The organism is Ideonella sp. A 288 (genome assembly GCF_002198735.1).
Taxonomy (GTDB): Bacteria; Pseudomonadota; Gammaproteobacteria; order Burkholderiales; family Burkholderiaceae_C; genus Pseudaquabacterium.
In genome coordinates this window covers 158,959-214,787 of the sequence record NZ_MWLO01000155.1, presented here as the reverse complement: position 1 = coordinate 214,787, position 55,829 = coordinate 158,959, and the positions used below count along the sequence as shown (strand labels likewise).

Here is a 55,829-nt window from a genome sequence, read left to right as displayed (position 1 = left end):
CGCCCTGCCCGGCGTGGCGCAGCAGGGCCAGCGCGGATTCCAGCCGGAGGCCCCCAGGCGTGGTCTCGGCCCCTTGCGCAGACAGGCCGTCGCCCATGCGGTCGACCGGCCGTTCGGTGAGCACCGAAGACAGATCGGCAAGCAAGGCGGCGAGTTCGGGCGCTGGTGCGGAGTCCACAGACGGGCATCGTGGAAAGGGTGACGGCCAGTCTAGCAGTGGGGGTATTGGCGACTGGCCGCGAAATGCCCGGTGAAGCGGGCGTACTTCGCGGGGCCGCCAGCCCTGTGGCTGGGTCAGACTGCGTCGAGCCCCGCCGAGTGCCCCGACATGACCGAAACCACTGCCCTGCCCAACCTGGCCCGAGCATCGCCCGGTGCTGACACCGAGTTCAGCTTTTCGCCGGCCGACTTCGACAAGGTGCGCGAACTGATCTACCAGCGCGCCGGCATCAGCCTGCACGCGGGCAAGCAGGCGATGGTGTACAGCCGCCTGTCGCGGCGCCTGCGCGAGACCACGCACCGCGACTTCGCCAGCTACCTGCAGTGGCTGCAGTCGGCCACCGGGGCGGATGCGGAATCGGAGTGGCAGGAGTTCGTCAATTGCCTGACCACCAACCTCACCTCGTTCTTCCGTGAAGAGCATCACTTCCACGCCCTGGCCGAGGACCTGCGCGCCGTGCAGGGCCGCCAGCCGCGCCTCTGGTGCAGCGCCGCCTCCACCGGCGAGGAGCCGTACTCCATCGCGATGGTCGTGTCCGAGACGCTGGGCCAAGGCGGCCCGAAGATCCTGGCCAGCGACATCGACACCAAGGTGCTGGCCACCGCCCGCCGCGGCGTCTACGACGCGGCGGCCCGCGGCCTGTCGGCCGAGCGGCTGCAACGCCACTTCCTGCGCGGCCGCGGCAACAACCAGGGCTTCGTCCGCGTCAAGCCCGAGCTCGCCTCGATGGTCGAGTTCAAGTCGTTCAACCTGATGAGCCGCGACTGGTCGCTCGGCGACCCGTTCGACATGATCTTCTGCCGCAACGTGATGATCTACTTCGACGCCCCGACCCAGCGCCGCGTGCTGCAGCAGATGCACCGCGTGCTCCGCCCCGGCGGCCTGCTGTACGTGGGCCATTCCGAGAACTTCACCGATTCGCGAGATCTCTTCCGCCTGCGCGGCAAGACGATCTACGAACGGGCCTGACCGCCGCGAGGACCCGCCCATGCTGCCCTCCCCTGCCGCCACGGCCGCCCAGCGCGCCCCTGCCCGTCCCACCTCCTCGCTGAACAGCTCCGTGCGGCTGGACAAGCTCAAGGCCGCACCGCGCAAGGCCGGCGAGGCCTCGTTCTTTTTCTGGGACGCCCACTTCCGCAACGACTGCGTTAAGGTGCTGCCGGGCGAGTACTTCGTGCACGACGAGGACATCCTCATCACGACCACGCTGGGCTCGTGCATCGCCGCCTGCCTGTGGGACCGCGATCGCCGCATCGGCGGCATGAACCACTTCATGCTGCCCGAGGGCGTGGGCGACTCGGGGCGCTACGGCTCGTACGCGATGGAACTGCTGATCAACGAGATGATGAAGCGCGGCGCCACGCGCTCGACGCTGGAGGCCAAGATCTTCGGCGGCGGCGCGGTGATCAGCGGCATGAGCAGCATCAACGTCGGCGAGCGCAACACGCAGTTCGTCATCGAGTACCTCAACACCGAGCGCATCCCCATCGTCAGCCGCGACGTGCTGGAGATCTATCCGCGCAAGGTGGCCTTCCTGCCGGCCAGCGGCAAGGCCATGGTCAAGCGCCTGGCCCCCGCCCACGCCGAGGCGCTGGTGGCCCAGGACCGCGCTGCGGCGCAGAAACCCGTGCCGGCCAACGCCGGCGCCGGCTCGGTCGACCTGTTCTGAGCTTTCGACATGGAGCACGACAAGATGGGCAAGACCCGCGTGGTGGTGGTGGACGACTCGGCGCTGGTGCGCGGTCTGCTCACCGAGATCATCAACCGACAACCCGACATGACCTGCGTCGGTGCCGCCAGCGACCCCTTCGTCGCGCGCGAGATGATCCGCAACCTCGACCCCGACGTGATCACGCTCGACGTGGAGATGCCGCGCATGGACGGCATCGACTTCCTGGCCAAGCTGATGCGCCTGCGGCCGATGCCGGTGGTGATGGTGAGCACGCTCACCGAGCGCGGCGCCGAGGTGACGCTGCGTGCGCTGGAACTGGGCGCGATCGACTTCGTGGCCAAGCCCAAGATCGGCGTGGCCGACGGCCTGCGGCAGCTCGCCGAGGACATCACCGAGAAGATCCGCACGGCGTCGAAGGCCCATGTGCGCCGCCTGCCGCCGGCCGCGGCGGGGGCTGCCACGGGCGCGGCCGGCGGTGCCGCGTCGGCCGCGGCCCAGGGCGTGCGCGCTGCGGCGCCGATGGCCGGTATGGGGCGGCTGTCGACCGAGAAGATCATCTTCATCGGTGCGTCCACCGGCGGCACCGAAGCCACCAAGGAAGTGCTGATGAACCTGCCGCACGACGCGCCGGCGGTGATGATCACGCAGCACATGCCGCCTGGCTTCACCCGCAGCTACGCCACGCGGCTGGACGGCCTGTGCCGCATCCGCGTGAAGGAGGCCGTCGACGGCGACCGCGTGCTGCCCGGCCATGCCTACATCGCGCCGGGGGGCATGCACCTGTCGGTGGAGCGCTCGGGCGCCAATTACTTGGCGCGGGTGCGCGACGGCGAACCGGTGAACCGCCACAAGCCCTCGGTGGAGGTGCTGTTCGACTCGGCGGCCCGGGTCGTCGGGCCGAATGCGGTGGCCGTGATGCTCACCGGCATGGGCGCCGATGGCGCAAAGGCCATGAAGGCCATGCGCGACGCCGGCAGCTGGAACGTCTGCCAGGACGAGCAAAGCTGCGTCGTCTTCGGCATGCCACGCGAGGCCATCGCGCAGGGCGCGGCCCACGAGGTGCTGCCGCTGCAGCGCATCGCGGCGGCCCTGATCGAGCGCCTGCGCAGCACGGTGGGCGCGGCGATGCACCGGGTCTGAGCAGCGCGGTCGGCGCGCAGCGCCGGCCCGTTCAGCGATCGGCCGGCAGGAACAACTGCTGCAGGTCGGACAGGAAATCGAAGCCGCGCACCGTGGGCCACACCCGCGCGGCGTCGCGCTCGACCAGGCCGCGGGCCTCGGCCTGCGCCAGCGGCGCCGCGATCGACGACAGCGGCAGCCCGGTGCGGGCCTGGTAGTCGGCCAGCGCGAAGCCCTCGCGCAACCTCAGCGCATTGAGCATGTACTCGAAGGGCAGTTGCGCGCGCGGCACCTCGTCGTCGTTGCTCATCGCCTGGCCGGCCAGGGCCTTCTCGATGTAGCCCATCGGCTCGCGCCAGCGCACCTGCCGCACCACGCGGTGCGGGTAGCTCAGCTTGCCGTGCGCACCGGCGCCGATGCCCAGGTAATCGCCGAAGCGCCAGTAGTTCAGGTTGTGCGCGCAGCGGTGGCCGGGCCGCGCGAAGGCCGACACCTCGTAGCGCTGCAGCCCGGTGGCGGCGGTGCGCTCGGTGATGAGGTCGAGCATGTCGCTGGCCAGGTCGTCGTCGGGCAGGCCGGTGGGCGGCGCGACCGCGAAGCGCGTGTTGGCCTCGATCGTCAGGTGGTAGATCGACAGGTGCGGCGGCTCGAAGGCCAGCGCCTGGTCCAGGTCGGCCTGAAGGTGGGCCAGGTCCTGCCCCGGCAGCGCGTACATCAGGTCGATGTTGAAGGTGTCGAAGGCCTCGCGCGCCTCGGCGATGGCCGCCCTGGCCTGCGCGCCGTCGTGCACGCGGCCCAGCGCCTTCAGCATGGTGTCGTCGAAGCTCTGCACGCCGATCGACAGCCGGGTGACGCCGGCCGCGCGGAAGGCCTTGAAGCGTTCGCGCTCGAAGGTGCCGGGGTTGGCCTCCAGCGTGATCTCGCAGCCGGCCTCCAGCGGCAGGCGGGCCCGGATGCCGCCGAGCAGGCGGTCGATGCCCTCGGGCGAGAACAGGCTGGGCGTGCCGCCACCGATGAACACGCTGACCACCGGCCGGCCCCACACCTGCGGCAACGCCGCTTCGAGGTCGGCCATCAGCGCATCGAGGTAGCGTGCCTCGGGCATGCCCCCGGCACCGGCGGGCATGGCGTGGGAGTTGAAATCGCAGTATGGGCACTTGGCCAGGCACCACGGCAGGTGCACATACAGCGACAGCGGTGGCGATTCACCGAGTTGCAGCGTGCCGGGGCGCAGGTAGCGCTGGACCAGGTCCATGCTCACCCCAGGTGCCAGGCCTCGCGCAGCAGCCCCCGCATCTGCGCTGCCGCGCGGGCGCGGTGGCTGTGCTGGTTCTTCACATCGGCGGCCAGTTCGGCCACCGTGGCGCCGAGCGCTGGGATGTGCATCAGCGGGTCGTAGCCGAAGCCCTGCTCGCCACGCGGTGCCAGCAGGATCTCGCCGGGCCAGCGGCCCACGGCCACCAGCGGCTCGGGATCGTCGGCATGGCGCAGCGCCACCAGCGTGCTGATGAAATGCGCGCGCCGGTCGGCGATGCCGGCCAGGCGCTCGAGCAGGCAGGCGTTGTTGGCGGCGTCCTGGCGGCGGCGGCGTGCCTCGCGGTCTTCGCCCGGTGAGTCTGGCACCTCCCCCGCAAAGTGAGCGGAAATCACCCCCGGGGCCCCGCCCAGCGCGTGCACGCACAGGCCGGAGTCGTCGGCGATCGCCGCGCCGCCGCTGGCCGCGGCCGCCTGGCGCGCCTTGGCCAATGCGTTCTCGACGAAGGTGTGGTGCGGCTCGTCGGCTTCGGCGATGTCGAGTGTGCCCTGCGCGACCAGGTCGAGTGGCAGGCCGCCGAAGAGCGCGCGCAGCTCGGACAGCTTCTTCGCGTTGTTGGAGGCCAGCACCAGGCGCATGGTCGGCGCCTCAGCGGTGCGCCAGCGGGCTGGCCAGCGCCGTCTGCTGGGCGAGCGCGAGTTCGCGGATGCCCTTGTCGGCCAGGTTCAGCAGGGCGTCCATCTCGGCGCGCGAGAACGAGGCCCCCTCGGCCGTGCCCTGCACCTCGACGAAGCCCCCGGTGCCGGTCATGACGACATTCATGTCGGTGTCGCACGACGAGTCCTCGGTGTACTCGAGGTCGAGCAGCGGCGTGCCTTCCACGATGCCCACAGACACCGCCGCCACCGAGTTGCGGATCGGGCTGCGCTCGAGCTTGCCCTGCGAGATGAGCCAGCTCACCGCGTCGTGCGCGGCGACCCAGGCGCCGGTGATGGCCGCGGTGCGCGTGCCGCCATCGGCCTGCAGCACGTCGCAGTCGATCAGGATGCTGCGCTCGCCGAGCGCCTTCAGGTCGAACACGCAGCGCAGCGAGCGGCCGATCAGGCGCTGGATCTCCTGCGTGCGCCCGCTCTGCTTGCCGCGCGCGGCCTCGCGGTCTCCGCGGGTGTGGGTGGCGCGGGGCAGCATGCCGTACTCGGCCGTCACCCAGCCTTCGCCGCTGCCGCGCTTGTGCGGCGGCACCTTCTCTTCCACCGACGCGGTGCACAGCACCTGCGTGTGGCCGAAGCACACCAGCACCGACCCTTCGGCATGGCGGGTGAAGCCGCGGGTGATGATGACGGGACGCAAGGCGTCCTTCGCACGGCCGCCCGCGCGCTGGAAATCACTCATGGGAAGAACCTCAGCTCTTTTTCTGCGACGACTTGCGGATCGCTTCGTTGATCTCGCGGATGGACCGCTCGATCTCGGCGTCGTCCAGGTCGTCCGGCGCGGCTTCGCCGGCCAGGGTGGCCTGGATCGTCGAGGCGAACACCTCGTCGCCCAGGGATCGGGTGGACACCGCGAGCGTCGAGTCGGCGTCTTCGGACGCCTCCCACTCGACCGCCAGCACGGTGACGTTGTCGCTGCGCTCGCCGGCATGGCGCAGCGCCTTCTCGGCGAGTTCGGGCACGGCATCGGAGATGGGCCGCGACGCCAGGTGCTCGGTGATCGTGGAATCGCTGATGCTGCCCCACAGGCCGTCGGAGCACAGCAGCACCTTGTCGCCCGGCTGCATCAGCAGCGGACCGGCCGTGTCGACCACCGGCTTGCCCGGCGAGCCCAGGCAGGTGAACAGCACGTTGCGGTTGAAGCGCTGGCCGATGGGCACCACCTGCGCCATGGTGTCCTGCAGTTCGGTGTAGGAATGGTCGCGGGTGCGGGCGATCAGCTTGTCGCCGCGGACCAGGTACAGCCGCGAATCGCCGCAATGGGCCCAGTACGCCGCGCGGCCCTGCAGCAGGCAGGCGACCACCGTGGTGCGCGGCGTGTCGAGCAGCGCCTTGTCGGTGGCATAGCGCAGCAGCTGATGGTGGCCGGCGAGGATGGCATCGTTGAGAAAGCGCATCGGGTCGCGCAGGCCAGGCTTGGCCTCGCGCTGGAACAGCGCGGCGAGCGTCTGCAACGCCAGCTGCGAGGCCACCTCGCCCTCGGGGTGGCCGCCCATGCCGTCGGCCAATGCGAAGAGCCCCGAGCTGCGCGTATAGCAGTAGCCCATGCGGTCTTCGTTCTTCTCGCGGCCGCCGCGGCGGCTCACCTGGTACACGGAAAATCGCATGACTGCTCTCGGTGTGCGCGATCAGGCCGCCCGCCGGGCCGTCCCAAGGGCGGCCTGCGCCCCCTCGGGGGGCAGGCGCAAGGCGACGTGGGGGGTGCAAGTCATGGCTTGGCGCCTGACTTGAGGTTCTCGATCTGCAGCTTCAGCCGTTCGCTGAAGCTCAGCTTGGTGTACCGGCGTTCGGTCTCTCGTGCCAGTTCCTTCTGCAGGGCGAACACGCTCTGCGGGCGCGACAAGGGGTCGAGCGACATGCACCACTCGGTGACCTCGATCAGGTTGTCGGAGTACACGTTGCGCAGCCGGGACAGCGACAGTGCCAGCCGGTCCTTCTCGATGCGCTGCGGCGCATCGTTGGGCGGGTAACCCTGCATGCAGGCGTAGATGCAGGCACCGATGGCATAGATGTCGGTCCAGGGGCCAAGCGCGCCATCGCGCCGGTACATCTCGGGCGCCGCGAAGCCCGGCGTGTACATCGGGCGGATGAAGTTGCCTTCCTTGCTCAGCACCTCGCGCGCAGCGCCGAAATCGAGCATCACCGCCTTGTTGTCGTTGGTGATGAAGATGTTGGCCGGCTTGATGTCGAGGTGCAGCATCTTGTGCTGGTGCACGATGCGCAGGCCGCGCAGGATCTCGTCGAACAGGCTGCGGATGGTCGACTCGCGAAACACCTTGTCACGCTTCAGGTCGCGCGCGGTGACGATGAAATCCTGCAGGGTGTCGCCCTGCAGGTAGTTCATCACCATGTAGACGGTTTCGTTCTCGCGGAAGAAGTTGAGCACCGAGACCACGCTCGAATGCGAGATCTGCGCCAGTGACCGGCCTTCTTCGAAGAAGCTCTTCAGCCCCAGCCGGTACAGCGGCTGCTTCTCGGGCTTGACGCGTGGGGTGAGTTCACCTGGCGACCGTTCGGCCAGCGATGCAGGCAGATACTCCTTGATGGCCACCGAACGACGCTCGTCGTCCTCGGCCAGATACACCACGCCGAAGCCGCCGGCCGCCAGTTTCTTGACGATCGAATAGCCCCCCACCACGGTGCCCGCTGGCAACGGCGCAGGCTTGGGCTTTGACATAATTGCGAATTTGGCGGGTGCTGAATGACCAAATCAGTTTACAGCATGACCGGCTTTGCGAGCGCCAGTGCCGCCCCGACGCCGGGCGCAGGCGCCACAGGCGCCGCGGCATCCGCCGCAGGCGGCGGCGTGACGGTCGATGTGCGCTCGGTCAATGGCCGCTTCCTGGACCTGAGCCTCAAGCTGCCTGACGAACTGCGGGGCCTGGAGCCTGCGCTGCGCGAAATGGTCGGCGCCGCCGTGCGCCGCGGCAAGGTGGAATTGCGGCTGAGCACCCATGCCGACGTGGCCACGGCCTGGCCGCAACCGCAGAGCGAGCAGCTCAACCGCCTGTCGCGGCTCGAATCCACCGTCCAGTCCTGGCTGCCCAACGCGCGGCCGCTCAGCGTGCAGGAAGCCTTGAACTGGTGCCGCATCGGCGCCGGCACCGAGCGGCTGGACGAGGTGGCCCTGGAGGCCGCCCGGTCGGCGATCGACGGCCTGCGCGAGGCCCGTGCCCGCGAAGGCGCGAGGCTGGTGGACATCCTCACCGAGCGGATCGCCCGCCTGCGCGAACTGGCCGCTCAGGCCGTGCCGCTGGTGCCCGCCGTGGTGCAGCGTCAGCAACAGCGATTCCTCGAGCGCTGGCAGGAGGCCTTGTCCTCCGCAGGCGCTGGCAGCAGCCTCTCGGCCGAGGCTCTTCGCGACCGCGCGCTCAGCGAGGCCGCGTCCTACGCGCTGCGCATCGACGTGGCCGAAGAGCTGGCCCGGTTGCGTGCCCACCTCGACGAGATCACCCGCCTGCTGGCCGCCGGCGGCGAGCTCGGCAAACGGCTCGACTTCCTGATCCAGGAACTGCACCGCGAAGCCAACACGCTGGGCGCCAAGTCGTCGGTGCTCGAACTCACCAACGTCTCGGTCGAGATGAAGGTCGCCATCGAGCAGATGCGCGAGCAGGTGCAGAACATCGAGTGAAGTTCAAGGGGGCCGCCGCCGGGCGGCGCCCCGGCGTGTACCGGATCGGGCAGTGCCGGCTGTCGCCATGCAGCCCAGGCGACACGCCGTGTACCGGAAGGGGTCCCTTGCCACATCCGTGGCCGGTGCTGCCCTTGCCTGGGCGTTCGACCGTCTGGCCGCCTCACGCGCGGAACTGCCTGGCCGCGAAGGCCCAAGCCATGCGCGACGCATCGGGCCCCTGGCCGTCGCTGAACGGCTGGTTCGCCGCGCCGCCGCTCCACGCATGGGCCAGCCGGTCCACCGCCACCAAGGTGGCGACGGTGCTGCCCTTGCACTTGAAGTCAGTGACCGACATCGGGTAGCGCCGGCCTCGTCGCACGCTACGCGCCGCGCTGGCGCGCGCACCGGCGGCCTGCGCCCACGCCTGCGCTGCCGCCTGGCCGTTGTGGGGCGAGACCACGTGGTCGGCGTCGCCATGGATCACCAGCAGGGGCGGCCAGTGGGCCTGCATCGCGCCCGGCGTGGCGGCGAGCGGCTTGGTGGCGCGATGGCCATGCATGGCGCCCAGCGCCGACATCGCCGAGTGCGCCGTGCCCGGCGGGATGCCCGAATGCATCACCACCGCCTTGAAGCGGCCTGGGTGCCGCGTGACCAGCAGCGCGGCCATGCTCGCACCCGCGGACAGGCCGGCCACCGCCACCTGGGTGCGGTCCACCGGGTGCAGCAGGCAGACCTGGTCGATCGCCTTCATGATCAGGGCGGCCTCTGCAAAGGCGCGGCCACTGCCGGTGTCGAACCAGTTCCAGCAGCCCTGGCCGTTGGCCAGCCGGTCCTGCTCGGGGTAGAGCACCAGGAAGCGCTCTCGCATCGCCACGCGGTTCATGCGGGTGCTGGCCGCAAAGCTGTTGGCGTCCTGGCCGCAGCCGTGCAGCATCACCATCAACGGCAGCCGTTCACCGGGGGCAACGCCCGGCGGACGGTACAGGCGGAAGCGCCTCGCACCCATGGCGCCCAGGGCCACGCCAGGGATCCACGTGCCCGCCCCTGGGGGCGGCACCCGCCGGGCCACCGCGGGCTTCAGCGCCTTGGCCAGCACACGGGTGCCCGACGCGGTGGCCATCCGCGTCATCGCGGCGACGCTGCGCTCGAAGGTCTTGGCCCAGGCCGACTTGCGCAATCGCTTCTTCATCAGCTGCATTCTGGGTCCAGAGCGCGGGCATGAGCGGGTTGCACTCTATTGCAGTCTTCGCGTTGTAGGGATAAGCGAACTGCCATACTCATCGTGCGTGACCTGCACCAACCCGTGCACACGCGCCATCGCCCGGCCGCTCCGTTCCCGAGTGGCTGTCTGGCGCCCGCCCATCCATCACCGACTTCTGCGGGAGCGGGGCTTGGCCGGCAGGGCCGCCATCGATGCAGAGGCACCGCGTCCCGTGGTGCAAGCCACTCTGCATCACCCACCCAAAGGATTCACCATGCAAGACCACGTCATGCAAGCCCAGACCCAACCCTTCGTCAAATTGGCGCAGGCCAACATGGCATTGCTCAGCCGCTTCGCGACATCGCCCGAAGTGACATCGCAGGCCAGCGCCAACGCGGGCCAGTTGTTCCAGCAGGCCACCGAGTCGACGATGAAGCTCGTGCAGTCCGGTGCGTTCACGCACATGATGCAAGGCATGCTGAAGAACTACACCGAGTTCCTCACCGAACTCAGCCAGAGCAGCATGGCACTGATGAGCCAAGGCCAGGCCGCGATGACCCGCCAGGTGCAGGACGCCACCGACGACGTGATCGACGCAGCAGCCACCGGTCGCCGCGCTCGCCAAAGCGCCTGATCGACCGAGGGGCCCGGCGTGAGACTCGACAGCCATCGGTTGGCAGCCTTGCGCCGGGCCCTGATCCTCGATTCGGGCCCGGAACGGCCCTAGGACGAGATCACGAGGCTGCTGGCCAGCACGCTGTCCCGTAGCCCGATTACCGCTGCCGATGGCCTGGGCCGCAGGCGCGGCCTCAACGGCGTCGCCGCCCGAGGCCAGTGGCGGCTGGGGCCGGCGGCCTGGGCAGGCCGCATCGCTGCAGGGGCAGCAAGCGCCGCGCCGACGCAGCCAACTCGGTCGGCCGACGGATCGCCTTGGCGGACGCCATGACGACGCCCGCTGCGCGCTCGCCCGCAGCGACCGGCCGTTCCGCCGGCAGGTCGCGCATCGAGCCGATCGTTCTGGCATGGGCGAACGTGAACGCTGCCCCGATCAGGAAGATCTGCGCTGACCAGCACACCCAGTCGGACACCACGATCAGCGAGCCGACCGCGCCGAACCACGACACCAGGCCCCGCGACCGAGATCACGGTCATCAGCAAGGGCGCCAGCGAGAACACGCTGCAGTAGGACACGGCCGCACCCGTGCTGGGCGCGCCGTCTGCCCCCATCGCGCCGTCGTCACGCACCCAGGCCGGCCTGTGCACCCACATCGCCACGCTCAGCGCACCGGCGCCGCCGCCACCGGCCTGGGCGCCGACCGGGCGCCCTTGTCCGGCGCCGGCAGCGCGGGGAGGCCCGCCTTGCGGCCGGTCAATGCGCGGCACTGGTCCACGCTGCGCTTCGCCTCGTCGCTGGTGCCGACATCCATCAGCGGGATCAGCGCCACCAGCGGGTTGATGAAGGCCAGCAGGGCCGACGCACCGAGGCGCGTGCCGAACTTGCCCTTGTCGACCGACACGCTGGGGTCCGCGAAGGTGCCGCGCAGGTGGATGGGCGTGCGCAGCGTGAGCGGACTGAAGTCCTTCGGGCTCACCATCACCCGCAGGTCGATGGCCTCGTTGGCGAGCGACATCGACCCGTCCACCCACAGTGTCGAATCGGTGGTGTCCAGCACCATGACGCGCGGCCGCAGCACGCCCCGCTCGGCGGTCAGGTGGGCGACCGTGCACAGGATGGGCAGGGCATCGTCGCCCTTGAAGAGCACGCCCAGGCCCTGCGCGATGTCCAGGCCCGCCGCCTCGACCACGAGGTGCGAGATGGTGCCGTTCACCACCTGCAGGCGCACCTCGCCCTGCAGGCTGCCCAGGATGGCGGCGGTCGACTTGCCCTGCCCGGCCACGCGGGCCCGCCCGGTCAACGCGCCAGTGGCATAGGGTGGCACATTGGCGGCGCGCGCCTGGTGCACCCAGCGCTCCAGGCGCACGCCGTCCCAGTGCAGATCGGCCGTCCATTGCGCCTGTGCGGCGCGTCCATCGAACTGCAAGCGCCCCCCCAGGTGGCCCTGGCCGGTGCGCGCGTCGAGGTCGCGCAGCACGAGCACGCCATCGGTCAGCACCAGTAAGGCCCGCAGCGGCTTCAAGGGTTCGAGCAGGCCGCTGCCGAGGTCGACGATGTCGATGGCGACCAGCACGGTCGCGTTCATCGCGCGCAGCGCGGGCAGGTCGAACTCGCGGTCCGGCAAGGTGCGGCCCGGCCGGGCGGTGGACCGCGACGCGGCAGAGGCTGCCGGCGCCGCGGCCGTGCGCACCGGCACGCCCAAGGCCGGCCCCAGATCAGCCAGTTGCAGCCTGGCGCCGGTGAGTCGGCCGGCCAACACCGGCACCCGCGGTTGCGGGTCGTAGGTGAAGGCGCCCGCCAGGCGACTGGCGCCGATGCGGACCTCATCGAGCACGGTGCTCCAGACCCGGCCCTGCCGGGCCAGCCGGCCTTCCGCGCGGAACGGGGCCGTCGTCGGCAGCGTGACCCCCAACGGATCGCCCACCGCCGCGAGCGAGGGGCCCTGCACGCTGAAGGTCCCCTGCAAGGCCGACAGGCGCAGCGCGTCGGTCGCGGTGCCCTTGAAGCTCAGCCTGGCGCGGCCGATGTGCGCATCGACCGACACCGGCACGGCCACCACCGCCGCTTGGTCACCCAGCAGCGGCAGGACGCCGGCCACCTGCGCCTCGAGCGTCAACGGCTGCTGGCGGTAGGTGCCGCGGGCGGTGACCTGCAGGCCCTGCCGCAGACCGGGAGTGCCAATGACCTCGGTCGGGGCGTTGGGGCCATCGACCAGCGAGAACCTGGCCTGCACGTCGACCGCCGTCATCGCATCGAGGTAGGCCACGGTGCCCGAATCGACCTGCAGGTGGCCGAAGGTCGGCCTGCGCGACGGCAGCTCGGCGGTGTCGGGCACCTCGGTTCCGCGGCCGAACTGCCAGGACGCGCGGCCGTCCGACCGTCGCTCGACGTGGGCGTCGAGCCGTTGCGCCTGCAAGCCGCGAACGTGCAGGGGCTGGCCGCGCCCGGCGCGCCAGAGGTCGAGGTAGCCCAGGCTCAGGCGTGCGTCGCGGGCCACCAGCGTGTGTGGCGCCGCGCTCCACGCCGGCGCGCCGACCTCGAGGTAGGGCGCCGTGACTTCGATGCCGCCGAGCAGACGGATCATGGCCTTCGGGGGCATGGCCGGGTCAGCGCTCAGGCTGACACGTCGCTGCAGCGTGTCGCCCACCCAACGCTGCATGGACGCGGCCAGGAAGGGCCAGCCCAAGGCTTCGCACAGCCCGAAGGCCACGATCACGACGGCGGCGAAGGCAGCGGCCAGCACGGTCCAGCGGACGGGTCTCGCAATGCCTGGGCTCATCGCCCCATGGTCACATGCACGGCGGGGCCGACGCGTCGGGCGGCGACGGCATCGGCTGTCGGCGGTTTCCTACAGCGAACTCAGCCCACGCGCTCGGCCCGCGCGCTGGCGGCGCACCCCCTGGCCCGCCTGAGGCCAGCGGGCGAGGCCGGCCGTCACGGCCGGACCGACGCCGCGGCTGCTGCTGGTGCGGCCAGCGCGGGACGTGGCACCAGCCGGATGGGACCGGCCCCGGGCACCAAGCTGCGCGCCAGCGGTGTGTCGTGCACCGGCCATTCGCCGCGCGCCTCGATGGCCGCCTCGTCGCCGGCAAACACCGCCCACGAGTACTTGCCATAGTGCGGCAGCTTGCGTGCCATCGCAGCGGCCGCGGCCTCGCTGGGCGCGCTGAGGTACACCCGCACCAGGGCCGGATCGCGCGGGTGGCGCACGGCCGCCACCATGCCCCGGGTGTCGGGGCCGTGGCGGGCATCGCCCACCTGCAGCACGCCCTGCCGCAGCGACGCCGGCGCGTCCAGGCCAGCCGCCACAGCACCGACGAACTTGTTCCGTGCACCCAGCACCCACACGGCGCGGTCGGCTGGCAGATGCTCGAGCGCGCTGTCGACGACGACCTCCACCCCCGGCTTGCGCCAGGCCTTCAACAGTCCGGCATAGGTGTCGGCGCCCTCCGCCGGGGTGACGATCAGCACCCGGCCGGCGCCGAAGGCCTTGGACAAGGTGGGGGGCGTCTCCAGCGGATTCAGGCGCCGGTAGATCTGGAACTGAGGGTCGACCTCGACGCGCCGGGCCGGTGCCAACAGATCGAACCCGACGCTCACGCGGGCCTGGTCGGCCGGCATGGACACCAATTTCAACTCGATTCCCGCGTCGGTCTGGATGGCCACCGGCACGTCGAGTGCAAATCTCCGCCCGCGCTGCACCTGCGCCAGGGTCAGCTCGAGCCGCTGGCCGCTGGCGGTGGCGGCTTCGAGCTGCAGTTCGGGCACCCCGGGGTGTCGCACCCACTGGTCGAAGAAGGGGCCCAGTGGCTGTCCGCCAGCGGCCTCGAAGCTGCGGCGCAGGTCGTCGAAGCCGGCCACGGTGAAGCGATGCTCGCGGTAGTAGGCACGCAAGCCCTCGATGAACCGTGCGTCGCCGATCTTCTCGCGCAGCATATTGAACATCATTGCCGTCTTGCCATAGCCCACCGCCTCGGTCACGGCGTCGGTTCGGCCCTGGAAGCGCGACAGCGGGAAGTCGTTGTCGGCCGTCACGTGGTCGCTCACGCGCTGCAGGATGTCGCGCCGGTGCTCGGCACCCTGACCGCGCTGTTCGGCAATCAGGTGGTCGGCCAGATAGGACGTGAGGCCCTCGCACCAGTTGCCGGTGGCGAAGTCCACGTACACGCCATTGCCCCACCAGTTGTGCAGCAGCTCGTGCGGGTACGACGAATGCAGGATGAACGGAAAGCGGATCACCTGCTCGCCCAGCAGCGTGAACGAGGGCATGCCGTAGCCGGTCTCCCAGAAGTTCTCGACCAGCGCGAACTTCGGGTAGGGGTAGGGCCCCAGCAGGCCGCTGAACAGCGCCAGGTACTGCGCGGTGACGCCCAGATAGCGATCGGCCAGCGCGGCATCGGGTGTGCGCAGGAAGGCCTGGGCCTGCACGCCCCCAGCGTCGCGCGAATACTCGGTGAAGCGCGCGGCAATCAGGTGCACTTCTTCCGTCGGCGTGGGCACCGTCCACAGCTCGTACGCACGGTCGGGCGCACCTGCAGCGACCTCGCCCCGCTGCCCCTGGCTCACCGTCTTCCAGCCTGTCGGCAGGTCGGTCTGCAGCGTGTAGGTGATCAGCGCATGGCCCACCTGCGGCACCCAGTGCGTGGCGCCGGCCAGGAACACGCCACGCGGCTCGATGAGGCCCGGCGACTGCGCCGAGCCGCGTGAGTAGGCCGCGCCCTGCTGCGCCACCGGGTGGTGGACCACGCCCTCGTAGGCGATCTCACCCACCAGTTCGCGCCCCGGCACGGCGCCTTGCACGCGGTACATGGCCACCGGGACGCCACCGCGGCGCGCATGGTCCTCGCGGTCCAGGCCGACGCCGGCACCCTCGGTGCTTGCGCCCATCCGGACGAGGACCAGGCCGCCGGCGACCGGCTGCAGGGCAAGCCCGGCGTGCAGCGTGAGCGTGAGGTGCTCGTCGACCAGCGACGCCGGGATGCGCACGCGATCGCGCACGCGCAGGCGATGGTTGGCCGGATCGATGACGACGCGCAGGTCATGGTGAACCACCGCGGGGGCCGGTGGCAGCGGAGAGGCCTGGGCGGATACCCCTCCCGTCGCCAGGCACAACGACAACAGGAACACAAACGCCCACCACCACTTCGGGCAAAGGGTAGGCGAGAGCGTTGGCTGGAGGGCGGTCGCTGCAGGTCGCGCGAGCGCGTTGGTCATCGAGACAAAGGCTGGCATGCAGGCCATGATGCCAGCGCCTTGCCAACCCAATGCCCCCCAAGGGAGACACTCTGTGCCGCGAAGCGGAGGCCATTGAGGGCAATCAACCGTCGCCATGGTGCGCGGGGCAGACTTGCCGCCACACCTGCTGCCGTGCGTTTCACATGACAAGCTCCGCGCCGTGGACCGTCCTGCCGATTCAGCCGATGGCGGCCTGGCAGAGCGCGTGGGACCGCCTTCATCGTGCCTGCCAGGCCCCACCGTTCCTGCAGTCGCGCTTCGTCGCACGAGCGCTGCAGTTCTTTGGCACCGGCCGGGAACGCATCGCCATCGCAGGCCCCGCCGGCGAGTCGGTCGCGATGGCCGTTCTGACGTCGGACGCCTGGGGACGCTGGCACACCTTCCAACCCTCGCAACTGCCGCTCGGGGCATGGCTGATGCGGCCCGGACTCGGCTACGCCGAAACCGCTCGCGGCGTGTTCGATCTCTTGCCTGGCGTCCCGCTGATGTTGGCCATCACCCAGCAGGATCCATCGCTGTTCTCGCGGCCCGATGACGGCCACGGCATTCGGTCCATGGACCATTTCGACAGCGGTTGGATCGACATCCGGGGCGACTTCGACGCGTACTGGCGAACCAGAAGTCCCCATCTGCGCCAGAACTTGCGCACGCAGTTGTCCCGCCTGCGGCGGCAAGAGGCCCCGCCGAGGCTCGAGGTCCTGACGGACCCGGCCGACATGGCTGGGGCCATCGACGACTACGCCCGACTCGAAAGCTCCGGCTGGAAAGCCGCCGGCGGCACCGCCCTGGCCAGCGGCACACCACAGGCATGCTTCTATCGTGCCGTGATGGAGGACTATTGCAGCAACGGGCAAGGCACCGCCTACCGCTTGTGGTTCGGCGACCGGGTGGTTGCGATCGACCTGTGCATTGCCGCCGACGGTGTCGAGGTGCTGCTGAAGACGACCTACGACGAGTCCGTCCGCGGCCTGTCGCCTTCGACGATCCTCAAGTACCACGCACTGCAGCGCCACTTCGAGCAGGGTGACCTGTCCCGGTGCGAGTACTACGGCACCTTCATGCCATGGACTTCGTTGTGGACGGCCCGTCGGCGCCGATTCTTCCACGTGAACTGCTTTCGATGGCTCATGGTCGACCAACTGCGCCAGTGGGTGCGCCGCTGGCATCGCCCATCCATCGAGGCGCACGTGCTGTCGCCCGACCAGTCAGCCCTGCCGGTGCACGATCGCCCGGCCCTGTGAGACGCGGCCATCGACAACCGCGGAAGCTATCGAACCGACACCTCCAGACCCTCGCCATCCAGCACGACGTTGACGCTGGCGCGGCAGTTGACAGGGTCGCGGACAAAGGCGAAGTAGTCCTGCATCTGCGAAGCATTGTTGACGCTGTTGTGGGCCAGCAGCAGGCCGCCCGGTTGCAGCTTGCCCCAGGCCGCATTCAGGATGTCCACGTAGATGGCTTTGCCGCGACCATTGGCATCATCGGCATCGAGGTACAGCAAGTCGATGGGATCGGCGAAACCGGCACAGAAGGCCACTGCATCCGCGGCCACGATGCGGACAGCATCGGAGTCGTCGATGGCGCGGACGTTGCGCTCGGCTCGCGCCGCCTCGATCGGGTCGATCTCGAGGCCGACGAGCACTCGGGCCTTGTAGACCGCTCCTGGTCCGATGGCGGCACCCGCATTGCTGATGAACGTATTGCCGCAGAAGATGCCCGCAGCCACCATCACGGCGGGCCGATGGATCGCGTTGATGGCGTAGATGAGACGCTGCACTCGCGGAGTGATCGCAGTCCAGGGAACATCGAAACGCTCACGAACGATCGCACGCATGGCATCGAAGCGCTGCGTGTCGTAGTCTGCACTGGCCAGGATGCCCGACTCCACCAGCGCGGCCAGCGCCGAACGGACGACCCGGTGCTCGACATCTGGCGCCTCGATCGGATCGAACGGGCGGTGGATGTCCATCTGGTAGGCATCCCAATCTGGCACTGCGAACTCGCCATCCGCGAGCACGCCGTCACGGCCACGAACGATCCGGCGGACCATCGCCTTGAGTTGCGGACTCCAGTGCATCATGTCCCCACTCCTTCGGCCTGGGCGGCGGCCCGGTGTCCTTGAAACTCTTCGACGAAGCGCTCCACGAGCGCGCCGGCATCGACGACGGCGTCCACGCCGGAGACCGACTCGCCACAGTACATGGCCATCTCGTCGATGGCGCCTTCGGTCAGCCGGCCAGGCACCATGGCGCTGTAGCGCGGCAACGGGTGCCGCGTGCCGTTCACCGTCGAGCATGCGATGAACCGATTCGGCAACACCTTGCCGCCAAGCGCGGTGAGTTTGTTGCGAAGCACGCGGTGGCGGCGATCCGGCCAGCCGATGTCGAAGACTCGAGTGACAACCGTGTCCTGCGGCCCGGCAGCCACCAGCTTGTCCTTGTAGAGGGGGTGCGCCATGCTCTGCACAGTGGCCACGAACAAGGTGCCGCACAGGCACCCCGAAATCCCGCGCTCGTGAAGCGCCCGAAAGCGTGCACCGCTGGCGATGCCGCCCGAGGCAACCAGCGGCAGAGCGCCGCCCAGGGCAAGGGCCTCGTCGACGAGGCTGTCGAGCCGTTGCGAGCCCAGGAGGTGCCCACCAGCCTCAATGCCTTGAAGGATCACCGCGTCGGCCCCCAAGGCTTCGGCTGCGGTCATCGCCTCGATGTCGCCGACCATGACCATGAGTGCACGGCCAGCGTCCTTGACGGTGTCCGCGGCGTGCGCGTCAGGCAATCCGTAGAACGTGAAGAACAGGCTCGGGTCGCTTGCCTCCAGGACAGCGGCAATCTGACCGGCAAGCGCCCGTTCGCCCACCAGTTCGGGTATGAGGTTCACGCCGAGGGGCCGGGTGGTCAATCGGCGCGCGCGCGCAATCAACTCCGTGATGACTGTGGGCGCCGACCTGTACAGGCCGAGAACGCCACCCGCGCCAGCATCAGCCACCGCAACGGCAAGTTCGACCCCGGCGATCCCACCCATCCCGGCTTGAATGAGCGGAAACTCGATGCCCAGCCGTTGTGCCAGCGCGTTCATGATGGCCGGTAGAACATGCCCTGGAACATGCCCCCGTCACCCAGGTCGAGATTGACCAGCCAATCGTCGCCACGATCGATGGGCAGGCCATGGGATCCAAAGGCCGCCAAGTACATCGGCGAATCGGCCGGCGCGGGCGAGAATCCGAACTGCGCCAGCACCGGCTGCATGCCGGCGTGCATGGATGTCAGGATGACGGCCCGATGCCGATCCTCACCCTGGTTGACGCGGCTGACGGCCATCAGCACTGCACAGACCAGCGTGTGCGCATCTTCAGCGTCGCAATGCGAAACGTTCACACAGTGTGCCCATTCCGAGATCACGACGTGGCCAACGGATCTCGCCTCGCGCTCGATGCGGAAGATGCGGTGCTTGACATGGTCCAGCGTGGTGTCGAATCGCCAGTTCAAGTAGTCCGCTCCAGGCTCGATTCGAAGGCCGAAAGCGGCGGCGGTGGGCACCATGGTGTCGTCGAATCGAGCCTCTTCCCGCAGGCTCAGTCCGGCCGGCGCGAGGCCCCTGACACGATCCTCGAACCTGGAGGCGTCCACCCGCCTGATCCATCGTGCGAGCGGCTTGAGGTGCTGCTTCCAGCCAGGATCGTCGGCACTCACCGGGTAACCCCAATTGAGCCAGAACCTGCGCAGGCCGGGGACAGCAACCCACCGCCGCTGCCGTGCAAACATGGCCTGGAGCAACGGGTTGCCCGGAAACGCCACACCCAGTTCGGTGCTTCTCATCCACTGCATCAGCAGCATCGGAAATGCGCCCGGGGACAGCGAGAACGTGCTGGAGATGACGGCTGCATCGAGCAGATTGCCGCCGATGCGCAAACGCACCCGCTCTGAGCCCAGCGTTGCGGTGATGCGGTCATCGTCATCCAGCAACAGCAGCAGTTGGCAATCCGGGCTGGACAGGTAGTAATGCCGCATGAAGGGTTCGACACGCAACAGCGGCGCATCCAGGCCTGCCCTGTCGAGCCCTGCGATCAAGGTCTCAGCATGGTCGGCAGTGAAGGGGACAACCTTCATGCGGGAGCGACACCCAACGTGGTCGGAGACAGACCGCTCTTGCAGAAGAAGGCCAATGGCTGGGACCACCAGCGGGCCTTGAGCGCTGCACGATGCGGTGACTGCTCGGCACTGCGCATCAACTCCAGCGGGTTGGGCAGTTCCAGCGCCCGATACACCCGCGGATTGACGAGCCGCGAAAAGGCGTAGTCGGCATAGCCGGCAATGAGTGACGCGATCGCCTGCAGTTCAGCAACGGCGCCGCCGGTACGCAGTTCCGCGGCCAGCCTGGCGATGATGGCGCGGTCGAATGCCATGTGCCGAGTCTCGTCCATGTGATGTGAGCGGTGGATGGCGCGCGCGGTGGGTTCGAGCGTGTCGTCCCGCATGGCCCGGCGGTTGACGAAATCGAGAAATGTCTCGAGCACGTAGACCCGCGAGAAGAACAGCAGGTCATTGCCCTTGCGCGACAGCTTCGGCGCCTCGAAGCGAAAGACCACCTCTGGCATCACCCGGCCGTGGTACCTGTGGCAGAACTCAGCCAGCATGTAGGTGTGGGCATTCTCCTCATGGATGAAATGCTGGAGGTAGCGGCTGACCTCGGATGACTCACCAGTGCTGCGCTCGCGGTACAACCTCTCGGCCAGCACGCCGACCAAGGCTTGCTCGCCATGGATGTTCAACGAGAAGAAATTCACCGTCTCGAGCAGCCCGAGTTGCCAGCGGACAGGCTCGGGCATCGTCTCCAGCACGGGATGCCCGTACAGGCTGATCAGGTCGCTCGGGAAGACCGGTCTTGTCGGGTCCAGGGCACCAGGGAAATCGATCCGAGAGAACGGCGGCGCGGCACGATGCTCCGACACGCGCACGAGGCGGCGAGCCACATCCTCGAGTGCGTCCGGGCCTTGAAGTGCGCGATCGAGGGTCATGTCGATGCCGTCCCCACCGGACTGCCGTCGAGCATCTCGAGGATAGCGCCTGCGTCGCCGGACCAGCGGCGCGTCAGTGCATGGAGCCATCGCTCCAGCCCGAAAGCGACGCAACCAGAGAACGCGAACTCGCCGTCCGCCGTGCGGATGTTCCAGCGCTGTCCGAAGAAGTTGCGGTGAAAGTTCACCGATGACACTGCCACAGAGCCATCGAACACGAACTCCTCCTTCACCGGGAACAACTGCTGCATCCGGGCACGCTGGCCACCGGCCTCGAAGAAGGGGTCGGTGGCCACCTGCACGGCAAGGTCCAGACCCAGGCCCGAGGCGAAACGCTGCACCCAGCGCTTGCGCTCTTCGAGAAACTCGCGCACCTGAGCCTGCGCACCCACCACCACCACCTCGCGCATCGTGAAGGCCAGCAGGCGTGCCAGGCCCTCGAAGCGCTCCTCGTTCCGGAAGCAGCGCTGGACCGTGGTCACACGCTCCGCATCAACCAGTTCCCTGTCGCGCAAGTGCGCGTAGATCGGATAGCAGGCTGCGGACGGGAGGAAATAGCGCGGCGCCACCAGCGCATCGGATTCGAACGAATCCCCTGTACCCGCCGCATCGGCCGCCAATGCGGAAACCTTGTCGGCACGCAGCGCTGCGACGGCCAGACCCAGGTGCGGGAAGTTGCGGAAGTAGTCGATCTTGCTCAATGACTCGACGCTGCTGAGTGAGGGGAATCCGATCTCTTTCGCCCCGCATTGCCGGCCTGCCAGCCGCAACACCTCGTCAATGCGTCGCAACACCGTCAACTGCGACTCGTCGAGTGTTTGCAGCCCTTGATCGGCCGGCCCGCTGTTTTCAAGCGTCGACATGTGTGTCCAGGAAACGGGCCTGAATGGTTCGCAGAGTGCGGAACGTGTCGAGATCGACCGTTCCCAGATCGATCGTTCGTCCCGCGATCTCCTCGAGGACGAACAGGAACTCTGCGAAGTCCAGCGAATCGATCAATCGATGCTCGATCAGATCGAGGTCCAGATCCAGCGTCGACTGGTCCATGCCTTCATGCCTTGCGGCAATCCAGAGGCGGATCTCCTTCAAAGACTCGTTCGGTCGATCCATGGACGCCCGCCTCCAATGCCCTGTGACCAAGCCATGACGAAAAGTCTACGATCTGCCTGCAGCGAAGCAATGAGTCAACTCAACCAATTGCGCGATGCAGCGAGGCCCCAAGCGCCACGTTTGGGAGGCTTCGCCATCAGGCCTGCGGCCGCCAGCGACGGACAAGGAGGACCCGGATTTCCGCCGTGAGAGGATGCCGCACAAGGAACAGGCACGGCAACCACGTGATGGCAGTCAGCAAGGCCCCCGCCAGAAGGGCAAGAAGGTAGTCCGGCTCCGACGGAGGGTCGACGACCAACCACGTGGCCAGTGGGAAGCAACTGACCACGGACACCACGAGGCTTCTGCCGCACGACCGTGCCAGATCGCCGACGCGCAGACCCAGGGTTCGTGCGAGCGTGACCTGCTGCATCAGCGCGCCTGCCAGGGCCGCCGCCAGCAATCCCCAGCACGCACCTTCCAGTCCGAACGGGACCGCCGCGAACAATCCCAACACCCTCACGGACTGCAGCGCCACGGAGGTGACATTGGCCTCGCCGCTGCGGCCACGTGCCAGCGCCCCTTCCCTGCCGAAGCGATGGACCAGTTCCACTGCCGCAGCGGCGCACAGCACCCTGGACAGGTCGACCGCACCGCCCCACTGTGGCCCGTAGACCAGGCGGATGGCTGCCGGCGCGGTGAGCGCCAGGAAACCCAGCAGCGGCCAACCCAGCACGGTCACATAGGCCACGCTGCTGAGATAGGCGGCCAGCGGACTCCCGTTCTCGCGTTGGCTGCGCGAAAAGATCGGCAGCGTCAGTGGCTGAATCGAACGGACAACCAGCTTCTGGAACAGTTCCACCAGCGCATTGGCTCGACTGAACAGCGCCACCGACTCCACGTTGAGGACCCTGCCGAGGATGAGTTCAGGCGCGCTGCGGGCCATCTGAACCAGCAGATTGACGCCGCCGGTGTACTTGCCGAACTCGAACGCGTCACGCAAGCCTTCCAGCGAAGGCCAGCAGGGCAACGACTTCGGCCGATACCAGACTGACGCGGCCACAGTCACCGCCACGCCCGCAAGCGACGACCATGCCATGCTCATGTGGCCAAGGCCCTGCAAGGCGCAGCCCACCGCCACGACGAAGCTGGTGATGTCGGCCAGGATGCTGGCCACGAACTGCGGCTGTGGAATCAACTGGCGCTGGAACCAGGCCATCGTCACCGCTCCGAACGGCACCAGCACGAAGCTGAGCGCTTGCACCCGCATCACCTCGCCAATGCCAGGTTCGCGAAAGTAGCGCGCCGCCAGCGGCGACAACGCAGCGATGAGCAGACCCAACCCCCAGCAGGCGGCCAGACTCAGCGCCAACGCTCCGCGAAGGTCTCGCTCCGTGAGTTGCTCGCGGTGGATGATGAACTCACCCACACCAAAATCGCGTGCGGCGCGCGCCAGTCCCGAGATGGCCGCGGCTATCGCGAACACGCCGATCTCTGCCGGCGCCAGCAGCCTTGACAGCACCATCGCGCTGGCCAGTTGCAGAACCAGCCCGAAATAGTTGCCGCCTATTGAATAGGCAAGTGATCGGTGAACCGAATTCACCGGGCGATGAGACCGCGGCAACGACCCGCGCCCGTTGATCACACGCAATGGCGGCTGAAGTTGCGAAGGCAGCATGCCGTGTTGACCCGGCAGGGAACGTCGAATCGCAGAGGCGGATTCGCTGCCATCCGCGTGCGAGGAGATGCGCCCGATGACAAACATCCAGCTCATTCAGAGCATCGGCGAATTCGCCAGGCTCCGATTGCAGTGGAATGCCCTGCTGTCTTGCAGCGCGTCCGACACCATCTTCCTGACCTGGGAGTGGCTCTTCGCCTGGTGGAGCACCTACGCCAGCGACGACGACACGCTCTACATCCTGACCGTGCACGACGAGGAGGGCGTGCTGATCGGCGTCCTGCCTTGCTACATGTCCGCCCGGCGCCCCAGCGCATTGCAGGGAGTCCGGACCCTCCGGCTCATCGGGGATGCCTCTGGCGACAGCGACTACCTCGACGCGATCCTGAAGGCGGGTCGAGAGGAAGAGATCCTCGACGCGCTGTGGTCTCACCTCAATGGGGCAATGACCGGGTGGAAACTGCTCCAGTTCGCGACCATCCCCGGCACTTCGCCCACGCTGCGTTGGGTGCGCCGCATGACAGGGATGCGGCAAGTGATGTCTCGGCTGGACTCGATCGACTGCACAGTGACCGATCTCCCGGATTCATGGGACGCGTACCTTGCGTCCTTGAAGCCGCGGTTTCGAACCAAGGTGCGCGCCACCTTGCGGCAACTCGAATCGGGAGGCTGGCGATTGCGATCAGTGGATAACCCAGCGTCTCTCGACACAGCGCTGCGGGCCCTGTTCGACCTTCACGGACGGCGATGGGCCGTCCGCAGCATGCCAGGTGTATTCGGTCACCCGGAAAAGCGGAAGTTCTACGAGGAATTCACCCGCCTCTTCCTGGAGCAGGGCTGGCTTGCCTTCGACATGCTCGAGCGCGACAGTCAGATCGCTGCGTGTCAGTTGTGTTTCCAGTACCGCAACACGCTGTACCTGCTGCAGGAAGGGTTCGACCCCCACCTCGGCTCCGAAAGTGTGGGCATCGGCTTGCGCGCGATGGTCCTCAGGAAGGCGGTTCGCGAAGGGATCGTCAGCTATGACTTTCTGGCCGGGGCAAGCCCCCACAAGCTGCAGTGGAACGCCCACGTGAAGCGATGCCACAACGCAGCATTCGGTCCACGCACGGCACAGAACGCACTTCGCCTCGGTCTGCCGGTCCTGATGGGAAGCCTTCGCAGGCAGGCTCGGGCTTGGCTTCCCGATCGCACGATCCAGTTCATCCGTCGCATGGGCGCGATGTGATCGACCTGTCGGCGTGTGCAAGGTCTCGCTCAGGTGGGCGGCCGACCTCGAAAGAATCACCGGCTCATCCACCGGGTGGGTGATGGCCGCAGGGCATGAGGGCAACCGGTGCGCCGTGGTCGACGCCCACAGCCAACGCCAACCGAAGCCGAAGCACGTCCAGCACCGTCCCGTCGACCCCACCCGAGCCGATGGGCACGGTCCGCATGCGCTCCTCGTCGCTCAACGGCTGCGCCGTCCGGGTCTGCAGCGCCAGCACCTGCGCGTCGGCCTCGGACGCATCGTCGGCGCGTGTCGTGCGTTCGAGCAGGCGAGCGAGCAAGGTGTCGACATCGGCCTCGAACGACAGGATCACGGTCTGCACGCCCAGGCTGCTGGCGAACCGCTGCGCGTCGGCCCGCTGCGCAGCCGACAGGAACGCGGCATCGAGGATCACATGGTGTCCCCCGGCCAGGACCGGGCGGGCCCGGGCCAGCAACTGCGCATAGGTGGCCGCCGTCGCCTCGGCCGAGTACAGCCCGGCGCCCGGCGCCGAGCCGCTGCGGTCGAGCGACCCGAGGCCGAACAGGCGCTTGCGTTCCACGTCGGCGCGGATGCGCACGGCGCCGATGGCTTCGAGCACGGCCTGCGCGCCGGTGGTCTTGCCAGAGCCGGAAAAGCCGTGCGTGATCATCAGCACCGGCCTTGGGGCCCGACACCAGCCGGCGGCCAGGGCCAGGTAGCGCTGCACCGCGCCGTCGTCGCCCCCGTGCTGCTGGCCTGCACGCAGCACCGCCACCTTGGCGCGAACCAGCGCACGGTAGACCAGGTACCAGCGCAGCACCCTCGCACCGGCGTGGTCGCCGCTGCCTTCGAGGCAGGCATCGACGAAGCGATGGGCCAAGGCCGGCAGGCCGTGGGCATGCAGGTCCATCGCCAGGAAGGCAATCTCGCCCACCACGTCGCCCCAGCGGAAGGCCTCGTTGAACTCGATGCAGTCGAACACCGTGACGCGGCCATCGACCATCGCCACGTTGCCCAGGTGCAGGTCGCCATGGCCCTCGCGCACGAACCCGTCGTGCAGCCGCGCCTCGAACACCGGGGCCAGCGCGGCAAACTCCGCGGCCTCCCATTCGCGCAAGGCGGCCAATGCCGCCGGCGTGAGCGTCGGGCCAAGGCAAGCGTCCGCCGACGCAGCCAGGGCCTGAAGGTTGTCGAGCATCGGCTGGCGCACCTGCGCGGCATGGCCCAGTGGACCCTGCGCGCCGGCGACGGCCGCCTCGCGATGGAAGGCCAGCAACTGCGCCGCCAGTGCGTCGACATGCGCTCCGTGGAGTTCGCCCCTCGCCGCCATGCGGTCCCACAGCCCCTGCTGCGGGAACGCCCTCATCGCCACGGCGGCATCGATCATCGGGCCGTCGCCACCGAACCGGGGCCGCTGCCAGGTGCCGGTGACCGGCACCACGTCGAGGTACAGCGAGGGCGCCAGCCGCCGGTTCAGCCTGAGCTCTTCCAGGCACAGCCGGTGGCGCTCGGACAGGCTGCCGAAATCCAGGAAGTCCAGCGTCACCGCCTTCTTGAGCTTGTAGGCCCGCCCCCCGGCCACCAGCACGAACGAGATGTGCGTCTCGTAGCGCTGCACGGGTTCGTCGCGATGTTCCGCCTGCAGCGACGCCTGCAGCGCATCGACCATGGCCGATTGCTGCGCCAGCGTCAGCTCGACGCCGGTCTGCCGCGTCGGGTGCTCGCTCGGTGGCGACATCTCGGGTGCCCTCGTTCGCGGCGGTGGCGGCCGCGCCGGGCACAGGGTAACCGGTGGACCGGCGTGCCGTGGCCTAGTGCAGTGTTCGACGCTGTGCAGCACACAAAACCGCGTCTTTGCCGCCCTGGCGTTGTTGCAAATCCTCGCGATGCCACTGGGCATCGCTGTGGTTTGCGCCTAGCCAGGACGACAATCCATCGGTTTTCTTGAGTGCTGCACAGTATCGAACACTGCACTAGTGCGACGCCACCCGCTGGCCCGGCGCCCGTTCGAGCTCGGTCGGCCGCCGCAGCACGGTGACGTTGTCGTGGGCTGCCGGCACGTGCGAATGGGCGAAGGTGCCCACCTCCTTCGAGGGCCGGCGTGTGTTGCGCGAAAAGGTCACGAGCTCTTCCATGCGCAGGATCTCGATGTCGCGATTGGCCACCCGCAGAAAGCCCCAGGCCGCCAGAGCGCCGAACGATCGACTCACCGTCTCGTGGGCCACGCCCAGATGGCTGGCAATGTCGCGACGCGCCATGCGCAGGTGGAAGTGCCGCGGCGATTCACCCACGGCCGCCATGCGCTGCGACCAGTGCACCAGGAACCGCGCCAGGCGCACCTCGGCTGCCACGGCGGCCATCACGTCGACCAGTTGCCCACGGTGCCGCAGCCCCTGGCTGGCGGCCAGGTGCAACATGCGATCCAGTTCGGGCACGCGCTGGCCTGCGGCGAACACGTCGCGCACCGCCAGGCCATAGACGCTGGACGGCTCGAGCGCCATCGCCGACGTGGGGTGCTGGCCCATGCAGATGGCGTCGAAGCCCAGCACCTCGCGACGGCCGGCAAAGCCCAGCACCTGCTCATAGCCGTCTTCGGCCGTGCAGGTGGTCTTGAAGGTGCCCGCGCGGACGATGTAGATCAGGTCGGCGCGCGCACCTTCCAGGAACAGCGTGTCGCCTGCGCGCAGGCGCCTCAGTGGAGCGGGCACCTGCTCGGCCGCCCAGGTGTCCTGCGGCACCACGCCCATCAGGCGAAGGATGTCGATCGACGTGGTCGGTTGCCCTGCCCCGCTGGCAGGCACCGCGGCGCCCAAGGAAAGCGCCGAGGAGAGTGTGGTCTCAGGCATTCGCCCACTCCGATCAGTCAGTCTTGCTGCGGCAGATCCCGCAGTGGAGAGTGTTGCGCCGGCAGGTGCCTGCCTCATATCGGCCGCCTTCCCGCCATTTCGTCGGAGTTTTCTCAATGCGTTCGGAATATTCCGATAGATGGCCGTGACCTTTGGCCGGGCAGCGCACTGGGTGGCGCACCGGGCCTTGACTCAGCACAAGCCGGTGTCGCTCACCGGCGCGCGATACCCCCAACCCTGTCCTACGATCGAGTCGAAGGGCCCGGTCCACCTGCCGCGCCGATGGCGACGGCGGGACACCAGGACCCGCAGACCGTCGCGCACGCTCTCCGGCCCAGACACGCTCTTCGCCGGACGCGGGCAGCGGGCAGACCACCAACGCATGAGCCGAGACCCCCACACCCACTTGGCATCCGGCGCCCAACGGCGCGCTGGCCCGCCGGGTTGGTGCGGGCACCGGCCCTGCGGAGCGCAACGCCGGGCACCCGTGCCCGGGCGCTGCACAAGGGAGCAGGCGACGGCGAGACCGCCGCTGCACCAGGGCGAACCGGAGAACCATCATGCAGATGACCGATGAGCAGGACACCCTGACCCAAACGACCTTGCCCGGGCTCGAGGTGCTGATCGTGGACGACCACACCATCGTGCGCGACGGCCTCAAGCGCGTGCTGTCGGCCGCCGACACGAACTGGTCCGTCACCGAGGCCGGGACCGGGTACCAGGCGCTGGACTGCCTGCGCCGGCAACGCTTCGACCTGGCCGTCGTCGACCTGTCGATGCCGGGCATGAGCGGCCTGGACCTGATCCAGCGCATCCGCGCCGAGTACCCGGCGGTGCGGGTGCTGGTGCTCAGCATGCATGCCGAGGAGCAGTACGCCATGCGCGCCTTCAAGGCGGGTGCCAACGGCTACGTCACCAAGGACAGCGCCGCCACCGAACTGGTCCATGCCGTGCGCAAGGTCGCTGGCGGCGGCGCCTACGTGACACCCAGCCTGGCCGAGCGCGTGGTGCAGGAGCTCAACCGCGAATCGCGGCCGGCGCCGCACGCCGCGCTGTCGGACCGCGAACTCGAGGTGCTCAAGCGCATCGTCGCCGGCGAGCGTCCGACCGAGATCGCCATCGCCCTGAACCTGTCGATCAAGACCATCAGCACGCACAAGTCCCGCATCCAGGACAAGCTGCAGCTCGGCAGCACGGCAGCGCTGGTGCGCTATGGGCTCGAACAAGGCCTGCTGCCGGGCGACATGGGCGTTCCGCCGCGCGGGGCGGGGCTCGCGGGTTGACTGACGGCACGGCATGCCAGCGGGAGGCATCACAAGGATCAATGGGCGGACGACCCGGCGGGCCGGTCTCCGGTCGCCAGGTGCAGGCCGAACCACCAGGCCGCGAGCTCCACCGCGGTGACCAGCGCGCCGGGTTCCTGAAACTGGTGGGTCGCACGCGGCACGACCTCCAGTCGCTTCGGGCCCGTCAGGCGGCGCAGTGCCGCCCGGTTGAGATCGAGCGCCTCCGCATCATGGCCCCCGACAATCAGCATCGCCGGCGCGGCCACCCGGTCCAGCACGTGGGCGGCCAGGTCCGGACGCCCGCCTCGCGTCACCAGCGCGGCCACCAGCATGGGCCGGGCCGCGGCCGCCACCAGCGCTGCCGCAGCGCCCCGGTCGGCACCGAACAGGCCACACCGCAGTCCCGCAAGGTCACGGTGCGCCTGCGTCCATTCCAGCGCCTGAACCACGCGCTCCCCGAGTTCGGCGACGGGCGCATCGGCCACGTCATCGGCAGGGTTCGGGTCGTGCAGGTCGAACTGCAGCGTGGCGAACCGATGCTCGTAGAGCAAGCCCACCACGAGGTCGCTGCGCGGGCTGCGCGAATCGCTGCCCACGCCATGCACCAGCAACACCAGTCCCTGTGCACCCTCGGGTCGGGTCAATTCGGCGGCGAAGCCGCCGTCACCGATGGTGACCTCGGTAACGAATGCGTTCGCAATCAAACCCGGAATGCCCACGATGGCGCATCGTGTCGCCGGGCGGTGTCTGCGCGTTGAGCGGCCTCAACGATCGGTGCAGCATCGGCAGTTCCGGCGCGCGTCCGAGCCCTGTGGCAGCGGCCGCACCATGGCCATGCGCAGGTCCGTTGAGCTGACGCAACATGCGCCGGAGCGCACAGGGTAGCGTCGGCACGTCCGTCCGCAGCGTCGATCGCGCGAGGCGGTCCGCCCGACGAACCCACCAGGAGACACACGATGAGGCAACACACCGGCACCGACACTGCCAAGGCGAGCGCGCCTGCCACGGCACGCACCGCGCGCCGCACGGCGGCAAAGGCTTCGCTGCCCGCGCCCGACCGGCCCCTGGCCCTGGAATCGCCGCCGAGCCTGGCCTTGATCGAAGCGCCCTCGCGGGAAGAGTTGATCCGCCAGCGCGCGTACGCGCTGTATGAGCGCAATGGCTGCATCGAAGGACGCTCGATGGAAGACTGGCTGGAGGCCGAAGCCGAATTGCGCGCCGCCGAGGCGCGGGCCGCGGACGGCGATGTCACGCGCGCCCTGCAGGCCTGAGCAACCGCCGGGGCCGACGCCCTCTCCGGGCCCGCGATGAAGAGCATCCTCGTTCACCTCGATGCCTCTCCGCGCGCGGCAGTCCGCTTGGCCTGGGCGCTGCGTCTGGCCCTGCGCCACGGCGCAGAATTGACGGCCATCTACGCCGTGCTGCCCACGCTGCTGGGCACCCCCTGGGCCACCGGCGACGGCATGGCCGCGGCCGCCCAGGCGCTGGAGGAACTCGAGACGGCCCAGCGCGACCGCGCGCGCACGCTGTTCGCACGGGTCACGGCAACCCATGACGCGCAGTGGCTCGACGCCGGCACCACCCCCTACTGGGAACTGTTGCGCAAGTCGCTCACCTGCGATCTGGTGGTGCTCGGGCAGGACGACGACAACGACCTGCTGACCGGTCCCCTGCCACCCGGCCTGGTGCCGTCGTTCGTGCTGGACAGTGGCAAGCCGACCCTGGTCGTACCGAACCGCGGTTCGGTGGAATCGAATGCCTTCGACCTGCTGGTGGCCTGGAAACCCACGCGGGAAGCGGCCCGTGCCGTCAGCGCCGCGCTGCCGTTTCTGCGGCGGGCCCGGCAGGTCCACCTGGCCGCGCAGGCTGGCGATGATCCGAACGACGACGACCAGACCGCGGCCGTCGAGCACTGGCTCGGCCTGCACGGTGTCACCGCGCCGATCCGCTCGCACTGCCTGGGGCCGGGCGAGGTGGGGGACGGCCTGTTGAACCTCGCCGCCGACCACGGCGTCGACCTGCTGGTGATGGGCTGCTACGGCCACAGCCGCATGCGCGAGTGGGTGCTCGGGGGCACGTCGCGCGACGTGCTGCGCTCGATGACCCTGCCGGTGCTGATGGTGCATTGACCGCCCGCGCTGCGGCGCTGGGTGCTTGCGTGCGCTCAACGCACGGTAGCTCCGATCGACGATGCTGACGCAGCGGGCTGTGCCTGCAGTGGCATCGGCCCGGATCAGTGACCACCCACACCAGGAGATCGACATGAACGACCTCAGAGTCAATGACCTGTTCAAACTCGAGCCGCTGGAAGGCAATCTGTTCAACCTGCTGCGGCCCTGGCGCCTGGAAGGGCCCGAGCGCGCACCGCAGATCCGCATCGACCTCAGCGAGGCCGATGGCAGCTACGCCGTCAAGGCAGAGATTCCGGGGGTGCGCAAGGAAGACATCGACGTTCGCATCGACGGCAACCAGGTGACGATCAGCGCGGAAGTGAAGCAGGAGAAGGAAGAGAAGGAAGGCCAGCGCGTGCTGCGCAGCGAGCGGCAGTACGGCTTCGCCAGCCGCAGCTTCACGCTGGCCGACACGGTGGATGAGGCCAAGGTCGAGGCCAGGTACCAGGACGGCGTCCTGCAACTGACCTTGCCGAAGCGCTCGCCGGCGACGCAGAAGCGCATCACCATCGCCTAGGGCCTGTGGCCGCCATGGGCCTGCCGAGCGTCGCAGTGCCGTCGGCGCCGGCGGGTGGCGTCAGCCGCTGGTCGGCGATGGTCCTCGATGGCCCGGGGCGCCGGCTGCGGCAGGTCTGGCACGATGAGCCGCCGCTGCCCGCCGCAGGGCAGGTTCGTGTGCGGGTGAGCGCCTGCGGCGTCTGCCGCACCGACCTGCACCTCGCCGATGGCGACCTGCCCTTCCCGCCTCACCCGGTGGTGCCGGGCCACGAGATCGTGGGGCACGTGGCCGCGCTCGGCGCGGGCGTGACCGGCCTGGTGATCGGCCAGCGGGTCGGCGTGCCCTGGCTGGGCTGGACCTGTGGCGAGTGCGAGCCATGCCGCGTCGGCCGCGAGAACCTGTGCGCGCAGGCCCGATTCACGGGCTGGCAGCTGGACGGCGGCTTCGCCGAACAGGTGCTGGCGGATGCCAGGTACGTCTTCCCGCTGCCGCCCGGCTACGACGACGTGCAGGCCGCTCCGCTGATGTGCGCCGGACTCATCGGCTGGCGGGCCTATGTCGCCGCCGGCCCCGACGCCCGTCGCATTGGCCTGTACGGCTTCGGTGCGGCCGCCCACCTGATCGCCCAGGTGGGCGTCCACCAGGGCCGCGAGGTCCATGCCTTCACCCGGCCCGGCGACTTGGCGGCGCAGGCGCTGGCACGGCGCCTGGGCGTGGCCTGGACCGGCGGCTCGGACCAGATGCCGGCCGCGCCACTGGACGCCGCGGTGCTGTTCGCGCCCGTGGGCGCGCTGGTGCCGCAGGCGTTGCGGGCCGTGCGCCCCGGCGGCATGGTGGTGTGCGCCGGCATCCACATGAGCGACATCCCGGGCTTCCCCTACGCCTGGCTGTGGGGCGAACGGCGCATCGTCTCGGTGGCCCATCTCACACGCCGGGACGGCGAGGCCTTCCTGCGCGTCGCCGCCGAGCAACCGCTGCAGGTGCAGGTGCACACGTATCCGCTGGCCGAGGCCAACCAGGCGCTGGACGACCTGCGGGCAGGCCGCTTCACCGGCGCCGCCGTGCTGCGCTGCTGATCGACAGGGTGTTACGTCGCCGGTCCGGCGCCGTTGCGCAGCCTCAATGGCTTGCGCACCGCCCAGTGTCATTGTTCACACCATGAATCCGCAGTTGGTACAGGAGCAGTCGATGCGCAGGCACCCGCCCGAAGTGATCGCACGTCGGGGGTCTGCCACCGAGCCAGGGCACACGCTCGATGCCGGCCTGGCCTTCGAATCGGCCGGCATGGCCATCGTCGTGACCGACGAGCACCTGCGCATCACGGCGGCGAATCCGGCCTATGGCGAACTGGTCGGATCGACACCCGATGAATTGATCGGCACGTCGCTGGCGTCGGCCGAGGCGGGTGCAGACGCAGGGGCCTGGGCCGCGCTGCGGCAAGGCCCGCGCGACGGGCCACCCGACCGTGCCGCCCGCTGGCAGGGCGAGGTGCGATGCCGGCACCGCGACGGCCGCACCTTGCTGGCCTGGATGAGTCTGGTGTCCGTGCCCGACGCCACGGGCATTGTGCGCTCGCACGTGGCCACCTTCGCCGACATCACGGCCGTGGCCGGCGAGCGCGAGGCCTTGCGGCGGATGGCACAGCACGATCCGCTGACCGACCTGCCGAACCGCCGCGCCGTGCAGACCGAACTCGATCGGGGCGTTTCGCGTGCCCGACGCCACCGGCAGCGCCTGGCGGTGCTGTTCATCGACCTCGACCGCTTCAAGTGGATCAACGACACGCTGGGCCATGAGGTGGGCGACCATGCGCTGAAGGAGATCGCCCGCCGGCTGCGCGCTGCGGTGCGCACCGAAGACCTGGTGGCGCGCTGGGGCGGCGACGAGTTCGTCGTGGTGCTGGACGACATCGGCGCGGCCGCCCAGGTGTCGACCACGGCGAACGCGATCCTGGCCGCCATCGCGACGGCCATCGACCTCGGTGCCCAGCACCTGAGCGTGTCCGCGAGCATCGGCATCGCATGCTTCCCCGACGATGCGACCACCCCCGACCAACTGATCGCGGCGGCCGACGCGGCGATGTACCAGGCCAAGCGCGACGGCCGGGGCGTCGTCGCGGCGAGCGGCCGTGGCTGACATGGCCCCACCGGCCCGTGGGCATGGCACCATCGGGCAACACGCGGCCACCTGGTGCGCGCCCGCATGACACCCCACCCTGCACCGCCCTTCGACCTCTGGTCGTGGCTCCCGGCCTGGCAGGAGACCTGGCTGGCCGGCCTCGACCCGCAGGGCATCGGCCAGCGCCTGCGCCAGCAGCGCCTTTCGCGGCTGATCGAGCAGACGCTGCGCGAGTCGCCGCTGTACGCCCGCCGCGCGGTGGGCGCCTGCCACCTGGCCGATTTCCAGCCCATCGGCAAGGCCGAACTGATGGCGCACTTCGACGACTGGGCCACCGACCGCCGCATCACCCGCCACGCCGCCGAGGCGGCGGTGCGCGCCGCCGACGGCGTGGCCGATGCCTGGCTGGGCGACTACCTCGTGTGGACCAGTTCGGGCACCAGCGGCGAGCCGGGCATCTTCGTGCAGGACGGCCCCAGCCTGGCGGCCTTCGACGCGATCGAGGGCCAGCGCCTGCTCGGCGCCCGCTCGGCACCGTCGGTGTCGGCGCTGTGGGGCATGGCCCGGCGCTTTGCCTATGTCGGCGCCATCGGCGGGCCCTACGCCGGCCACGTCAGCCTGCAGCGCCTGCGCCGCCTCGTGCCCGCGCCCTGGACGCCGCAGATCACGATGATCTCCATCCTCGAGCCGCTGCAGCAGGTGGCCGAGCGGCTGCAGGCGCTGCAGCCCGACGTGCTCATCACCTACCCCAGCTGCGCCGTCGCGCTGGCCGAGTGGCAGGCGCAGGGCGCGCTGCAGCTCACGCTCGACCAGTTGTGGGTGGGTGGCGAGCAACTGTCTGCCACGCACCGCCAGCGCCTGCGCGATGTCTTCGGCTGCGGCGTGCGCAACAGCTACGGCGCCTCCGAGTTCTATTCGATCGCGTTCGAATGCAGCCACGGCCGGCTGCACCTGAACGACGACTGGGTCGTGCTCGAGCCTGTGGACGCGCAGGGGCGCCCGATGCCGCCGGGCGAGTTCTCGCACACCACGCTGCTCACCAACCTGGCCAATCGCGCGCAACCGCTGCTGCGCTACGAACTGCACGACCGCGTGCGCTTCACCGCCGAGCGCTGCGGCTGCGGCCAGGCCTTCCCGGTGATCGAGGTGCAGGGCCGGTCGGACGACGCCCTGGTGCTGCCGGCCGCGCGGGGCGGCACGGTGACCCTGCTGCCGCTGATGGTGGAATCGGTGATCGAGGAAGAGGCACAGGTGACGCAGTTCCAGCTGCTGCACCGCGCCGATGGTCGGCTCGAACTTCGGCTGCCGGGCCGGGGCGCCGACGGCCAGGCCGCCTTCGCGCGATGCCGGCAGGCCCTGCAGTCGTGCCTCGATCGACAGGGCGCTGCGCCCCAGCGCCTGCTGCACGGCGCCCAGCCGCCGCAGCGCGACCCCGGCAGCGGCAAGCTGCGACGTGTCATCGACCTGAGCCCGGCGCGCTGACGCATCGGGCGGCCCGGCGCGGACCACGCGCCGGCGGCGTGGCAACATCGCGGGCCATCCGCCCCTCGGAGAGCCCTCCATGCACCGTCGCCACTGGCTGACCGCCGCCGCCTCGTCCCTGGCAGTGCTGGGCGCGGGCCTGCGCGCCCAGGGCGCCTATCCGGCGCGGCCGGTGCGGCTGCTGGTGGGCTTTCCGCCCGGCGGCGGCATCGACTTCACGGCCCGCACGCTGCAGCCCGGGCTCGAGGCGGCGCTGGGCCAGCCGCTCATCATCGAGTACAAGCCGGGCGCCGGCGGCGTGCTCGCGGCCACCGAGCTGACGCGCGCCGCGCCCGACGGACACACGCTGCTGGTGGCCAACACCGGGCCGTTCGCGATCGCGCCCTACCTGCAGTCGAAGATGCCCTACGACCCGTTGCGGCAGTTCAGCTACATCGGCCAGATCGCCGAGACCGGCTACATCGTCGCCACGCGCAGCGACCACCCGGCCAGGGACCTGAGGCAGTTCGTCGAATGGGCCCGTGCCCAGGCCGGCAAGGCCAACTTCGCGTCCGCGGGGCCGGGCTCGTCGACGCACCTCAACGGCGAACTGCTCAACACCGTGGCCGGCCTCGACCTGCTGCATGTGCCCTACAAAGGCAGCGCCCCCGCGGTCACCGACCTCATCGGCGGCCAGACCCATGTGCTGATCGACGCCGGCACGGTGCTGCTGCCGCAGATCAAGGGCGGCGCGCTGAAGGCCCTGGCCGTCACCGGCCCCCAGCGCGACCCCAACCTGCCCGACGTGGCCACGGTGCGAGAACAGGACCTGGCCGGCATGGAAGCAGCCGGCTTCCAGGGCCTGGTCGGGCCGGCCGGGCTGCCGCGCGAGGTGGTCGAGCGCCTGGCGGCCGACCTGCGCAAGGTGCTGGCCCGGCCCGACGTGAAGGCCAGGTTCGCCACCGCCGGCGCCGAGGTGCAGCCGCGCGGCCCGGCCGAGTTCGCCGCCTACGTCAAGGGCGAGAGCGAGCGCTGGTCGACGCTGATCGCCCGGCGCGGCATCAAGCTGGACTGAGTTTCAACCAAGGGAGACACGATGACGACACGAATGGACGACAAGCACCCCGGCACCACGCGCCGCCACCTGCTGCAGGCCGCGGCGGCCGGCGGGCTGACCACCGGCCTGGGCTCGGCCCTGGCCCAGCCGATGATCGCCTCGCCCGGCTCCGAACTGCTGCCCAAGGGCAAACAGCGTCGCGTGGTGGTGCTGGGCGGTGGCTGGGGTGGCCTCACGGTGGCGCGCCACCTGCGCGAGCACACGCCCGAACTCGAGGTGGTGCTGCTCGAACGCAACCCGGTGTTCTGGTCCTGCCCGCTGAGCAACAAGTGGCTCATCGACGTGGTCGACACGCAGTTCCTGGTGCACTCGTACACCGCGCCAGCGCGCAGGTGGGGCTACACCTTCGTGCAGACCGAGGTCACCGAGATCGACCGCGACAAGCGCCGCGTGCACACCGCGCAAGGACACCTCGACTACGACTGGCTGGTCGTCTCGGCCGGCATCCGCGTGAGCTACGAGCCCTGGTTCGGCAACGACCGGCGCGCCATCGCCCACACCACCGTCAACTACGCCAGCGCCTACGTGCCCAGCGCCGAGCACCTGGCGCTGAAGCAGAAGATCAAGTCCTTCAAGGGCGGCACCATCGTGATGACGCTGCCGCCACCGCCGCACCGCTGCCCGCCGTCACCCTACGAGCGCGCCTGCCTGATGGCCGCTCACTTCCAGCGCAACAAGGTGCCGGCCAAGATCATCATCCTCGATCCCAAGCCGCGCATCGCCCCCATCGGCGCCGGCTACCGCCTGGCCTTCGAGGACCTGTATCCCGACATCATCACGCACGTGCCGAATGCGGGCGTGAAGGAACTCGATCCGTTCAACCGCGTCATCAAGACGGCGGCCGGCGACTTCAAGTTCGACGATGCGGTGCTGATGGGCCATCACCAGGCCGCCGAGCTGACCTGGAAGCTCGGCGCCATCGGCAAGACCGCCGACGGCAAGCCGACGAACTGGGCCGCCGTGCACCCGCAGTTCTACAACCTGAAGGACGACCCGCGCATCTACGTCATCGGCGACAGCGTCGGCGCGGTCTCGCCGCAGTTCGGCCACTACCCGAAGAGCGGCCACGTTGCCAACCGCATGGGCCGCAGCGTGGCGAAGTACATCGCGCAGCAGGCCAAGGGCGAGGCGCTGCAGCCCTTGATGATCGACAACCTCTGCTACATGCTCGTCAACCCCGACCCGCTCGAGGCCATCAGCGTGCAGTTCGACTACGAGATGGGCCCCGAGGGCCACCTGGTGCAGAAGCAGATCGACGACAACGACCGCCGCAAGCACCTGTGGGAGGAAGACCTGCGCTGGTACGGGCTGATGGTGCAGGACTTGACGGGCGGCTGATCTGCGCGCGGCGGCGCGCCGGCCGCCGCGGTCACCGGCTGATACGATTCGGCCCCGCAACCTACTGGCGCAGGGGTCGCTCGGCGGTTGCGGCGATCTCGATGGAAGGCCCTCCGATGACCACGCCCACGGCACCGATCGACACCCCGGGCAACCTGTTCGTCGTCGCCGCGCCCAGCGGCGCCGGCAAGTCCAGCCTGGTCAAGGCGCTGTTCGAGCTCGACTCGCACCTGGCCGTGTCGGTGTCGCACACCACGCGCGCGCCACGCGGGCAGGAACAGGACGGCCGCGAATACTGGTTCATCGACGAGCCTGCCTTCCGCCAGATGATCGAGCGCGGCGACTTCTTCGAATGGGCCGAGGTGCATGGCAACCTCTACGGCACCTCGCGCACCACCGTCGAGACGCGCCTGGCCGCCGGCGAGGACGTGGTGCTAGAGATCGACTGGCAGGGGGCCCGGCAGATCAAGCAGCTGTTCCCGCACGCGGTGCTGATCTTCATCCTGCCACCGAGCTGGGACGAACTGCGCCAGCGGCTCACCCGCCGCGGCGAAGACCGCCCCGAGGTCATCGAGCGGCGCATGGACAACGCCCGCATCGAGGTGCCACAGGCCAGATTCTTCGACTTCGTTATAATCAACGGTTTGTTCGAGACGGCGCTTTTCGATTTGAAGACTGTCGTCCACTCCCAGCGCCTGAAGTACGCTGCGCAACTGCGAAACAAGTCGCAGGTGTTCAAAGCGCTTGGTCTGGCCTGATACCCCGCTGCACCGGAGAGCTCCCCATGGCCCGCATCACCGTCGAAGACTGCCTCGAGAAGATCCCCAACCGCTTCCAGCTCGTGCTGGCCGCCACCTACCGTGCGCGCATGCTGAGCCAGGGCCATGCGCCCAAGGTCGAAAGCAAGAACAAGCCGGGCGTCACCGCCCTGCGCGAGATCGCCGAAGGCGAGATCGGCATCGAGATGCTGCGCCGCGTGCCCATCTGAGCACGCCGCCACCGGCATGAACAAGGCGCCTGCGGGCGCCTTTTCAATTTCCAGGGCGCCTCAGGGCGCCTTTTTCATGCGCGATCGGTGCCGTGCCGTAGGGCCAAGCCAATCCACGCTAAATTCGGGGCATGGGGATCCGTTCATTCGCTGCCGAATTGTTGCTGCCCGCGGCCTTGCAGCAGCGAGTGCGTGCGGCACCGGCCACCACTGGCGCGAAAACCGACGTCAGCACCTTCGCGGCACTGGCCGATCGGCTGGGCTACCTGGGCAAGGCCGATGCCAAGCTGGTGCGCGAAGCCTACAAGTTCGCCGACGAAGCCCACCTGGGCCAGTTCCGCGCCAGCGGCGAGCCCTACATCACGCACCCGCTGGCGGTGGCCGGCATGGTGGCCGACTGGCGGCTCGACGCGCAGGCCATCATGGCCGCGCTGATGCACGACGCGATGGAAGACTGCGGTGTCACCAAGGTCGAGCTGATCGAGCGCTTCGGTGCCCCCACGGCCGAACTGGTGGACGGCCTGACCAAGCTCGACAAGCTGCAGTTCTCCACCCGCGAGGAAGGCCAGGCCGAATCCTTCCGCAAGATGCTGCTGGCGATGGCGCGCGACGTGCGCGTCATCCTCATCAAGCTGGCCGACCGCCTGCACAACATGCGCACGATGGCCGCGATGGCGCCGGCCAAGCGCCAGCGCATCGCCCGCGAGACGCTGGACATCTACGCGCCGATCGCCCACCGGCTGGGCCTGAACCAGATCTACCGCGAGCTGCAGGAACTGGCCTTCTCGCACCTGCACCCGTGGCGCCACGCCGCGGTGGACAAGGCCGTCAAGCGCTCGCGCGGCTACCGGCGCGACATCGTCGAGCGCGTGCGCACCGAGGTCGAGAAGGCCTTCGCCACCTCGCGCATCAAGGTGCAGGTGTCGGGGCGAGAGAAGACCGTCTACTCCATCTACCGCAAGATGCGCGAGAAGCACACCGGCTTCGCGCAGGTGAGCGACATCTTCGGCTTCCGCATCGTCGTGCCCTCGCTGCCCGAGTGCTACCTGGCCCTGGGCGTGCTGCACCAGCTGTACAAGCCGGTGCCGGGCCGCTTCAAGGATTACATCGCCATCCCCAAGCCCAACGGCTACCAGTCGCTGCACACCACGCTGGTCAGCCCGCTGGGCTCGGCGGTCGAGTTCCAGATCCGCACCGAGCCGATGCACCTGGTGGCCGAGAGCGGCATCGCCGCGCACTGGCAGTACAAGCGCGACCCGAAGTCGGCCAAGGGCGACGGCCAGCCGATGGGCGCGATGTGGCTGCAGTCGCTGCTCGACATCCAGGACGAGACGCGCGACGCGGCCGAGTTCCTCGAGCACGTCAAGATCGATCTGGTGCCCGAGGCGGTGTACGTGTTCACGCCGATGAGCAAGATCCTGGCGCTGCCGCGCGGCGCCACCGCGGTGGATTTCGCCTACGCCATCCACTCCGACGTCGGCGACCACTGCGTGGCCTGCAAGATCAACGGCGAGTCGGTGGCGCTGAAGACCGAGCTGAAGAGCGGCGACGTGGTCGAGATCGTCACCGCGCCGGGCGCTCAGCCCAACCCGGGCTGGCTCAACTTCGTGCGCACCGGCCGGGCCCGCTCGAAGATCCGCCACCACCTCAAGACGATGGAGCAGGACGAGTCGCGCGGCCTCGGTGAGAAGCTGCTCGCACAGGCTTTGCGGGCCGAGGGCCTGACGCTGCCATCCACCGACCCCACCGACGGCGAGGCCAATGCGCTGTGGCAGCAGGTGACGCGCTGGAGCGGCAACCGCGGCCGCGGCGAGCTGCTCACCGACATCGGCCTGGGCCGCAAGATCGCCACCATCGTGGCCAAGCGCATGGCGCAGCTGCTGGCCGAGACCGGCACGCGGCCCGATGCGCTCACGCTCACGCTGGGCCGCTATGCGGTGCAGGACGACGCCACCCCGTCGCAGGGCGGCGTGATCATCGACGGCAGCGAAGGGGCGTCGGTGCAGCTGGCCACCTGCTGCCGGCCGATCCCGGGCGACGAGATCGTCGGCTACCTGGGCCGCGGCGAGGGCCTGCTGGTGCACACCGCCGATTGCCACAACGGCAAGCGCCTGGCCGACCGCGACCCCGAGCGCTGGCTGCGGGTGGAATGGGCCGAGCAGCCGACCCGATCGTACGAAACCGCCATCGACGTGGAGGTGCGCAACGACAAGGGCGCCCTGGCGCAGGTGGCCTCGGCCATCAGTTCGGCCGAGGCCGACATCGTGCACATCGGCATGGACAACGAGCGCGATGCCGACGTCGCCGAGCTTCGCCTGCTGGTGTCGCTGCGCGACCGCCAGCACCTGGCCGACGTGCTGCGCACGCTCAAGCGCGCCAACCCGGTGCTGCGGGCCAGCCGCGTCAAGCCCTGATCGCGGGTGGGGGGGCCCTCCGGCGAGACCTTCGTTCAGCCTGGATTCAGTCGACCTGCAGTTGTTACAGGCTTGCAATGACGCTGACGCGAAGTCGGCGATCATGTCGACTTCGCATTCCGCCCCGGTTTCCGTTCCACCCCCATGTCCATCCCCCACCGCATCGGCAAGTACGAGATCCGCCGAGAACTGGGCAAGGGTTCGATGGGCATCGTCTATGAAGGGCTCGATCCGCTGATCGAGCGGCCGGTGGCGGTGAAGGTGGTGCGCGAGGACTCGCTCGACCCCGGGCAGGTGCCCGAACTGCTGGGCCGGCTCAAGCGCGAGGCTCAGGCCGCGGGGCGGCTGAGCCACCCCGGCATCGTCGCCATCTACGACTACGGCGAAGACGAGACGCAGACCGGAGGCCACGTCGCCTACATCGCGATGGAACTGGTCGACGGGCAGGACCTGAAGGTGTTGCTCGACGCCGGCCGCGTGTTCGGCGTGGACGAGATCTCCCGCATGATGCTCGACGTGCTGGCGGCGTTGCAGCACGCCCACCAGCGCGGCGTGACCCACCGCGACATCAAGCCCGGCAACGTGATGCTGCTGGCCGACGGCCGGGCCAAGGTCACCGACTTCGGCATCGCCCGTCTGGACGCGTCGGACCTCACCCGCACCGGCACGGTCATCGGCACGCCGCAGTACATGGCGCCCGAGCAACTGCTGGGCCTGGAGGTCGACGGCCGCACCGACCTGTACGCCTGTGGCGTGCTGCTGTACCAGTTGCTCACCGGCACCAAGCCCTTCAGCGGTGGCTACGCCACCATCGTGCAGAAGGTGCTCAACGAGTACCCCGAGCCCCCCACCAGCCTGAGGCCCGGCCTGGGCCCGGACTGGGACACCGTGGTGCGCAAGGCCATGGCCAAGCAGGCCGACGACCGCTACGTGGACGCGGACGAGTTCGCCGCCGCCATCTCCGCCGCGCTGGCAGGCACCGACCTGCCGGCCGCCGCGCTGCACCTGCCGACCCGCACCATGCCGATGGCGCGGGCCGATGCATCCTCGACCTGGCGCCGCGCGCCGCCCGCCACGGCGCCCCTGGCGGCCGCGGCCGCCACGGCGCCCTCCACCGCGACCATCGGCCGGCGGGGCATGGCCATCGGCGCGGTGCTCGCGGTCGGCGCCGCCGCGGTGGCCGCCGTGCTGATGCTGCGGCCGGCGGCCCCGGGTGGCGCGGCGGTGGGCGCGGTGCCGCCCTCGGCGCCTGCGTCACCGGCGCAGGTCATGGCAGCAGCCTCCACCGCCCCGGCCGCCACGGCACCGGTGCCCGAGCCCACGCCGGCACCGGTGGCACCGCCGGTCGCGCCCAGCGCGCCAGTGGCGGTGGCGTCTGGCGCGCGGCCTGAGGGGAACGCCACCCTGCGGCCTGCCACGCCCGCGACCAGCCTGGCCCCTTCGGCACCGCCCCCCGTCGCGGCCGCCGCAGCGGCAGGGCCCACCGCGTCGGCACCCGCCGCCGTGGCAGGAAAGGCTGTCGCCGCCGCCAGTCAACCGGCACCGGTGAGGGCGGCCTCCGCGCCGCTCACCCCGCCGCCGGCCTTGGCCCCCAGCGCCGAATGGCAGCAGCGGCTGGCGGCCGTCGAGGGCATCGGCCCGACGATGCACCTGGCGCAGGCCCTCGCGGCGCTGCTGGACATCCGGCGGCGGGAAGACCTGCAGCGACTCGCCGATGCCGAGGCTCTGCTGCGACGGCAGGCCCCGCAGCACGCGCTGGCCATGGGCGTGCAGGACGGCTGGCTGGTCTTCGCGTCGCGAGCACGGCCTCGCACGGACGCGGCCACGCTGCTGGCCACGCGGGCATGCCTGGCCTACCGCGCCCAACCCTGTCGCGCCGTCGCCGTGAATGCCGAGTTCCGCCGCGCGGCCTTCGTCGAGGTGGCCGCTGGCCTCGGTGCCCGGCCGGTGGCCGACGTGCGGCGCGCCCTGCTGGCCACCCTCGACCGGGTGCTGGCGACGCTGCCCTCCGCGTCGGCAGCGAACACCGCGTCCGCGTCGGCGCCGCCCGCCGGGCCCGATGCGTCGGCGGGCCCATCCATGCCGGCGGCCGGGATGCCGGCGCCTGCGCCCCTGGTCACGCCGGCCGTCGAGTGGGCCGACGCCTACTCCGCATTGCGTGCCCGCCGCGGCCAATGGGCACTGGGCGGCGCGCTGGCCACGCTGCTGCACGCCCGCGCGCCGGACGAGGTCGAAGTACTCGACCGCTTCGACGCGTCGATGAAGCGCCTGCCCTGGAAGAGCGCCTTGGCGCTGGGCGAGCAGAACGGCTACATCGTGCTGGGTTTCGCCTGGCGCGAATCCAAGCGCGAATGGGCCGCGGACACCGCCCTCAAGGCCTGTGCCCGCACATCGACCACGCCCTGCCACGTGGTGTTTGCCGACGGCGACGTGGTCGACAGCGGCCTGCTGGCCTTCGCCGAGAGCCTGGGCGCCAAACCGCAGGCCGCCGTGCGCCAGGCCTTCGTGCGGCGATTGGCAAGGGCCATGCCGGGCAGCAACTGACCGCAGCCGTCACCGGCCGTGCGCCGGGGCGTGCGGCGCGCCTCGTTCAGTGCGGCGAGCCCGGGACCGGGTAGCGCACCTCCACCACCTCGATCGTCTCCACCCCCGCCGGCGTCTGCAGCTTCACCTCGTCGCCCTCGCGGGCCTTGAGCAGCGCCCGGGCGATGGGCGACACCCAGCTCACCTCGCCGTGCAGGTTGTCGGTCTCGTCGATGCCCTTGATGGTGATGGTGCGCTCCACGCCCTGGGCATTGGCGTAGGTGACGGTGGCGCCGAAGAAGACCTGGTCGTTGCCGTGGTGCAGCGAGGGGTCGGCCACCTCGGCGATGTCCAGGCGCTTGGTGAGGAAGCGGATGCGGCGATCGATCTCGCGCAGGCGCTTCTTGCCGTAGAGGTAGTCGCCGTTCTCGCTGCGGTCGCCGTTCTTGGCGGCCCAGGACACGGTTTCCACCATCTTCGGCCGCTCGACGTCGAGCAGGTCGAGCAGTTCGGTGCGCAGGCGCTGGTAGCCCTGCGGCGTGATGTAGTTCTTGCCGCCGGCCGGCAAGGCGGGCAGCACGCCGCCGTCGTCGTCATCGTCGTCGCCGTCGGACTCGCGGGTGAAGGCCTTGTTCATGGCATCGGTCGGGTCATCGGTCTGCCTCGGGGGGTTCAGGGGCCAGGCGCCGCGCGGCCGGGCCGGCCGCTGCGGTAGGCGCCGGGGGCCGAGCCGGTCCACTTGCGGAAGGCGCGGTGGAACGACGGCCCGTCGTTGAAGCCCAGCCAGGCGGCCACCTGCTCGACGCTGATGCGGCGGTCGGCCAGGTGCTGGATGGCCAGGTCGCGGCGCACCTCGTCCTTCAGCTGCTGCCAGTGCGTGCCCTCGCCGTCGAGCCGCCGGCGCAGGGTGGCGGCCGACACGCCCAGCCGCGCGGCCAGTTGATCGAGCGTCGGGCCCTCGGCGCCCAACGGCGCCGCCCCTGGCGAAAGCGCTCGGCGCAGGTGCCGCCGCGCCCGCTCGGCCCAGCCGCCCGAGGCCACCTGCTTGAGGAACACCGACTGCGGCGCGTCGCGCAGGAAGGCCTTCAGGCTGGCCTCGCTGACCGACACCGGCGCCTGAAGCACCCCGGCGTCGAAGGCGATGGCGGTGGCCGGCCGGTCGAAGCGCACATCGGCCGAGAACATGCGGCGGTACTCGTCGGCGTGCGCCGGCTGGGGGTGTGCCCAGTCGAGCCGCAGCAGCGGCACGCGGCGGCCGGCCACCCAGCACAGCAGGCCGTGCACCATGACCAGCAGCGTCTCGTCGGCGAAGCGCCGGGCGTCGGCACGCCCCGCCGGATCGAGCACCCCAGGGCCGGGCCGGTCGCCGATGCGGTTGTCGATCTCGACGCGCGCCTCGCGGCCACCCGCCACCAGCGTGGCGGCCATGTCGTCCAGGCCCAGCGCGAAGCCGCGCAGCGCCATGCGCAGCGCCCGTTCGACCGTGGGCTGCGCCGCCACCGCATGGCACAGCAGCACGAAGCTGCCGACCTTCATGCGCCGGCGGTCGAGGCCGAAGAATTCGTCGTCCAGCTCGCGCGCCACGGCCATCCACAGCGCGCCGAAGGCGGTGGCCGGCACGCGGGCGTCGGGGCCCCGCAATGCCTCGTCGGCGATGCCGGCCTGGCACAGCACCCGCGCCCGGACCTGCGGCGCCAGCGCACGCACGGCGCTGCGCACAAAGGCGATCGACACGGTGTGGGCAGGCACGGCCATGGCCCGATTCTCGCAAAAGCCACGGCCAGCACTGGCAAAAACCGTCAGCGCTTTGCGCGAAATCGCCATCGCGCAAGCGGCCCGATGGGCCTAGACTGCCGCGCAGCGGCAACATGCCGACGTACAACGGAGACCCTGCGATGACCGATCTTTCCGCCGAGTACAAGGCCCTGGCCGACTACCGCCCCACGCACAAGGTGCGCTTCGTCACCGCCGCCAGCCTGTTCGACGGCCACGACGCGGCGATCAACATCATGCGCCGCATCCTGCAGGGCATGGGCGCCGAGGTCATCCACCTGGGCCACAACCGCTCGGTGGACGAGGTGGTCACCGCGGCGCTGCAGGAAGACGTGCAGGGCATCGCCGTCTCCAGCTACCAGGGCGGCCACAACGAGTACTTCGCCTACATGGTCGAACTGCTCAGGGCCCGCGGCGGCGAGCACATCCAGGTCTTCGGCGGCGGCGGCGGCGTGATCGTGCCCACCGAGATCCGCGCGCTGGCCGAGCAGGGCGTGCGCATCTACAGCCCCGAAGACGGCCAGCGCATGGGCCTGGCCGGCATGATCGGCGAGATGGTGATGCGCTGCGACCGCGACATCACCGCCTTCGCGCCCACGGCGCTGGCGCCGATCCAGGGCCACACGGAGGCCGCCTGGCGCGCGCTGGCGCAACTGATCACGGCGCTGGAGAACGGACAGGCCGACGCCGGCCTGGTGGCGCAGTTGCACGAGGCCGCCAAGGGCAGCAAAACGCCGGTGCTCGGCATCACCGGCACCGGTGGCGCCGGCAAGAGCAGCCTCACCGACGAGCTGATCCGCCGCATCCGCCTGGACCAGGACGACGCGCTGCGCATCGCCGTCATCAGCATCGACCCCTCGCGCCGCAAGAGCGGCGGCGCGCTGCTGGGCGACCGCATCCGCATGAACGCCATCGGCCCGTGGAGCCAGGGCCCGCGCGTCTACATGCGCAGCCTGGCCACGCGCGACACGGGTTCTGAAATCTCTGCCGCCCTGCCCGACGTGCTGGCCGCGGCCAAGGTGGCCGGCTTCGACCTGGTGATCGTCGAGACCTCGGGCATCGGCCAGGGCGACGCCGCCATCGTGCCGCTGGTGGACGTGCCGATGTACGTGATGACGCCCGAGTTCGGCGCCGCCAGCCAGCTCGAGAAGATCGACATGCTCGACTTCGCCGAGTTCGTGGCCATCAACAAGTTCGACCGCAAGGGCGCCGCCGACGCGCTGCGCGACGTGGCCAAGCAGGTGCAGCGCAACCGCAATGCCTTCACCGTGATGCCCGACCAGATGCCGGTGTTCGGCACCATGGCCAGTCGCTTCAACGACGACGGCGTGACCGCGCTGTACCAGGCGCTGAAGCCGCGCCTGGCCGCCATCGGCCTGCCGGTGACCGACGGCCGGCTGCCGTTGGTGGCCACCCGCCACAGCACCCACCAGACGCCGGTGGTGCCTGCGTCACGCACGCGTTACCTGGCCGAGATCGCCGACAGCGTGCGTGGCTACAAGGCCCGCGCGCGCTCGCAGGCCCGCCTGGCCCGCGAGGTGCAGCAACTGCGCGAAACCGCGCGCATGCTGCACGACAACGACCCCACCAAGGACGGTGCCAAGAACACCGTGCTGGCACTGGCCGAGGCGCGCGAGGCCCGGCTCGACCCCGCCGCGCGCAAGCTGCTGGCCATGTGGCCCGAGATGCAGAAGGCGTATGCCGGCGACGAGTACGTGGTGAAGATCCGCGACAAGGAGATCCGCACCGGCCTGGTCCACACCACGCTCAGCGGCAGCAAGATCCGCAAGGTGGCCCTGCCGCAGTACGAGGACCACGGCGAACTGCTCAAGTGGCTGATGCTGGACAACGTGCCGGGCAGCTTCCCGTACAGCGCCGGCACCTTCGCCTTCAAGCGCGAGAACGAGGACCCCACCCGCATGTTCGCCGGCGAGGGCGACGCCTTCCGCACCAATCGGCGCTTCAAGCTGGTGAGCGAGGGCATGCCGGCCAAGCGGCTGTCCACCGCCTTTGATTCCGTCACGCTCTACGGCAACGACCCCGACCGCCGGCCCGACATCTACGGCAAGGTGGGCAACTCGGGCGTGAGCATCGCCACCATCGATGACCTGAAGGTGCTGTACTCGGGCTTCGACCTGTGCGCGCCCAACACCAGCGTGAGCATGACGATCAACGGCCCGGCGCCGAGCATCCTGGCGATGTTCATGAACGCCGCGGTGGACCAGCAGCTCGAGAAGTTCGCCACCGACAACGGCCGCCCGCCCACCGACACCGAGGCCGCCAAGATCCGCGAATGGGCGCTGGCCAACGTGCGCGGCACGGTGCAGGCCGACATCCTGAAGGAAGACCAGGGCCAGAACACCTGCATCTTCTCGACCGAGTTCAGCCTGAAGGTGATGGGCGACATCGCGCAGTACTTCGTGCACCACAACGTGCGCAACTTCTACTCAGTGTCGATCTCCGGTTATCACATCGCCGAGGCCGGCGCCAACCCGATCAGCCAGCTGGCCTTCACGCTGAGCAATGGCTTCACCTTCGTCGAAGCCTACCTGGCGCGCGGCATGCACATCGACGACTTCGCGCCCAACCTGAGCTTCTTCTTCAGCAACGGCATGGACCCCGAGTACACCGTGCTGGGCCGCGTGGCGCGCCGCATCTGGGCGGTGGCCATGCGCGACAAGTACGGCGCCAACGAGCGCAGCCAGAAGCTCAAGTACCACATCCAGACCAGCGGCCGATCACTGCACGCGCAGGAGATCCAGTTCAACGACATCCGCACCACGCTGCAGGCGCTGATCGCGGTGTACGACAACTGCAACTCGCTGCACACCAACGCGTTCGACGAGGCCATCACCACGCCCACCGAAGACAGCGTGCGCCGCGCCATGGCCATCCAGCTGATCATCAACCGCGAGTGGGGCCTGGCCAAGAACGAGAATCCCAACCAGGGCGCCTTCGTCATCGACGAGCTGACCGAACTGGTGGAAGAGGCGGTGCTGGCCGAGTTCGAGAAGATCGCCGACCGCGGCGGCGTGCTGGGCGCGATGGAGACCGGCTACCAGCGCAGCAAGATCCAGGAAGAGAGCATGCACTACGAGATGCAGAAGCACACCGGCGAGTACCCCATCATCGGCGTGAACACCTTCCGCAACCCGCACGAAGACCCGAACCCGAAGCAGATCGAACTGGCGCGCTCGACCGAGGACGAAAAGCAGTCTCAGCTCAACCGCCTGGCCGACTTCCACGCCCGCCACGCCGCCGAGGCCCCGGTGCAGTTGAAGCGCCTGCAGCAGGCCGTCATCGCCAACGCCAACGTCTTCGAGGTGTTGATGGACGCGGTGCGCTGCTGCTCGCTGGGCCAGATCACCAGCGCGCTGTTCGAGGTGGGCGGGCAATATCGGCGCAGCATGTGACGGCGCCCCGGCCGGCCCGCCGCACCGGGGCGGCCGTGGCCGTCAGCGCCGGATGCCGTCCGAGTTCAAGGTGAACCATTGCGGGTTCAGCCCGGCCAGCGGGCCCCGCAGCTTGTCCAGTTCGGCGGCAGGCCCGTGCACCTCGAGGCGGGTGATCGAGGCGATCTTCAGTGCCTCCTGCAGCAGGGCGCCGACGTTGTCCAGGTGGGCCAGCACGGCCGCCGCATCGTCGTAGCCCTCGCGGCAATGCGCCACGCTGCCGTCGAACGAGAAGGCATAGTGCACGCAGCCGGGCTCGGACTTGGTGCGGGCGACGAACTGCACCCCGAGTGCCTTGAATTCGTCGAGCTTGCCATCGTTGACCTGGAAGTACGGCACCAGGGTGCAGCAGGTATCGGTCTTGGGCATCACAGTCTCCTTGTGTGGTCGCCATCGGGCTGATGCCATCGTAGGGGCCGAGGCGGCCCTGCGCGAGCCCGAGTCTTCCCGATGCCGCGGTCGCTCGACACTGCGTCGACCGGCGGCCGGAACCAGGTCCATGAGGGGGTCCCGCCTGCCGCGGGCCCGGTGGGCGCTGGCCTGGGTGCCGCCGATGGCCGCGGATGATCGAACGGCAGCGCATCGACCCATCCGCCGAGCACCTCAACCCCAGCGCGTGTGGATGGTGACGTGCACGTGGTCAGGGTCGGGGTCGAGGTCGGCGCCGAAGCGGTCGTCGGGCAAGGTCAGCACCTGCTCCAGCAGATCGGCCCAGGCACCGGCGGCCGGGGTGTGGGCCAGTTCGGCCTCACGCTGTCGCACCATGGCCTCGAAATCCACCGACGGCGCCACCGCGGCCTGGTCGATGGAGCGCCGCGGCGACTGGCCGGCGATCACCGCGATGCGCCGCACCAGGCCGCTGTAGATCTGCGAGATGCGGGACGGCGACAACTGCAGCGTCGCCGCCAGCGCGGCGGGCTCCAGGCCCACGCCCAGGTAGGCGTCGATCACCTGCCGCTCGCGCTCGGGCAGCTTGGCAAAGAACTGGCTCAGTCGCCGCATCACGATGGCGGTATCGACCCGCGCCTCCACCTCCGACTGCCCCGTCCAGGCCTGCGGCGCATGGCCGAATTCGGTGTCGTCGCTCTCGTCGCCATCGGCCAGGCGATCGACGTAGGCCACCTGCTCGAGCGCGGCGATGTCGTCGACGGGGATGCCGCACAGCGCGGCCAGCTGCGGCAGCCGGGGCTCGACGCCGTTGGCGTCGCGGTAGCGCTGCCGCGCGATCTGGAGGGCCTTCACCTTGCGCCGCTGCGGGCGCGACAGGTGGTCCATCTGGCGCAGTTCGTCGATCATGGCGCCACGCACCCGCTTGCGCGCATAGGGCACGAAGGCCTGCTGCGCTTCTTCGGAATCGTGGCTGCCCGGCCACTCGAAGCCGAGCCAGGCCTGGGCCACCGCGATCAGGCCGACCTGGATCAGGTCGGCGCGCTCGACGTTCGCCGGCATGCGGCTCACCAGCGCCTGGGCCTGCTGGCGCACCCAGGACTGGTTGCGCGCGATCAGCGCCGAGGGCACGCCCTGCAGTGATTTCACGACGTTGATCCATGTCGGCGGGCCGCCCGATCCGGCGGTGCGCCGGACCTGGCTTCAGCGCGCCGCGGCCACCATCGCGAACAGCGCGCCCTGGGGGTCGATGCACTGCGCGATCCAGCCGCCGCCCGGCACCTGCTGGGGGCCATGGATCACCTGGCCGCCGTGGGCGCCGACCCGTGCGACCGCGGAATCGATGGCCTCGACGTTGACGTAGTACAGCCAGGCCGGCGGCACCGTGTCCAGCATGCGCGTCATCATGCCGCCGCTGCGCACGCCGCCGATGGCGAAGATCCGGTACACGCCCAGGGGCCCCATGTCCATGGCCTCGTCCTGCGTCCAGCCGAACTGCCCGGCGTAGAAGTCGAACGCGGCGCCGGATTCGGCCGCGTGCAGTTCGTGCCAGCCGAAGGTGCCCGGCGTGCCGGCGGCGGGCTGCGGCGGCTGCTCGGCGGAGTTGCCCTTGAACAGCACGAGCACCGCCCCCTGCGGGTCGGCCACGGTGGCGAAACGGCCCACGCCCGGGATGTCCTGCGGGTCGAGCAGCACCGTGCCGCCGGCCTGCGCCACGCGCGCCGCCTGGGCGTCCACATCGTCCACCGCCACGTAACCCAGCCAGCCGGGCCGGGCGCCCGCGGCACAGGCCTCGGGCGACAGCGCCATCACGCCGCCGATCGGGGTATCGCCGAGTTCGAGCAGGGTGTAGCGCATGTCCGGCATGCCGGCGTCGCGGGCCTGCCAGCCGACCACCTGGCCGTAGAACGCTTCGGCCGCGGGGGCGTCGGTGGTCATCAGTTCGTACCAGACGAACTTGCAAGCGAGAGGACTCATCGCAATCTCTCCATCCAGGTTGACGGCGTCGCACCGGGGCCGCACACCAGATGCGCACCGCGGTCGTCCAGTATGGCGCCATGGGCCAAACCGTGGCAATGCAGTAGATTGACCGGCACCGCTGGAGGAGACATGCGATGAAGGCCGCCCGAGCCCTGGTCGAACAGCACGCTGCGCTGCTGTTCCAGGCCACCTTTCCCACGTCTGGCACCGCCCTGGCGGACGCCGACGACGCCCTGCGCGCGCTGGCCCACCGCCTGGCCGCCCTGCCCGACGGCGACCCGCTGCTCGTGGCGCTGGACAACACCGGCATCGCCGGCACCGCAGTGGCCAGCACCTTCAGCCTGGCGGCCACGCGCTGGCTGTGCGAGCGCTTCCCCGACCAGGTCGAACTGCTGTACGTCGACGCGGCACCGCACGAGGCCCGCGCGCTGCTCGAACGCGCGCTCGACCCGATGGAGCGCGATGCGCTGGTCGACCGACCCATGGCCTGGCCGCAGTGGTGCCGGCGCCACCTGGGCGCCGACCCGCAGCAGCACCTGCCCCGGCTGATCGCGCTCGTCGACCGGCTGACGCCGCAAGACCGCGAGCGTGAGGCCGCCTGGGCGCAGTTGCAGGTGTTCGTGCGCTGGCGCCAGCGCGCCGACGCGCCCGGGCTGACGCAGGGCCGCTTCGGCCGCCAGGCCAGGCATGTGCACGGCACCGGCCTGCTGCGGCCGGACGGCCCGCTGGCCGTGTGGGACGACCCCGCGCCGCGGCGCCTGCGGCTGGGCGACGCCGACCGCCGGCACCTGGCCGACCTGGGCCGCGGCGTGATGCTTTCGCTGCTGCGCGAGACCGACTTCTTCACCCATGGGGACCCGGCGCAGATCGAATGCATCGACCTCGGCCGCGGGCTGCAGGTGGCCTTGTACGCCTGCCGTGGCGAACGCAAGCTCACCCTCGAGAGCTACGTCGGCTACCTGCTGTTCAAGAACCGGGTGCCGGTGGCCTATGGCGGCTCGTGGGTGTTGGGCGCGCAGGCGGCCTTCGGGGTGAACGTGCTGCCACCCTTCCGCGGTGGCGAATCGACGCTGCTGGTGTGCCAGCTGCTTCGTGTGTACGCCTGGCGCTTCCGCCTGCAGGTGCTGCGGGTCGAGGCCAGCCAGATCGGCCGCGACAACAAGGACGGCATCCGCTCGGGCGCCTTCTGGTTCTACTGGCGGCTGGGCTTCAGGCCGCTGCAGACGGACAAGCGGGCGCTGGCCGAGCAGGAATGGGCGCGCATCGTGGCCGACAGCGGCGGGCGCCCTGCCGCCCGCCACTACCGGCCCGAGGTGCTGCGCCGGCTGGGCGATTCGGTGCTCACCTGGCGCGCGCCGCCGATCGGCCGCCAGCCCACCGCCGGGCGCTGGCGCTTCGTCGATCCGGCGCGGCTGGGCGAATGCGTGTCGGCCCATGTGCTGCAGCGCTTCGATGGCGATCGCGATGCCGCGCAGCGCGCGGCGCTGCGGATGCTGGGCGGCCGCGCCACCCCCGCGCTGCGCCGACTGGCCGTGCTGCTGGCCGCGCTGTCGCCGGCCGAGGGCTGGACAGCGGCCGACATCGCCGGCTTCCATGCGATGGCAGCGCTGAAGGACCAGGACGAGCCGGCCTTCGTGCGCGCACTGCGAGGCCATCGCGGCCTGGTGTCGGCGCTGCAGGCCCTGGCCCCCGACCCGGGCTGACCCGCAGTGCGCGGCGACCGCGCTGTGGCAGCATGGTGCCCCTTCCCCCTGCGACACGGAACCCGACGATGACCCACCCGATCGACGCCTGGCATGCCGTCGTGACCAGCCGCGACATGGCCCGGCTGGAGGCCCTGCTGGCCGACGACGTGGTCTTCCATTCGCCGGTGGTGCACACGCCGCAGCGCGGCAAGGCCATCACCACGCTGTACCTGGCCGGTGCGATGCAGGTGCTGAACACGCCGCACTTCCGCTACGAACGTGAGATCGTCGGCGAGCGCGATGCGCTGCTCGAGTTCGTCACCGAGATCGATGGCCTGACCATCAACGGCGTCGACCTGATCCGCTGGAACGAGGCCGGGCAGATCATCGACTTCAAGGTCATGGTGCGGCCGCTGAAGGCCGTCAACGCCGTGCACCAGAAGATGGGCGAGATGCTGCAGCGGCTGGCGCCGGCCGGCAAGAGCTAACGCCTGAAAACGTCGTCCACCGGCACGCCCAGGCCGGCGACCAGCCGGTTGGTCTCGGCCGCCATGCCCACCACGGCCAGCAACTCCATCAGCTCGGGCTCGGTCAGTCCGTTGGCCCGGGCGCCGGCGGTGTGCGAATGGATGCAGTAGTCGCAGCCATGGGCGATGGAGACGGCCAGGTAGATCATCTCCTTGACCTTGGGGTCGAGGTGGCCGGGGCCCATCACCTGCTTGATGCTGCCCCAGGTGCGCGCCAGCAGCGCGGGGTCGTGCGCGATCGCGCGCCAGAAGTTGTTGACGAAGTCGGTCTGTCGCGTGGCGCGGATGTCGGCGAACACGGCCGCCGCCTCCGGGCTGAGTTCATCGTCGCGCAGCAGGGTCACGGTGGCCATGGGAACGTCCTTTCATCGCCGATGGGGTGGCGCCTTCACAGCGTCTGCAGCCAGGCCAGGTAGGCCGCACCGCGTTGCTCGGCCAGGGCGTCCAGCCCCAGCATCGCCACCGACTGTGGCACCAGCCCCATGCCCGCGCCCCGCGCGAACGAGCCGCGCCGAGCGAACACCGCGAGCAGCAAACCCACCACCAGCACGCCGATCTCGATGCCGCGATACAGCTCGAAGTGGTGCATCACCTGCTGCATGCGCGGGATCTCGTGGCGCTCGATGTGCAGCCGGTTGTGCTGGATCGCCAGGCTCACCCGCTGCTGGTCGGCGGGGCTGCGAACGAACACGATCGTGCCCACGCTCAACTGAAGGGCCGCCACCAGTGCCAGCGTGGCTGCGGCCCCCTTGGCCTGCGGCAGGCGCGACTTGCGCCAGAAGGTCATCGATGCTTCCATGGCCACCAGGCCGATGGCCAGCAGCAACAGCGCGCCGGCACGCTCGGCACCGAAGTAGTGGGCAACGGGGTCGATCATCGCGCCAGGCCGGCACCCGCCACCGGGACGGATGGGACGCGTGGGACGGCGGACCGATGCAAGGTCGCCGAGCGGCTGGAGGCCGGTCGCTGTGAGGTCATCATCCGCAATTCTGGCACCCCGAAGACACCGCGCGCATCGGGCCTTCGCCGGGTTCTCACCGATGGGGGCGCGTGGTGGGGGCGGTCGATACTCGCGTCCCACGCCCTCCAGACGGACCCACGCCATGGCCCGATTGACACGCCGCCACCTGCTCCGCCGGGTCCTCGTGCTGCAGGCCACGGCGGCCGGCGGCCTGCTGGCCGGCCCGCGGGCCTGGGCCCAGGCCTATCCGGCCCGGCCGGTCACGCTGATCGCGCCCTACCCGCCCGGCGGCGGCGTCGACACGGTGGCGCGGCTGCTCGGCGAGCGGCTCGCACCGCGTCTGGGGCAGCCCGTCAACATCGACAACAAGCCGGGCGCCGGTGCCACGCTGGGCGCCACGGCGCTGGCCCGCAGCGCGGCCGACGGCCACACGCTGATGCTCGGCAGCATCGTCGACTACGCCATCGCGCCGCATGTGCACAAGGGCCTGCCCTTCGACATGACGCGCGATTTCGTGCCCGTGCTCGAGATCGGCTTCGGCACCGTGGCGTTGATCGTCAACGCCGACCTGCCGGCAGCCCATGTGAAGGCCCTGATCGAACTGGCCAAGGCCAAGCCGGGCGAGCTGAGCTACGCGTCGTCGGGCGTCGGCGGGCTGCAGCACCTGAACGCCGAGATGTTCAAGCAGATGGCCGGCATCGACCTCGTGCACGTGCCGTACAAGGGCACTTCGCAGCTGCTGCCCGACCTGATCGCCGGCCGCATCCCGATGTCGATCGACAGCCTGCCGGCGCACCTGCCGCACCTGAAGAGCGGCAAGACCCGTGCGCTGGCCGTGGCCAGCCGGGCGCGCTCGCCGATCCTGCCCGACGTGCCCACCATGGCCGAGGCCGGCCTGCCCGGCTACGAGACCGCCACCAACTACACGCTGTTCGCGCCCGCCAAAACGCCGCCCGAGATCGTGGCCCAGCTCAACCGCGAGATGAATGCCGTGCTCGAGCGCAGCGACGTGGTGGACAAGCTCACCTCGCTGGGCATCGTGATCACCGGCGGCAGCACCGAGGCCGCGCGGGCGCGCATGGCCGCCGAGATCGACAAGTGGGCCGGCGTCATCCGCAAGGGCAAGCTGCAGCTGGGGTGAGCGACTTCACACCCCGTCAGTACATCTGCCAGGGCAAGGCGTCGTAGACGTAGCCGCCGCCATCGCGGTGGCGCAGGCGGCCGATGCCCGGAAACGGCAGGTGCACGGCGCCGATCAGGATGTTTTCCTTGGCGGCCATCTCGAACAGGTCTTGCCGCAGCGTGCGGGCCTGCTCCTGGCGGAAATCGAACATCACGGTGACCTCGGGCCGCGCAAACTGCACCGGCGCCACGTGCAGCGTGTCGCCCAGCAGCAGCAGGCGCGCGTCGCCCGAGCCGACCATGTAGCAGCTGTGGCCCGGCGTGTGGCCGACGGCCGGCACCGAGCGGATGCCGGGCGTCAGCTCGGCCCCCAGTTCGAAGGTCTGCAGGCGATCGCCGTACGCGGCCACCGCGCGCTTGGCCGCCACGAACCGGCCTTTCTGGTTCTCGGGCGCTGCGGCCTCGACGGCGGGGCTGGCCCAGTAGTCGACGTCGGGCTTCGAGATGCGCAGCACAGCGTTGGGGAAC

Annotated in this window: 52 protein-coding genes (2 of these 52 only partly in view); 24 read left to right on the top strand and 28 right to left on the bottom strand. The window is 69.8% G+C overall.

The genetic code is table 11. The annotated features are described in order from the left end of the window. Nucleotides 1-178: the 5' end (the start) of a GGDEF domain-containing protein gene (locus EOINJALH_RS27955; protein WP_310732354.1), read on the bottom strand. It extends 635 nt beyond the left edge of the window; 178 of the gene's 813 nt are visible here — the first part of the coding sequence; the start codon lies at nt 176-178; its stop codon lies beyond the left edge, outside the window. Nucleotides 179-328: 150 nt separating this feature from the next. Between EOINJALH_RS27955 and EOINJALH_RS27950 the strand changes: the two genes are divergently transcribed. Genes EOINJALH_RS27950 through EOINJALH_RS27940 form a run of 3 tightly spaced genes read left to right on the top strand, consistent with a single transcriptional unit; the run spans nt 329 to nt 3,032 of the window. After that, nucleotides 329-1,189, top strand: coding sequence for a CheR family methyltransferase (locus EOINJALH_RS27950; protein ID WP_088286394.1), 861 nt, complete (start codon nt 329-331; stop codon nt 1,187-1,189). A gap of 19 nt (nt 1,190-1,208) precedes the next feature. After that, complete coding sequence (gene cheD / locus EOINJALH_RS27945; RefSeq protein ID WP_088286392.1) at nt 1,209-1,889, top strand: chemoreceptor glutamine deamidase CheD; 681 nt, start codon at nt 1,209-1,211, stop codon at nt 1,887-1,889. Nucleotides 1,890-1,913: 24 nt separating this feature from the next. After that, nucleotides 1,914-3,032, top strand: a complete 1,119-nt coding sequence (locus EOINJALH_RS27940) for a chemotaxis response regulator protein-glutamate methylesterase (protein ID WP_088286456.1) — start codon at nt 1,914-1,916, stop codon at nt 3,030-3,032. Nucleotides 3,033-3,063: 31 nt separating this feature from the next. Here EOINJALH_RS27940 and hemW read toward each other — a convergent pair whose 3' ends face one another. From hemW to EOINJALH_RS27915, 5 genes are all read right to left on the bottom strand, one after another. Continuing rightward, nucleotides 3,064-4,266 carry a radical SAM family heme chaperone HemW gene (hemW, locus tag EOINJALH_RS27935; RefSeq protein WP_088286390.1) on the bottom strand — a complete coding sequence of 401 codons (1,203 nt, stop codon included), beginning with the start codon at nt 4,264-4,266 and terminating at the stop codon, nt 3,064-3,066. Nucleotides 4,267-4,268: 2 nt separating this feature from the next. Continuing rightward, a complete protein-coding gene (locus EOINJALH_RS27930) occupies nt 4,269-4,904 on the bottom strand; it encodes a non-canonical purine NTP pyrophosphatase (protein WP_088286388.1) in 636 nt (211 codons plus the stop codon). A gap of 10 nt (nt 4,905-4,914) precedes the next feature. Continuing rightward, complete coding sequence (gene rph, locus EOINJALH_RS27925) at nt 4,915-5,658, bottom strand: ribonuclease PH (RefSeq protein ID WP_088286386.1); 744 nt, start codon at nt 5,656-5,658, stop codon at nt 4,915-4,917. A 10-nt stretch (nt 5,659-5,668) separates the two neighbouring features. Further along, a complete protein-coding gene (locus EOINJALH_RS27920; RefSeq protein WP_088286384.1) occupies nt 5,669-6,583 on the bottom strand; it encodes a PP2C family serine/threonine-protein phosphatase in 915 nt (304 codons plus the stop codon). 101 nt (nt 6,584-6,684) lie between these two features. Next, nucleotides 6,685-7,653, bottom strand: coding sequence for a serine/threonine-protein kinase (locus tag EOINJALH_RS27915; protein WP_088286382.1), 969 nt, complete (start codon nt 7,651-7,653; stop codon nt 6,685-6,687). 24 nt (nt 7,654-7,677) lie between these two features. Between EOINJALH_RS27915 and EOINJALH_RS27910 the strand changes: the two genes are divergently transcribed. After that, entirely contained in the window at nt 7,678-8,607 is a 930-nt protein-coding gene (locus tag EOINJALH_RS27910) for a YicC/YloC family endoribonuclease (protein WP_234414078.1), read from the top strand. Between the two features lie 163 nt (nt 8,608-8,770). On the opposite strand, the gene EOINJALH_RS27905 is transcribed toward EOINJALH_RS27910, so the two are convergent. After that, on the bottom strand, nt 8,771-9,778 hold the full coding sequence (locus EOINJALH_RS27905) for a PHB depolymerase family esterase (RefSeq protein ID WP_088286454.1): 1,008 nt from the start codon (nt 9,776-9,778) through the stop codon (nt 8,771-8,773). 286 nt (nt 9,779-10,064) lie between these two features. Here EOINJALH_RS27905 and EOINJALH_RS27900 point away from each other — a divergent pair, with 286 nt between their 5' ends. Then, complete coding sequence (locus EOINJALH_RS27900) at nt 10,065-10,424, top strand: hypothetical protein (protein ID WP_088286378.1); 360 nt, start codon at nt 10,065-10,067, stop codon at nt 10,422-10,424. Between the two features lie 175 nt (nt 10,425-10,599). Here EOINJALH_RS27900 and EOINJALH_RS27895 read toward each other — a convergent pair whose 3' ends face one another. The 3 genes from EOINJALH_RS27895 to EOINJALH_RS27885 form a co-directional block, all read right to left on the bottom strand. Next, complete coding sequence (locus tag EOINJALH_RS27895; RefSeq protein WP_088286376.1) at nt 10,600-10,914, bottom strand: hypothetical protein; 315 nt, start codon at nt 10,912-10,914, stop codon at nt 10,600-10,602. A gap of 153 nt (nt 10,915-11,067) precedes the next feature. Next, nucleotides 11,068-13,185 carry an AsmA family protein gene (locus tag EOINJALH_RS27890; protein WP_144290206.1) on the bottom strand — a complete coding sequence of 706 codons (2,118 nt, stop codon included), beginning with the start codon at nt 13,183-13,185 and terminating at the stop codon, nt 11,068-11,070. Nucleotides 13,186-13,340: 155 nt separating this feature from the next. Then, a complete protein-coding gene (locus EOINJALH_RS27885) occupies nt 13,341-15,458 on the bottom strand; it encodes a M1 family metallopeptidase (RefSeq protein WP_088286372.1) in 2,118 nt (705 codons plus the stop codon). A 368-nt stretch (nt 15,459-15,826) separates the two neighbouring features. Here EOINJALH_RS27885 and EOINJALH_RS27880 point away from each other — a divergent pair, with 368 nt between their 5' ends. Beyond that, nucleotides 15,827-16,882, top strand: a complete 1,056-nt coding sequence (locus EOINJALH_RS27880; RefSeq protein WP_158219928.1) for a GNAT family N-acetyltransferase — start codon at nt 15,827-15,829, stop codon at nt 16,880-16,882. 26 nt (nt 16,883-16,908) lie between these two features. On the opposite strand, the gene EOINJALH_RS27875 is transcribed toward EOINJALH_RS27880, so the two are convergent. From EOINJALH_RS27875 to EOINJALH_RS27845, 7 genes are all read right to left on the bottom strand, one after another. Further along, on the bottom strand, nt 16,909-17,721 hold the full coding sequence (locus EOINJALH_RS27875; protein WP_088286368.1) for a class I SAM-dependent methyltransferase: 813 nt from the start codon (nt 17,719-17,721) through the stop codon (nt 16,909-16,911). Continuing rightward, nucleotides 17,718-18,716 carry a nitronate monooxygenase family protein gene (locus EOINJALH_RS27870; protein WP_088286366.1) on the bottom strand — a complete coding sequence of 333 codons (999 nt, stop codon included), beginning with the start codon at nt 18,714-18,716 and terminating at the stop codon, nt 17,718-17,720. The genes EOINJALH_RS27875 and EOINJALH_RS27870 overlap by 4 nt, the downstream gene beginning before the upstream one ends. Beyond that, nucleotides 18,713-19,747 carry a hypothetical protein gene (locus EOINJALH_RS27865; RefSeq protein ID WP_088286364.1) on the bottom strand — a complete coding sequence of 345 codons (1,035 nt, stop codon included), beginning with the start codon at nt 19,745-19,747 and terminating at the stop codon, nt 18,713-18,715. Before EOINJALH_RS27865 ends, EOINJALH_RS27870 begins: the two co-directional genes overlap by 4 nt. Continuing rightward, nucleotides 19,744-20,655: a diiron oxygenase gene (locus EOINJALH_RS27860; RefSeq protein WP_158219927.1), complete on the bottom strand. Its 912-nt coding sequence runs from the start codon at nt 20,653-20,655 to the stop codon at nt 19,744-19,746. The genes EOINJALH_RS27865 and EOINJALH_RS27860 overlap by 4 nt, the downstream gene beginning before the upstream one ends. Next, nucleotides 20,652-21,518 carry an aminoacyl--tRNA ligase-related protein gene (locus EOINJALH_RS27855; RefSeq protein WP_088286360.1) on the bottom strand — a complete coding sequence of 289 codons (867 nt, stop codon included), beginning with the start codon at nt 21,516-21,518 and terminating at the stop codon, nt 20,652-20,654. Before EOINJALH_RS27855 ends, EOINJALH_RS27860 begins: the two co-directional genes overlap by 4 nt. Beyond that, the gene (locus tag EOINJALH_RS27850; protein WP_199873491.1) at nt 21,505-21,765 is read right to left on the bottom strand and encodes a hypothetical protein; all 261 of its coding nucleotides are present in this window, start codon (nt 21,763-21,765) and stop codon (nt 21,505-21,507) included. Before EOINJALH_RS27850 ends, EOINJALH_RS27855 begins: the two co-directional genes overlap by 14 nt. Before the next feature lie 136 nt (nt 21,766-21,901). Further along, entirely contained in the window at nt 21,902-23,518 is a 1,617-nt protein-coding gene (locus EOINJALH_RS27845; protein WP_088286452.1) for a lipopolysaccharide biosynthesis protein, read from the bottom strand. Here EOINJALH_RS27845 and EOINJALH_RS27840 point away from each other — a divergent pair. Next, nucleotides 23,499-24,650, top strand: coding sequence for a GNAT family N-acetyltransferase (locus tag EOINJALH_RS27840; protein WP_158219926.1), 1,152 nt, complete (start codon nt 23,499-23,501; stop codon nt 24,648-24,650). The genes EOINJALH_RS27845 and EOINJALH_RS27840 overlap by 20 nt on opposite strands. Nucleotides 24,651-24,714: 64 nt before the next feature. Here the strand turns inward: EOINJALH_RS27840 and EOINJALH_RS27835 are convergent, their stop codons facing one another. Further along, a complete protein-coding gene (locus tag EOINJALH_RS27835) occupies nt 24,715-26,391 on the bottom strand; it encodes a bifunctional aminoglycoside phosphotransferase/ATP-binding protein (RefSeq protein WP_088286354.1) in 1,677 nt (558 codons plus the stop codon). Nucleotides 26,392-26,626: 235 nt separating this feature from the next. Beyond that, entirely contained in the window at nt 26,627-27,499 is an 873-nt protein-coding gene (locus tag EOINJALH_RS27830) for a Crp/Fnr family transcriptional regulator (RefSeq protein WP_158219925.1), read from the bottom strand. A gap of 560 nt (nt 27,500-28,059) precedes the next feature. On the opposite strand from EOINJALH_RS27830, the gene EOINJALH_RS27825 reads away from it, so the two are divergent. Then, nucleotides 28,060-28,782: a response regulator transcription factor gene (locus EOINJALH_RS27825; protein WP_234414077.1), complete on the top strand. Its 723-nt coding sequence runs from the start codon at nt 28,060-28,062 to the stop codon at nt 28,780-28,782. A gap of 38 nt (nt 28,783-28,820) precedes the next feature. Here EOINJALH_RS27825 and EOINJALH_RS27820 read toward each other — a convergent pair whose 3' ends face one another. Then, the gene (locus tag EOINJALH_RS27820; RefSeq protein ID WP_199873490.1) at nt 28,821-29,504 is read right to left on the bottom strand and encodes a dienelactone hydrolase family protein; all 684 of its coding nucleotides are present in this window, start codon (nt 29,502-29,504) and stop codon (nt 28,821-28,823) included. Nucleotides 29,505-29,741: 237 nt separating this feature from the next. On the opposite strand from EOINJALH_RS27820, the gene EOINJALH_RS27815 reads away from it, so the two are divergent. The 12 genes from EOINJALH_RS27815 to EOINJALH_RS31475 all read left to right on the top strand — a co-directional run bounded on the left by EOINJALH_RS27815 (nt 29,742) and on the right by EOINJALH_RS31475 (nt 43,435). Continuing rightward, a complete protein-coding gene (locus EOINJALH_RS27815) occupies nt 29,742-30,056 on the top strand; it encodes a DUF2934 domain-containing protein (protein WP_088286350.1) in 315 nt (104 codons plus the stop codon). A 36-nt stretch (nt 30,057-30,092) separates the two neighbouring features. Next, on the top strand, nt 30,093-30,914 hold the full coding sequence (locus tag EOINJALH_RS27810; RefSeq protein WP_088286348.1) for a universal stress protein: 822 nt from the start codon (nt 30,093-30,095) through the stop codon (nt 30,912-30,914). A 133-nt stretch (nt 30,915-31,047) separates the two neighbouring features. Beyond that, entirely contained in the window at nt 31,048-31,473 is a 426-nt protein-coding gene (locus EOINJALH_RS27805; protein ID WP_088286446.1) for an Hsp20/alpha crystallin family protein, read from the top strand. A gap of 14 nt (nt 31,474-31,487) precedes the next feature. Further along, on the top strand, nt 31,488-32,531 hold the full coding sequence (locus tag EOINJALH_RS27800) for a zinc-dependent alcohol dehydrogenase family protein (protein WP_404872802.1): 1,044 nt from the start codon (nt 31,488-31,490) through the stop codon (nt 32,529-32,531). Between the two features lie 82 nt (nt 32,532-32,613). Continuing rightward, on the top strand, nt 32,614-33,591 hold the full coding sequence (locus tag EOINJALH_RS27795) for a sensor domain-containing diguanylate cyclase (protein WP_234414076.1): 978 nt from the start codon (nt 32,614-32,616) through the stop codon (nt 33,589-33,591). Between the two features lie 66 nt (nt 33,592-33,657). Then, nucleotides 33,658-35,055 carry a phenylacetate--CoA ligase family protein gene (locus EOINJALH_RS27790; RefSeq protein ID WP_088286344.1) on the top strand — a complete coding sequence of 466 codons (1,398 nt, stop codon included), beginning with the start codon at nt 33,658-33,660 and terminating at the stop codon, nt 35,053-35,055. 79 nt (nt 35,056-35,134) lie between these two features. Continuing rightward, on the top strand, nt 35,135-36,109 hold the full coding sequence (locus EOINJALH_RS27785; protein ID WP_088286342.1) for a tripartite tricarboxylate transporter substrate binding protein: 975 nt from the start codon (nt 35,135-35,137) through the stop codon (nt 36,107-36,109). Nucleotides 36,110-36,130: 21 nt separating this feature from the next. Beyond that, a complete protein-coding gene (locus EOINJALH_RS27780; RefSeq protein ID WP_234414075.1) occupies nt 36,131-37,489 on the top strand; it encodes an FAD/NAD(P)-binding oxidoreductase in 1,359 nt (452 codons plus the stop codon). A gap of 137 nt (nt 37,490-37,626) precedes the next feature. After that, nucleotides 37,627-38,247 (top strand): guanylate kinase, encoded by a 621-nt coding sequence (gmk, locus tag EOINJALH_RS27775; RefSeq protein WP_088286442.1) that lies wholly within the window; start codon nt 37,627-37,629, stop codon nt 38,245-38,247. Between the two features lie 26 nt (nt 38,248-38,273). Further along, nucleotides 38,274-38,477, top strand: a complete 204-nt coding sequence (gene rpoZ / locus EOINJALH_RS27770; protein WP_088286338.1) for a DNA-directed RNA polymerase subunit omega — start codon at nt 38,274-38,276, stop codon at nt 38,475-38,477. Nucleotides 38,478-38,608: 131 nt separating this feature from the next. Continuing rightward, entirely contained in the window at nt 38,609-40,891 is a 2,283-nt protein-coding gene (locus EOINJALH_RS27765) for a bifunctional (p)ppGpp synthetase/guanosine-3',5'-bis(diphosphate) 3'-pyrophosphohydrolase (protein ID WP_088286336.1), read from the top strand. Between the two features lie 144 nt (nt 40,892-41,035). Further along, entirely contained in the window at nt 41,036-43,435 is a 2,400-nt protein-coding gene (locus EOINJALH_RS31475; protein ID WP_144290205.1) for a serine/threonine-protein kinase, read from the top strand. Nucleotides 43,436-43,481: 46 nt separating this feature from the next. Here EOINJALH_RS31475 and greB read toward each other — a convergent pair whose 3' ends face one another. Together greB and EOINJALH_RS27745 are read right to left on the bottom strand one after the other, a co-directional pair. Continuing rightward, the gene (gene greB / locus EOINJALH_RS27750) at nt 43,482-44,051 is read right to left on the bottom strand and encodes a transcription elongation factor GreB (RefSeq protein WP_088286440.1); all 570 of its coding nucleotides are present in this window, start codon (nt 44,049-44,051) and stop codon (nt 43,482-43,484) included. Between the two features lie 35 nt (nt 44,052-44,086). After that, nucleotides 44,087-45,169: an AraC family transcriptional regulator gene (locus tag EOINJALH_RS27745; RefSeq protein WP_088286332.1), complete on the bottom strand. Its 1,083-nt coding sequence runs from the start codon at nt 45,167-45,169 to the stop codon at nt 44,087-44,089. Nucleotides 45,170-45,309: 140 nt separating this feature from the next. On the opposite strand from EOINJALH_RS27745, the gene icmF reads away from it, so the two are divergent. Next, complete coding sequence (gene icmF, locus EOINJALH_RS27740) at nt 45,310-48,600, top strand: fused isobutyryl-CoA mutase/GTPase IcmF (RefSeq protein ID WP_088286330.1); 3,291 nt, start codon at nt 45,310-45,312, stop codon at nt 48,598-48,600. A gap of 42 nt (nt 48,601-48,642) precedes the next feature. Here icmF and EOINJALH_RS27735 read toward each other — a convergent pair whose 3' ends face one another. The 3 genes from EOINJALH_RS27735 to EOINJALH_RS27725 all read right to left on the bottom strand — a co-directional run bounded on the left by EOINJALH_RS27735 (nt 48,643) and on the right by EOINJALH_RS27725 (nt 51,003). After that, a complete protein-coding gene (locus EOINJALH_RS27735; RefSeq protein WP_088286328.1) occupies nt 48,643-49,008 on the bottom strand; it encodes a putative quinol monooxygenase in 366 nt (121 codons plus the stop codon). Between the two features lie 234 nt (nt 49,009-49,242). Beyond that, entirely contained in the window at nt 49,243-50,175 is a 933-nt protein-coding gene (locus tag EOINJALH_RS27730; RefSeq protein WP_088286326.1) for a sigma-70 family RNA polymerase sigma factor, read from the bottom strand. Between the two features lie 54 nt (nt 50,176-50,229). Continuing rightward, a complete protein-coding gene (locus EOINJALH_RS27725) occupies nt 50,230-51,003 on the bottom strand; it encodes a VOC family protein (RefSeq protein WP_088286324.1) in 774 nt (257 codons plus the stop codon). Between the two features lie 137 nt (nt 51,004-51,140). On the opposite strand from EOINJALH_RS27725, the gene EOINJALH_RS27720 reads away from it, so the two are divergent. Both EOINJALH_RS27720 and EOINJALH_RS27715 read left to right on the top strand, forming a co-directional pair. Beyond that, on the top strand, nt 51,141-52,709 hold the full coding sequence (locus EOINJALH_RS27720; protein ID WP_088286322.1) for a hypothetical protein: 1,569 nt from the start codon (nt 51,141-51,143) through the stop codon (nt 52,707-52,709). A gap of 68 nt (nt 52,710-52,777) precedes the next feature. Then, nucleotides 52,778-53,179, top strand: a complete 402-nt coding sequence (locus EOINJALH_RS27715) for a nuclear transport factor 2 family protein (RefSeq protein WP_088286320.1) — start codon at nt 52,778-52,780, stop codon at nt 53,177-53,179. Here the strand turns inward: EOINJALH_RS27715 and EOINJALH_RS27710 are convergent. After that, nucleotides 53,176-53,571, bottom strand: a complete 396-nt coding sequence (locus tag EOINJALH_RS27710) for a carboxymuconolactone decarboxylase family protein (RefSeq protein ID WP_088286318.1) — start codon at nt 53,569-53,571, stop codon at nt 53,176-53,178. The two genes, EOINJALH_RS27715 and EOINJALH_RS27710, sit on opposite strands and share 4 nt — an antisense overlap. A 35-nt stretch (nt 53,572-53,606) precedes the next feature. Further along, entirely contained in the window at nt 53,607-54,095 is a 489-nt protein-coding gene (locus EOINJALH_RS27705; RefSeq protein WP_088286316.1) for a hypothetical protein, read from the bottom strand. 226 nt (nt 54,096-54,321) lie between these two features. Between EOINJALH_RS27705 and EOINJALH_RS27700 the strand changes: the two genes are divergently transcribed. Then, nucleotides 54,322-55,320, top strand: coding sequence for a tripartite tricarboxylate transporter substrate binding protein (locus tag EOINJALH_RS27700; protein ID WP_144290204.1), 999 nt, complete (start codon nt 54,322-54,324; stop codon nt 55,318-55,320). 16 nt (nt 55,321-55,336) lie between these two features. Here EOINJALH_RS27700 and EOINJALH_RS27695 read toward each other — a convergent pair whose 3' ends face one another. Continuing rightward, nucleotides 55,337-55,829, bottom strand: partial view of an MBL fold metallo-hydrolase gene (locus tag EOINJALH_RS27695; protein ID WP_088286312.1) — the 3' portion only. It continues 470 nt past the right edge of the window; only the last 493 of its 963 coding nucleotides appear in the window; the start codon falls outside the window, past its right edge; it ends in the stop codon at nt 55,337-55,339.

Bases quoted from the DNA above. Each gene is read 5' to 3' on its own strand.
- EOINJALH_RS27870 (WP_088286366.1), bottom strand. From the start codon at position 18,716: ATGAACGCGCTGGCACAACGGCTGGGCATCGAGTTTCCGCTCATTCAA.
- EOINJALH_RS27860 (WP_158219927.1), bottom strand. From the start codon at position 20,655: ATGACCCTCGATCGCGCACTTCAAGGCCCGGACGCACTCGAGGATGTG.
- EOINJALH_RS27780 (WP_234414075.1), top strand. From the start codon at position 36,131: ATGACGACACGAATGGACGACAAGCACCCCGGCACCACGCGCCGCCAC.
- EOINJALH_RS27915 (WP_088286382.1), bottom strand. From the start codon at position 7,653: ATGTCAAAGCCCAAGCCTGCGCCGTTGCCAGCGGGCACCGTGGTGGGG.
- EOINJALH_RS27825 (WP_234414077.1), top strand. From the start codon at position 28,060: ATGCAGATGACCGATGAGCAGGACACCCTGACCCAAACGACCTTGCCC.
- icmF (WP_088286330.1), top strand. From the start codon at position 45,310: ATGACCGATCTTTCCGCCGAGTACAAGGCCCTGGCCGACTACCGCCCC.
- EOINJALH_RS27905 (WP_088286454.1), bottom strand. From the start codon at position 9,778: ATGAAGAAGCGATTGCGCAAGTCGGCCTGGGCCAAGACCTTCGAGCGC.
- EOINJALH_RS27735 (WP_088286328.1), bottom strand. From the start codon at position 49,008: ATGCCCAAGACCGATACCTGCTGCACCCTGGTGCCGTACTTCCAGGTC.
- EOINJALH_RS27715 (WP_088286320.1), top strand. From the start codon at position 52,778: ATGACCCACCCGATCGACGCCTGGCATGCCGTCGTGACCAGCCGCGAC.
- EOINJALH_RS27700 (WP_144290204.1), top strand. From the start codon at position 54,322: ATGGCCCGATTGACACGCCGCCACCTGCTCCGCCGGGTCCTCGTGCTG.
- EOINJALH_RS27950 (WP_088286394.1), top strand. From the start codon at position 329: ATGACCGAAACCACTGCCCTGCCCAACCTGGCCCGAGCATCGCCCGGT.
- EOINJALH_RS27840 (WP_158219926.1), top strand. From the start codon at position 23,499: ATGACAAACATCCAGCTCATTCAGAGCATCGGCGAATTCGCCAGGCTC.
- EOINJALH_RS27830 (WP_158219925.1), bottom strand. From the start codon at position 27,499: ATGCCTGAGACCACACTCTCCTCGGCGCTTTCCTTGGGCGCCGCGGTG.
- EOINJALH_RS31475 (WP_144290205.1), top strand. From the start codon at position 41,036: ATGTCCATCCCCCACCGCATCGGCAAGTACGAGATCCGCCGAGAACTG.
- EOINJALH_RS27710 (WP_088286318.1), bottom strand. From the start codon at position 53,571: ATGGCCACCGTGACCCTGCTGCGCGACGATGAACTCAGCCCGGAGGCG.
- EOINJALH_RS27765 (WP_088286336.1), top strand. From the start codon at position 38,609: ATGGGGATCCGTTCATTCGCTGCCGAATTGTTGCTGCCCGCGGCCTTG.
- rph (WP_088286386.1), bottom strand. From the start codon at position 5,658: ATGAGTGATTTCCAGCGCGCGGGCGGCCGTGCGAAGGACGCCTTGCGT.
- EOINJALH_RS27855 (WP_088286360.1), bottom strand. From the start codon at position 21,518: ATGTCGACGCTTGAAAACAGCGGGCCGGCCGATCAAGGGCTGCAAACA.
- EOINJALH_RS27920 (WP_088286384.1), bottom strand. From the start codon at position 6,583: ATGCGATTTTCCGTGTACCAGGTGAGCCGCCGCGGCGGCCGCGAGAAG.
- EOINJALH_RS27940 (WP_088286456.1), top strand. From the start codon at position 1,914: ATGGGCAAGACCCGCGTGGTGGTGGTGGACGACTCGGCGCTGGTGCGC.
- EOINJALH_RS27865 (WP_088286364.1), bottom strand. From the start codon at position 19,747: ATGAAGGTTGTCCCCTTCACTGCCGACCATGCTGAGACCTTGATCGCA.
- EOINJALH_RS27890 (WP_144290206.1), bottom strand. From the start codon at position 13,185: ATGAGCCCAGGCATTGCGAGACCCGTCCGCTGGACCGTGCTGGCCGCT.
- EOINJALH_RS27745 (WP_088286332.1), bottom strand. From the start codon at position 45,169: ATGGCCGTGCCTGCCCACACCGTGTCGATCGCCTTTGTGCGCAGCGCC.
- EOINJALH_RS27815 (WP_088286350.1), top strand. From the start codon at position 29,742: ATGAGGCAACACACCGGCACCGACACTGCCAAGGCGAGCGCGCCTGCC.
- EOINJALH_RS27875 (WP_088286368.1), bottom strand. From the start codon at position 17,721: ATGATGCACTGGAGTCCGCAACTCAAGGCGATGGTCCGCCGGATCGTT.
- EOINJALH_RS27845 (WP_088286452.1), bottom strand. From the start codon at position 23,518: ATGAGCTGGATGTTTGTCATCGGGCGCATCTCCTCGCACGCGGATGGC.
- EOINJALH_RS27795 (WP_234414076.1), top strand. From the start codon at position 32,614: ATGAATCCGCAGTTGGTACAGGAGCAGTCGATGCGCAGGCACCCGCCC.
- EOINJALH_RS27800 (WP_404872802.1), top strand. From the start codon at position 31,488: ATGGGCCTGCCGAGCGTCGCAGTGCCGTCGGCGCCGGCGGGTGGCGTC.
- EOINJALH_RS27930 (WP_088286388.1), bottom strand. From the start codon at position 4,904: ATGCGCCTGGTGCTGGCCTCCAACAACGCGAAGAAGCTGTCCGAGCTG.
- cheD (WP_088286392.1), top strand. From the start codon at position 1,209: ATGCTGCCCTCCCCTGCCGCCACGGCCGCCCAGCGCGCCCCTGCCCGT.
- rpoZ (WP_088286338.1), top strand. From the start codon at position 38,274: ATGGCCCGCATCACCGTCGAAGACTGCCTCGAGAAGATCCCCAACCGC.
- EOINJALH_RS27705 (WP_088286316.1), bottom strand. From the start codon at position 54,095: ATGATCGACCCCGTTGCCCACTACTTCGGTGCCGAGCGTGCCGGCGCG.
- EOINJALH_RS27810 (WP_088286348.1), top strand. From the start codon at position 30,093: ATGAAGAGCATCCTCGTTCACCTCGATGCCTCTCCGCGCGCGGCAGTC.
- EOINJALH_RS27805 (WP_088286446.1), top strand. From the start codon at position 31,048: ATGAACGACCTCAGAGTCAATGACCTGTTCAAACTCGAGCCGCTGGAA.
- EOINJALH_RS27725 (WP_088286324.1), bottom strand. From the start codon at position 51,003: ATGAGTCCTCTCGCTTGCAAGTTCGTCTGGTACGAACTGATGACCACC.
- hemW (WP_088286390.1), bottom strand. From the start codon at position 4,266: ATGGACCTGGTCCAGCGCTACCTGCGCCCCGGCACGCTGCAACTCGGT.
- EOINJALH_RS27790 (WP_088286344.1), top strand. From the start codon at position 33,658: ATGACACCCCACCCTGCACCGCCCTTCGACCTCTGGTCGTGGCTCCCG.
- EOINJALH_RS27900 (WP_088286378.1), top strand. From the start codon at position 10,065: ATGCAAGACCACGTCATGCAAGCCCAGACCCAACCCTTCGTCAAATTG.
- EOINJALH_RS27835 (WP_088286354.1), bottom strand. From the start codon at position 26,391: ATGTCGCCACCGAGCGAGCACCCGACGCGGCAGACCGGCGTCGAGCTG.
- EOINJALH_RS27785 (WP_088286342.1), top strand. From the start codon at position 35,135: ATGCACCGTCGCCACTGGCTGACCGCCGCCGCCTCGTCCCTGGCAGTG.
- EOINJALH_RS27880 (WP_158219928.1), top strand. From the start codon at position 15,827: ATGGCGGCCTGGCAGAGCGCGTGGGACCGCCTTCATCGTGCCTGCCAG.
- greB (WP_088286440.1), bottom strand. From the start codon at position 44,051: ATGAACAAGGCCTTCACCCGCGAGTCCGACGGCGACGACGATGACGAC.
- EOINJALH_RS27720 (WP_088286322.1), top strand. From the start codon at position 51,141: ATGAAGGCCGCCCGAGCCCTGGTCGAACAGCACGCTGCGCTGCTGTTC.
- EOINJALH_RS27850 (WP_199873491.1), bottom strand. From the start codon at position 21,765: ATGGATCGACCGAACGAGTCTTTGAAGGAGATCCGCCTCTGGATTGCC.
- EOINJALH_RS27910 (WP_234414078.1), top strand. From the start codon at position 7,678: ATGACCAAATCAGTTTACAGCATGACCGGCTTTGCGAGCGCCAGTGCC.